Genomic DNA, 57416 nt, shown 5'->3' on the forward strand with positions numbered 1-57416 from the left:
CAGCCATGAAGTCGGCCTGCTGGGTTGTAAAGCGCCGCGCGAGAAACGCGGTGATTTCGCCGTTGCGGGTTTTCTTGCCCAGATCGCGGAATGCCTTGAAGGCTTCGATGCTGCCTTTCCCAGCCATTTCCTGAAACTGGTTGTAGGCTTCCTCTGCTGCCTCATCCCGCTCACCGCCAAGACGCGGATCAAGGTCAAACTGGTCGTCAATCTCGGGCGTGTTGTTCTCCGCTCCGCCGTAGCCGAACCCGAACAGGCTGGTGTAGTGACCGGATGCCGGTGTCGCATAGAAGGCAAACAGGCTCAGAACATATTCGGGCTTGTCCAGCATGGCCGTCTGAACAGCCGCCAGCCGGATCGCTTTCATGTCGTCGATGAACTTCTGCGAGAATGCCGGTTTCTCAGCTTCCGGCGCGGTGGGCTTAGAAGGTTTTGAGGGGGCTTCGATGAACTCCTGTTCAATAGCCGCTTCCTGATCCTCGGGCTTAATGAGGCCACGCAAAGCAGAGATTTCGCCATTGTGACGGACAAAAACCATGATCCCTGCAATCGCTTTCTGCTCTGGCTCATATTCACCATCCAGAACCTTTTGCAGAGCATCCAGTTCGGCTTGACCGGCTTCATCCAGCGCATCGCCTTCTTCAAGCTCGGCCAGTTCGTCAAACCGCTCGGTCTGTTCCTCGGTCAATACACCTTCAACCACTGGTGTTTGGGCAACCCCGTGAGCATCCCGAACTTCGTAGAAATAGGGATTGCTGTCGTCGGTGGTCATGGCCCATGCCCAACCTTCCGCCTCGCGCAGCTTTTCGGCTTCGGCGTCCAGCTTCTCAGAATACAGGCGTTCCAGCAATTCAGGGTCTTTGAACAGGGTTTCATTCTGGAACAAATCGCTGGTGACGGTTCCGCCAGCTTCTTCAAAGGCATCCTGACCAACAAACTTTGCTTTGCGGTCTGTGTTGCGCACGGATTCCGGTGTCAGGGCTTGGCGCACATAGTATTCATTGTACAACCGCCCGGTCTTAACACCTTCCAGTGCTTCAAGGATTTTGGCCTCGTCGTCACAGATGGTCATAGCCTTGGCGATGCCTTGGCTGATTTCACCGGCTTTCACGGCATCCAAGACAGGATCAGGCAGATCGGCCAGCGCGAGGCGGCGGCGCACATGCGCCTCGGTCACGCCGAATGCGTTGCTGATCTTGCCAACAGAAAGGGATTTCGCGGCCATTTTCCCGTAGGCGCGAACCTCGTCAATCGGGTCCAGTTCTTCGCGGGCTGTGTTCTCGGCATTGGCCCATTGCTCGGCCACAAAGGGGTTATCGGTGATCTTGACCGGCACCTGCGCCAAATCGGGGCGTTCGGTCACAGCGATGTTGAGGGCGCGGAAACGGCGACCACCTGCGACGATGCCGACTTTACCGTCCTTATCGCGCAGACCGCTCAAGTTCTGGATTAGGCCGCATGTGACGAGGCTTTCTGCCAGCAGGGCAATGCCTTCGTCGGCTACTTCCTGACGCGGGTTGATTTCAGACAGGTGCAGATCGGACAGTGCAACGGTTTCGATGATTTCCGGTGCGGTGAATGTTTCGAGTTTGCTCATTGGGCAAGTCCTTGTCTCAAAGCTAAGTTTTTGTTATTGGTGCCCCACCCCTTGCGGGGTAGAGCGAGGCCGCTTAGGCGGCAGCTTGAGTTTTCAAGAAGGCGAGGCCGATCTTGGCGGAGAGACCTCCCTTTTTGATCAGCGCATAGGCTTCACGCTTACGCTGTTCGATCATTTCAATGCTCATGGTGTTCACCTCCTTTCGTGCGCAAGTTGCGCATTGGCCGTTTCAGAACCGGACTATTCGTCCACGCTGAAAATGACCATTTCATCCTCGACCGTGTACGGCACGGCCTTGGACAAAAGCTGTTCGATGGCGGTGGCTGGGACAGATGGGAAGCTCTGGCACATGCTGTTCAGCAGGACCGGACGATCATCTGCGAAGTGATACCCGTTGATGGCCCATGCAATTAGACCGGGGGTATGAACCAAATCCGATGATCCAAGACGATATTCAGTCATGACAACTCTTTCTTTCGTGGCGATGCGGTTGCCGATGTTTCCCGGCTATCCGCTAATGGGCGCGACCTTCTGATCTGTTAGCTGATAGATGGCCCGCATCTATCGGCTGGCAGAACAGGAGGGCGAAGCCCTGCCTGTGGCCTGGGGCGGGACTGTCACGGGGTCGGAGTGGCAAAAAAATGGGAGGGAACCGCGCGCTTGCGCGTGGGAGGAACCGGTTTTTTTGACATGGAGACGACGCGCACCGCGCGGCGCTTGCCCCTTGACCGACCCGACACAGGATGCGGGCGGATCGGGATGATGGGACCGGCCTGCCGGTCACAGCAGCCCCACTATTGGATAATGCCAGGGCCGGGGTGAGCGCGCTTTAGCGCGTCGATCCCCTGCCCTGTCCAATAATCAATGCGAGCCGCGCACCGCGCGCGGATCTCCCAGACCTATTGCAAAAGCGGGCGTTACCCTTTGGGCCGAGACAAGCATGTCCTGGCGACCATTTGGCCTCGGTTAAGCTGGCTCGGGACGAGACAGATTCACCGCTACCCGGGCCGAAGGGAGAAAGGACGTGATTGGTTCGGGTCGGAGGCCGGTGTGCCGGCGTCCGACTAGCACGCGGTCACGCGCCCATAGGCGCGGGATTTGCCCGGAACTATGGCTCCCGGCGTTTGGCCGTGAATGTGATCTTGATGACGATCAAGTTGACCTCGATGCTGAGGCTCAAGTCGATCTTTTGAAGCTGTTTTCTCACTGCTCTAAGGCGACGAGCTGCCAGCCTGCGAAGCTGTTTTGATTTTTTGCGAATGTATTTCATGTCTGTCTCCTGTTGAAAATTCGCGCTCACGGACACGGCGGGAAAGCAGACTAGTCAACACGCGCGGCACGCGCCCCGAAGAGCTTGGTGTTTACTGGTCTGCGCGGCGTGTATTTTGGCCGCTTATTTTCATCGGGACAGATCTAAGACAGGCGCGCGAAAAACAGAGGTTCGCAATGGAGGGTGCGACCTGGGGCTGAGTGTAGAAATCAGAGGTTTGAGAGAATGGCAGTCGGCCCAGACTCGCGGCAACGATCGGGCCGACTCGCTCATAAGAGCGTTTTTGCCGATTGCCGTCGGCTTAGTGCAGTTAGCACGGGTTCTGCAGAGGTTAAAGGCGATCCGCTCCGGCCGCGATGGCGGCCCCGCGCGCGGGCAGCGCGCGGTCCTGGCTAATCGGGGCAATTGGCCCCGGTTCGCCGGGACACCAAAACCGATTGAGCTGGTTAGCTTGGATTGGGATTTGCTGGGCCGTAATGCGTGCCCGCCTCAATTAAGCAGCCATCGCGACCGCTGAGCCATGCCCGATGAACTTGGGACCGGGCAAAAAAGCGGCGAAGTGGCCGGGGCATTATCCAACCACTGTAACCCGCCAGATTGACCCGATGATAAAGCCGGGTCATCACAGACCCGCTGCCTTTCGCAGTGCTTCATTCATTCGGCTTTGCCAGCCTTTGCCATCGGCTTTGAACGCCTCCAATACTTCAGGGTCCAAACGGATGGTTGTAGAAACCTTGGTAACTTCGGCTTTGGGCCTGCCGCGTGAAACCGGGGCCTTGGCTAACCTTTCAGTCCAATAGGGTTGCGACAGGTCCGGCAGATCGTCGTCAGCTTCATCGCCCAAGTACGGGGCCGTATGCTTTTTGCTCTCGTTCATTGGCTTTCCTCATGCTGATAATTCGATGCGACGTGCCGCGCGGCGTCCAAGCCACAACAACCATTCGACCACCTAAGAACCCGATGGTGATGTTGCGTGTTTCGCCATAGTCGCGGCGGTCATCTTCAACCGTTATATGTGCGTCCTCAAATACTTCCCCGGCTTGCGCCATATCCAAACCGCGAGTTTCAAGGGTCGTCTGGCGTTTCGCTGGGTCATATTCGATCTTCATATATTGTTACTACACTAAATAGGTTCAAGGCGCAATATTTGTTACTACAAAAATAGCCTAATTGATGGGTTTCAGAGGATTGCGCGTCGCGGTCGCAACGCGCAAAACACTGTTAAACTTCCTTTCCGTCATTGTCGAACCGGCGCACAAGCTGAAAGTCTATGAAGCCAGACGAAACCAAGTCCGCAAACTGTGCGCGGGCTTCGTCTGAATCGGCGTAGGTTTCTGGGTCCGTTCCATCCGGCAAGTCGATTTCGAAAAACTGAATTGCATCGCAAGCGATACTGACAATTGGTTTTGTAGACATCGGCTTTCCCTCAGCGGCGGATTCTGATGATTTTCGTGTGAACGCTGGCCGTCGAAAAAGTGTTTGGCGGCAAGGTTTCGAGTTCTTCGGCCTCGTCGTGGTGGAATGTGACAGGGACCAGGGCAACAAGGGTTGCCGGTTCGTCATGCCCACCCTGCCCTAGCAGGGACAAAGCCGCCTCGATGTGGGCGCGTACCTGCTTAAAAGGCGGGTTCATGATGATACGGGGAAACTGCGCGCGGCCTCTGACTTCCTCCGCATACTCAAGAAAACAACGGTTGATCGTGGGGCCAATGGCGCGCAGCTTTGCCGCAAGCGTGTTGTGGCGCTCGATCATAGTTAATTCGCAAGTGCTGTGACCTGATCCAATCAGCGCCTTTGCGAGCTGGCCGGTCCCGGCGCTTGGCTCCAATGTCAGATAGTCACCTTGCGGCCCGAGATAACCAACCATCCGCGCGGCTACAGGATCGGGCGTCACGTGGCATTCGGTGAACTTGTCAACGGCGATAACCTCGGGGGCCTTCAGCTCGTCCAGTTGGGGCGCGTCATGCCGCACCCTAACCGGAATGGTTAGGGGCTTGTTTGGGCGGTAGTAGATGCTTGGCCGTTTCTGAGTCATCGTCCCAGCCTTTCAACTTCAAGGGCGTTCGTGGCTTGGTTGACTATCCGTTGCGCCGTGTTTGCCTCGATTCCGGTCTCCATCAAACGGCGCATTGTGACCGCCTTGCCCAGAACGGACAGGCGCGAAAATCCCTCTTGAACGTATTCCATCGGGTCAGCTTCAACGATCTGGCATTCGCCCTCTGTGTGACCGTGTTTGATGGCCTTTTGCCGCATCCCCTGCAAATTTTCGGGCAGGATTGCCGCGCCCTGAGTGAGCGCGACAGCGTAGGTGTAAAGGTGGGTTTCCCAATGACGGGTCATTGTGCAATTTCCTCGTCAAAATCGGCAGGGGCGTCATGCTGCTTTTGATCGGTGATAAGGATAGCAGCCCACCCAGCCGAGAAACGCGGCCCTTCGTGGTTCGGGTTCGGTGCGATCCGCACCCGGAAAGCGCCACAAGCTGAAAGCCGCGTTCCCCTGTAGTCGGTGCCAATCTTGGCAAAATCGGCCTTGGTCATTTCCACCTGCGGAACAAACTCGACTGTTCTATTCCACGGGTTGCGAACCAAAAATTTGCCGCTCTGCGCTTTGAAATTCAGAATAGGCGGTTTTGCCGGTTTCTTTTCGGGCGGCACGTACCCGCAAGACTGCATCAAGTCGCGCCACTCGTCGGCGGATAGCTCGACGGTGCTGCCATCGGCCACATGAGCGGGCAACGGGGCGTCACATTCCACAGAAAACAGATCGTCATCGACCTTTTTCCCCTTTGGTTTGTCTGCGCCATGTTCGCGGACAAACATTTGCAACAGGGTCGGCGTAATCTCACCTTCAAAACGTGGCACATCGCCCAGCATTTCGCGTTCATATGAAAGGCGGTTCAAGGTGTGAGTGATCCAGCGGGACAGGTTGTCATTCTCGATAGTGCGTTTTGCAGCCTCGATGCACTGCGCGCGGGCCTCTACCGGTGTGGTCTTGCCGTCTGCGACTGCCGAATAGAGACCATAAGGCACCGAAGTGCTGCGGCCCAGTATGAAGCTGATTTGCTTGTCAGTGGTCGCGCTCTCCCACATTGCCAAGGCTTTATGCGCAGCGTTCAACCGGCGCTGAAGGTCGCGCAGCTCGGCCAGTAGTTTCTTGATCCGGCGCGCGCGCACCTTGGGGTCATTCTTCCGGTTTGCATGACGCTCGACACCTACCGCGCGATATTGCCAATAACCGATAGCGCCATGAGCTTTAACGGCTTTGTCCATTGCGTTGTGCATCCGCTCTTGAGTCTTGCGGGCTTTGCGCTCGGAGTGATGCCCGACAAGGATAGGCTGACCAAATTCGAATGCGCGGGACAGTTCGTCAGCGGCCCGGTGAAATGCGTTTGCCTGTTCGGCGCGTTTCTGTGCGATCCCGTCCAGGCGATCCGCTTTGATCTGCGCCCGTTCGGCCATTGTGGTTTCTTCGGGTTCAATCTCGCCTGCCAATTCAAGCGCAAGGTTTTCGCGGGCAACGGTCCACATGGGGGCAACGAACAATTCCTGTTTAGGTGCCCACTTGAAGCCTGCGGCTTTGACGCGCTCGTATGCGTCGGCGTCCAACCGCTCCGAGGCATACAAACGGATTTTGTTGTCCTCGGGGGAGTAAGTTGCAGTGATATTAATATCAAAATCAGCCATTCGTGGCGTCTCCTTATCGTGGCGATGCGGTTGCCGATGTTTCCCGGCTATCCGCTAATGGGCGCGGCCTTCTGATCTGTTAGCTGAAAGACCCCGTGTCTTTCGGCTGGCAGAACAGGAAGGGCAGAGCCCTGCCGGTGGCCTGGGGCGGGACTGTCACGGGGTCGGAGTGGCAAAAAAATGGGAGGGAACCGCGCGCTTGCGCGTGGGAGGAACCGGGTTTTTTGACATGGAGACGACGCGCACCGCGCGGCGCTGGCCCCTTGACCGACCCGACACAGGATGCGGGCGGATCGGGATGATGGAACCGGCCTGCCGGTCACAGCAGCCCCACTATTGGACAATGCCAGGGCCGGGGTGAGCGCGCTTTAGCGCGTCGATCCCCTGTCCTGTCCAATAATCAATGCGAGCCGCGCGCCTCGCGCGGATCTCAATTCACCGTTTGCGTGGTCTTATCAGAAAACAAGAGCACGCGTGTTACCCTCTATCGGCAGAAACACCATATGTGGTATTTGGCTGCTCAACACCCACAATATACTTGCTTTTGAACCCCTTTTGTTCTAGTCTTTAGCGACGCTGCCAAAGGGAAGAACACATGTCCGGATCTGCCAGTTCAGAAACACAGACAGCACTGCCTGCAACGGCCAAGCAACTTGCCTATGCACGCAAGTTGGCAGAGCAACAAAACGTCGTTTTGCCATGGGAAATCCAGCAAGATCGGCGCGCGATGAGCCAATGGATCGACACGCAGAGATCAGCACCTCGCGTTCGCGATACAAGGCCAAGCTCGAAGCAGGTGGCATTTGCGGAACGCATCGCCCGGATCAAGCGCAGTCCTGTTCCGGACGAGTGCTTTCGGGATCGCACTCTGATGTCCCGCTGGATCGATAGCAACAAACCTTGAACAATATCGCGTTGGTTTGGCACCTTTGGCGTTGCCTTGCCACGTTGGAAGAACCTCAGATGCGGTGCTTTCACACATGCCTTGCTGCGTACCGTTCCATTGAATAAGCCGCATCATCTAACCATGGGATCAATCGCCTATGCTCCAACCGGAACATAGCCTCGGCGACGTTTTTGTCTTTCAAGTATATGGAGCGCGTCAGCAGCCTGGGCTTCGTCATCGTACGTCACCATCATGGCTTGCCCGTTTGTGCCAATACGTCCCCAGGTGCGAAGAACGGAAACTTCACCAAACAGCGTCGGCTGCAACTCTATTCCGTAGAACCGTGCCATGTTGACGTCAGGGTCTACATGGATCAGGTGGACAGGTGTGGTGTCTGTCAGCTCCATGCTCCCAGTATTGCTTGGCACAGCCCAGCTGTCCAATGACAATGCGATATCTATTCGCCGGGAGCGATTCATACCCGCGATGTGAGGCGGCACGGGTTTCACCCGGCCTCATCAATCTGGTTGCACCATATGCGAGTTGAAGATATTTGCATGCCCTCCAGGCGCCGGATCAGGGTTGACGAACCCGCCCCTTGTCGCGTCCGCTGTGGTTATGGACGTAGATGAAAACAAAGTGGATGAGGCAGTCCTGGCGCTGCTCTGGTTGACGCTGCATGACGAGCGCCGCGCATGGAAAGGCTTTGACTGGGACGCGCTTGACCGCCTGCACCGGAAGGGGTTGATCCTGGATCCGGTTGGAAAGGCAAAGTCGGTAGTGTTGACCGATCAAGGCCTGCACCGATCCAAAGAACTTTTCACAGAGCTTTTTGGGCGGGAGCCAAAGACATAGCCTTCGCCGTGACGAGACCCTCTATGTAACGCAGTTCCGCACAAGCTTGTGGTCTGGCTGGCGGTTGCAATCTGCGCTAGATCGCCTCTGTCCGGTAAACAGGGAGAAGCTGAAAATGACAACGGGGAACGATCTTGGTGGGTTCATTCGGTTTATCACCCGTGACGAGATTTGGCACGAGCGGCTCGCGGGTGTGTTGGACGAGCATTTTCTGCCAAGTCTCGAAGCCTTTGATCTCGATTTCGAGGATCTGGGCGACCTGCTGGGCGAGGATTGGCCAATGGTTCTGTGTGGCGGTGGCCTGGAAGACTTGCTGGGCAGGACATTCGGACCGGACGCCGAAAACGCTGTAGATGCCTATCTGAAAGGGAGCGGTTCCAAAGAGAGTGCGCAGACCCGCGCCTATATCGAGGGTTTGCGGGACGCGCCGATCAGCCTTTATGAGGTGAGCGAGATAGACCCCGGCAAATCCATGGTATTGCGCGACCTGCTTTCGGACGCAGAGCCGGTCACCGTCCGGGAACACAGCGCAACGCAGATGCTACAGCGATGGGATCGCATCGCAGCTCGGGTTGTCGCGCAGGGGGGTCATAACGTGATCTCGGGGGCTCTACTGCCCTTTGAGCCGGACACCGTGGCTTTTTTTGAAGACGGGCTCCGCTCCGTGTTGAAATTGAACCCCGACGATGAGCTGAGACTGACACAGGATCAGCTACACCGCTCCGCACCCCTCTTCACCAATGCCTGGCTCTTCGCACATCTGCCGAACCTGCTGGACCCGGAACCACCACAAATCAGCAACAGCGATGGTGACGACCTGCTCTTTCATGAGATGCGCTTTCCCCTCGCCAGCAAGGTGACGCAAAGCCAGGTCTCGCAAAAACTGTCCCAGTCTGCAGAGCTCGTGATCTCTGGTCAGAAGGATTGGACCTGGCTTGCCGTCGACATCCCGGCCGGCAACAAGCGCGGCACCGGCCTCGAATTGGACAGGTCAATGTCAGGGGCGTCCGTGCTTGGGTCCCTGAACCTGAAAGGCAAAACACTCACGCTTTCTGTAAATTCTGCAGCGCGCGCCGCACGCGGCGAAGCCCTGGTCCGGGACCTACTGGGGGATCTGGTGAAGTCACCGCTGACATCAATCCAGACCGTCGAACAGATGATGGCGGATGACAGCCTGGAGAGCGAAGTGGCAGAAGAAGAGGACATCCCCCCTGCCCTTGCCCATCAGATTGCCCACGAACATATCGACCATCACTACCGTGACACGCTTGATCAGCCGATCCCGGCCCTGGATGGCAAGACCCCGCGCCAGGCCGCTCGCACCACGGCGGGCAGGAAGAAAGTCATAGACTGGCTGAAGACAATCAAAAACCGCAGCGCGCGCCAGACCGGCTCTCCTGTTGCAGACTATGATTTCAGCTGGATGTGGGACGAGCTCGGATTGTCAGACTACCGAAATTGGACCAGCGATGGTTCTTGCAAAAACCGTTCCAAAGCTTCGCCTCCAGAACCCATCGACTAACCCATGTTTTCCCGGCTGCGTCTTGCAGATATGTGGCAAGGGTTATGCTGTCGCTGCGCGTCCAGATGGTTTGCCTCGTGACAGCTGGGGCACAACAAAATTTCAGTCTCCGTGGACACACCGGTTTCATAATCGAAACAGTACTCTTGACCACATATCTCCAGCACCTCTCCACGCTTGGCCAGTTCCGAACTTGTCACCTCACAGTGATGACAAATTCCGTCCAAGAGAGCTGATTGGAGTTCAGAAAGAACCACTGTTTTCTGAAAATTGCACACTCTGTCAATCATAACCGCTTCAGGCTTTCACAAAACGGTGAATAGAGAAAGCTTGTGAAACAAGAATTCAAGGGAATGTGACATAGCCCAATGGGTTCGAGATTTAGTTTCGCCGATCATTGCCTGTAAGCTGCGCGGCGCGTCGAACTTTCACGTCAGCCGCCATCCGGCAACAGACCCGCGTGCATCAATATACAATCTGGGCTAGCCCTCCCAGCGAAACGCGTCGTTGTCCGCCTTCACCCGACCAATAGACGGCAAAGCGAAGTGGTTTCCCAGCACAATACATCCTGTTTACGAGGCGCTTTCCAACAGTTTCCGACGGGATGTCACGGCCATCTCAGCATCGGAATCAAACGTAAAATGCCACTCGGGATGCCAGCACTGGGCGGTTGTATGGATTGCATCACCTGTTATCAGAGCGCACCGGTCGCCACTGGTGATTTCGACCGAGACATGGCCGGGTGTATGGCCTGGCGTGGGGATCAGAGTGACGGAATACACCCTGTCGCAGTCCTAAGGTACACAGGAAGCCCGAGACAATGTAGGTTTCTTGTGCAGAGGTAACGGCAATAGGCGTGGATCAGAATGGCGCGACAGTTCCCACTCGAAGGTGACAAGACCTTTCTGGTTTACGCCGGCACTGGCACCGACCTGATATTCAATCATGGAGTCGAGCTACCCGGTTTCGCGTCGTTTCCATTGCTGGAAGAACCTGGCACCAGGGCAATACTGGCCGGTCAAATGCAGGCTCTTGTCGATCTGGCCCGTGAAATGAATGTCGGATGCATCCTTGATGCGCCCACATGGATGGCGAACGCCGACCGGGCAGCGCCCTTGGGGTACGATGCAGAACGGCTCGTTGAGGTGAACAAAGATGCGGTTAGTCTAATGGAAGACGTGCGCCAAGCTGCCGCTCGCGACGATGTACTGGTGTCGGCCTGTATCGGCCCGCGCTATGATCCTTACGCCGACATCCCGCCGGGAACCGTCGAAGATGCACGTCAATACCACGCCGCTCAAATGCACAGCCTGAAGGACACAAGCGTCGATCTGGTCACCGCTTATACATTCAACCGTCCAAGCGAGGCCGCAGGATGCATTCTCGCCGCTCGAGACGCTGAACTGCCGATCATTATGTCTCTGGTTGTTGAAACAGACGGGTGCCTGGCAGACGGAACCAAACTATTGGACGGCATAGACCAAATCGACGCGGCAACCGACTCGGCGGCGCTGTTTTTTATGGTCAACTGCGCTCACCCTACCCATTTCGCCGGAGCGATTGGCAACCACCCCCGGCTGAGAGGCCTTGTGGCGAACGCTTCGAGTTGCTCGCATGCGGAACTTGACGAAGCGGATGAGCTGGACGAAGGCGATCCAATTGAACTTGGTAAACAGATTGCCGCGATTGCGCAGCAGAATCCGTCGATTCAAGTATTTGGAGGATGCTGCGGTACCGACATGCGCCATCTGAAATCGATGATCAGCGAATTAGCATAGCCAACTTGGTTCAATCTGAGCGATAACGCTGAGATCTAAGGTGCTCCCGTAATTTCTTTCCACAACTTGTTGGGAGATCGGCCCATACCGGCCACTCGAATTAGTTCTCGAATGCTGCAGTCGCACCCGCTTTGCGGTTATTCGCTGCGAGCGCGAAGGAGTGAAAAAATGATCCTAATTCTGCGCCAGGTTCGTATCCGAAAGGTCTCCAGAAATCTCTAGGATAAGTTTGCGCCGGATCGCTTGGGCCAGGTCTTCTTCGCTCTTTGCGGTTACAACAAATGCGCCCTGTCCACCGATAATCAGTTCTTCGTAGATCGCGCCAAGGTCCGGGTATCGCGCGGGCGTATCACAGAACCGACACAGAATGGGCAATGCGTTGATGGTAATCCCTGCTGCAATCACCTCTTGCCGGGCCAATTCTATAGGTGGGCCAGAGAAGCTATTTGGGCTATCCCCGGAGAAGTCGATGACTTTGCGCCAGCCTTCATATGAATTGTTCTCAATCAATCGTTTGCCATCGAGCAGAGCCGCGCCGATGGCGTTTCGACCAAAGGCATTGCGCCCCGCGCCCGAGAGCGCGGCGGCGAATTCAGACGCGCTCTCAGGACCATCAATCTTCATCCAATCGACAACGACAGCGGTGTTCGCGGCCCATTCGACATAGGTTACGGCGATGGCACCGTATGCTGAGTTTGAGATCGCAGACAGCACACGGGGATCAGTCATCGCCTGTGCGTAACCTTCCCTTTGGAATGCAATCTCGGCCTCACTAATCGAACCTGAAGCGTCGGCGAGCAAGACCAGTTCCAGTTCAACATCTTGTGCCGCAGCGAGCCCTGCCCCCAGAGAAAGAAACGCGCAGGCCCAAAGCCATCGAATATTCTGGATCACGTTGCTGTTCGCCTACGCCAGATAGGAGTTGAACCATCCCAATGTGCGTTCCCAGGCCAGCGCGGCTTGCGCCTCATCGTATCTGGGCGTGCTATCGTTGTGGAAACCGTGATTGGCCCCTTCGTAGATGTAGGCCTCATAGGTCTTGTTGTTTGCCTTCAGAGCGGCCTCAAAATCCGGCCATCCCGCATTGATGCGCTCATCCAATTCGCCCATTTGCACCAAGAGGGGGGCTTGAATCTTGGGAACATCTGCTGAGGCCGGTTGACGGCCATAAAACGGTACGCCGGCGGCAAGCTCAGGATAGGCAACTGAGATCGCACCCACAACGCCACCACCATAGCAGAATCCAACCGCTCCCACTTTTCCGGTGCTGTCATCGCGAGCAAGCAAATGCTCGAACCCTGCAAAGAAGTCGTTCATGAGCTCTGTACGATCAACCGTCCGCTGCAATTCACGGCCATCCGCATCGTTTCCAGGATATCCGCCGACCGAGGTCAATCCGTCAGGTGCAAGCGCCATGAACCCGGCCTTCGCCAAACGACGGGCAACATCTTCGATATAGGGGTTAAGCCCGCGATTCTCGTGGATAACCAAAACTGCGGGCAAACGGCCTTCGGCATTTGCAGGACGCACGAGATACCCGCGCACATCCCCCGTCCCATTTGGAGACGGATACATGATGTAATCCGCGTGAATATCAGGGTCATTGAATGAAACCTGCTGCGCCATCGCGTAGTTCGGACTGAGCATGTTCAGCAGCGCCATCGCCGTTACACCGCCTACGGCAAACTTTCCTGCCTTATCAAGGAATTCGCGCTTGGTGATCCTGCCGTGTGCGTAGAAGTCGTAGAGATCCAACAGTTCCTGATCGAAGTCTTTTGCTGTCATGCGGTTCATGGCATCCTCCCAGGTTGCAACGGGTTCAATTCCAACGATCATTCGATGTTTTGTCCAATCAATTTTTCACAGGACTCGGATGTCCTGAAGCCGGTCAATGCTTCAAAAACATGGCGTTTGAGCACCTTTGTTGCTTCAGGAGAATTGCCGCGTTGGTCGGCCCAAAGCCGACTTTGAGATCTTCGTTCGGCTTCTGTGTTTGCAACCACTTTCCGGACGTTCGCCGCACGCCTGAAATTTTTACTCGGTCAAACCAACAGATCTGAGATGCACAAGCCAATTTTGATCGTGAATAAATGACGGCGCACATTGCTTGCCTCGTGGTCTTGAATGCTTACATGTGATCAAGGATTGCTCAATGCGAACTTCTCACACCATTTTGAAACGGAAAATTTATGATCCATTCTGTTGCCCCATCGGGCGGCCACACAATCGGCAAAGCGGTAAGTCGCGAAGATGCCTGGTGGCTATGTTACCGCTATGGCCTGAAGCCATTTCCTTTGAATGATACTTCAGCCGTGAGTTTAGAAGAGGACACTGAGAGTGGAGCAAAGATTTGGACGGTTCACTGCGAACATACCCAATATCCGTATGATCGTGGAGCTTTCGAAAATCGGCGCCGTGATGGTTTGGCTAAATTAGAGAACGGCCTTCCAGCTTGGCCGGTTGCAGAAGAAAATGGGATTGCATTCCAAACTTTCAGACAACGGCTCAAACGAGGCTGGTCGGGTGAAAGGGCAGCAACTGAAGGCGTGCAGGAAATAGCTCATGATCCAGATGATGAATGGGAGGTAGTCGCGCTGGAAAACGGGCTATCTGTTCGCGCGTATCGCAGCCGCGTTCAGGCAGGGTGTCCTGAAGCTATCGCCGCAACAATGGGACTAAGTTGGCGGCAATGGTAAGATTTTACCCTTAGTGAACACACCGCCCTTAGCTGACACTCGTCGGGGTCTTGCTAGGCTGTGATTGCAGCCTGCTTTCCAGTCATTCGGTGCCGCAGTACGATTTCTAAGTGAACGCACAGACAGTCAACAGGCGGAGCTGACTTTTTCTAGCGCAGCAACTGAATGCTGGCACAGAAAGCACTCGTATGTGATGGAGCATCTTTTTGGCAATGTATCACAGTCATCCAAGACAAGGTTGCAAGTGAAAATTCAAAGTTGAAAGAGTTTTCTGCCAACCTTTTTGACCCAGCGGAGTTTAGCTGTTTTCGATTTGACTAGCCCGTATGTTGTCTTTAGCTGTTTCCCGCGCAAGGCGAAACTTCTGTTCGCCACTAACGTTTACGAGCCCTGCGGAGCAATCGAGTGATGATATTTCTCGCGGGGACCAAAAGGCCATTTGATTTTGGAAGATTATACATTTGAAGCAGTTTGGCCTGCCGGCATTGGTGAGATAACTCAGGAACAGATCAAATCTCTCTCAAACCGAGATTTCGCTCGTCTATCCAGAGCTCATCGTGAGAGATTGATAGCTTCAGGCTACACGCGCCGAGCGGCTATCGCCGCTGTGCGCAAATTAAAGAAGGTACGATCCAAGCATCAAAGAGAACACCTCTTGTTGCAACAGCAAGAAATGCTCCATGCCGAGTATCAGGAAAGCCCATTGCTTAATAGCTTCCTACCTAAGCGAGCAAGGCGCTGGATATCGCCGTCGAACCGAAAGCTCACAACTTCGATTTCGGCGAGAAACTTTTCTTTGCTTGATGATCCAAAATCAACTCTCAAAACCTTGGCCGACATTGTTCGGTTTGAAGGGATCGCCAAGAGTGCTCGTTTAAATTTTGACGACGAAAGAGTACTTGATGTTTCTCCCTACTTGCTACTCGGTCTTCTGAGTAGCCGAATGGCACCCTTCATCACCGGGGGAAAAATATCTCGCGGTACCCAAAAGGTAATTGAAGCAGTAGAGCTTAGAGATTTCTTAGGGATTGAGCCCTTTAAAAATGGGCATGATCGACTAGACGTCTGGCCATTTTCGCTTCAAAGGAGGCACCCGCAATCAGACACATCAGTTGTAGCAGGAGAGAGTATTTCGTTCCAAAAGCTATCAGACCGCTTGGTTGATGCGGTTAACGAATGGCTCGCTGCTTTACCCGAACCCAGAACACTTTCTGGTGAGGCCATGGGTCAAATTTCCAACATTGCTACAGAGACGCTTAACAACGCGGAACGACATAGCCAGGACGGCGGAAACGGCGATTGGGTGGTCGCAGGCTTTATGGCTAGGCGCAGAGTTGATGAGGACGGGAAAGCCTACCCTAGCTATTCATTGGATCACTGGTATGATTGTCATCTTGCATTTGTAAACAGAGGTCGACCGATATGTGATGCGGTCATGACGACTCCGTCGTTAGACGTGAAAAACCAAATCCTGGGTTATCAAAAGCGGCACAAATCGAAGTCTGGTTGCAGCAAAGAAACCCTCGCTACAGCATTTGCCATGCAGGACAACATTTCGTCCAAACCAGACAATGCCGGCGGCAAAGGCATGATGACAATCGTAGAAGTTACAAATGCTCTCTCGCTCAGTGACGTTGAGGCCAAGAAGCCAAAAATTACGGTTCTATCTGGTAAGAGTTGCGTAATGTTTAGAGGCGATTATTGTGGCTTCCATCGACTTGACGGAGAGGGGACTGGGCGTACCCAGTACTTTAATCCAGCCCAAAATATTGAAAGACCGCCCTCGAATGAACATGTTTTTGACCTAGACGTCCAATTCCCAGGTACGGTAATAGCTGTCCGATTCACCCTCGATCCCGAAACAATGGAGGCACTTAATGATGACTCTTGATTTAGCGGAAAGAACTCACGGCGGTAAAATTCGAAACCTCTCCGGTAAAGAAGCTGGTGAGCGTGCTCGTTTGCATTTCAAGCTTGACGAGCTCGACAACGTTGAAGGCCCCATCACCGTTTTGGTGCCTAAGGAAGTCTACAATGTGAGTCCATCCTTTTTCTGCGGGATGTTCGGGGAGAGCTATGCAAAATTGGGGGAAGGCAAACTTCTGTCTCACTACCAGTTCAAATCCGTTCCTGAGTTCATATCAAAGCAGCTGCACTTCGGGGTGAAGTTGTGCTCTGAAACGTACAACTAAGTATTTATTTCTAAAGGTTTAGATTTCTTTGACTGCAATTGCCAATCAGGTTTGCGAGGCTGTATCCGAGTGCGTGAACCTGGCCACAAGCGCTAACAAACCATTTTGGGATCTAAAGGCGGTTTTAGCTGCCATCGGCATTTCTATAGCGCTTATCTGGAATAGCATTCAGTATTTTAGCGGCAGTAGTCGGCGAAAGAGAGATCAGCAGTGGGAAATGTTCAGAGACGAAATTTACTCACCATTTCTTGAGCTTCTCAACAATTTTGAGCAGGAAGTCCGGCCAGCTCAACTTGCTGTCAGGTTGTCCGGCATGAGCACCGATGTGTTGGGTGAAACCATAGGCGAGTTCTTTGCAACAGTTTCAGAGATGGAGGTGTTGTGCCAACGAGCGGACAATCACGTGTACACATCTCATTCTGTTTTTTCTACAACTTTTGAGAACTGTTCCAATGAGTTAAACGCGTGTATTGGCAAACTTCTGAATCCGGGAACTCATGAGGAAAACAAGTTTGCAGATGTTTCTAGCGCATATCGCAAATTGATCGACGAGCTCCGCATCTGCCTCAGTAACTGCAGAAAAGATCTTCATTGAGGTCTGCTTGGTGACCTAATTACTCTGTGTTTTCAACTGGGTTAAGGCCAGCTCAAATCTGGTCTTAAGACGGTTCGTGATCATCCAGGTTGTCGATTGCCAACCAAAGAGATCAACCGCCGGCTCGCTTATACTAAGATGATTGCTCAGCTCTGGTGCCAACCTGCGAAATCAAGATTTGAATGTCCGCTCTTGCTCTCTAAGCCGTAGGAGTTCGCATTCGCAGAGAAAGTCTGCAATCCGCCCAACTTACAAAAACACCCAGACATTCTCCTAACTTGTAAGTCAGAAAAAAGTACTATATTTTCTGACTAGGAGAAAGCTATGATCACCTCATCGATTAGACAACGCATCATCGGAAAAGGCCGGGGCGCAATCTTTGCGCCAACCGACTTTCTGGATATTGGCTCCCGCGCAAGCGTGGATCAGGCATTGTCGCGTTTGGCGGATCAAGGGATGATCCGACGGTTAACGCGTGGGCTTTATGACTATCCGAGAAAGAGCGCCAGATTAGGGCTGTTGTCTCCGTCGGCCGATGACATTGCCAAAGCGATTGCACGCAAAGACAATCAGGTTCTACAGCCCTCCCCTGCCATGGCAGCCAACCAGTTGGGGCTGTCGACCCAAGTGCCGTCCAAGCCGACCTATATGACCGACGGCCCGACCCGCACCAAGACAGTAGGTCGACAAGTCATCCAGTTTCGAAATGCATCATCCAAAACGCTAGTTGGTGCAGGCCAGAAAACCGGCGCCGTATTTCAGGCGTTACGCTATGTTGGCAAAAACCGGGTGGATAGCCGTGTTGTCGACACGCTGGCCCGCAATCTGGATATTAAGGACCGCGCATTGCTCGCAAAACAAAGTAGATATGTACCGGCCTGGATGCACCCGGTAGTGCAGCAAATCGTGGCACGGGTCTGATCTTGGACCAGTTTGCCAACGATACTCCGAAGAACCGTGAAGAAGCGTTTCAAGAAACGGCCGCAAAGCTTGGTATGTCCAAGGCAATCGTTGAGAAGGATTTCTGGGTCTGCTGGTCGCTGAAACATCTATTCGCCCTGCCCTCTTTTGGCACTCACATGATCTTCAAGGGTGGGACATCGCTATCCAAGGCCTATGACATCATCCATCGGTTCTCGGAAGACGTGGATCTGTCACTCGACCGAGCGCAGCTTGGATTCGAGGGCGAACGTGACCCCGAGCACCCTGCCCTTTCCGGCAAAAAACAAAAGCAACTGCTGCAGGAGCTTCAGGATGCTGTCGCAAGAGTAGTCGCTGGTCCGCTTCTGAAAGAAACCAATGTCAAGTTTGGCGGCGCGCTAGAACAAGACTATTCCCTCTTGATCGATCCTAGTGATGCGCAAACTCTGCTATTCGCCTACCCGTCTAAGACGAGTGCAGATAGCCGTTACATTCAGCCGGTCGTGCGGTTCGAATTTGGCGCTCGTGGGGTTCACCTTCCAGCCGAGACCTGCAGAATATCACCTTATCTACGTCAGGCCTTTCCAGACCTGCTGGGCGCTGGCGACGTTGACGTAAAAGTCCTGGGCGTTGAGCGCACATTTTGGGAGAAAGCCACGATCCTGCATATGCTCTACCATCAAGACATCACCAAGCCTTTGGCAGACCGAATGTCGCGCCATTACTACGATATGGCTCAGCTTATCACTCACGAGACTCATACTCGTGCTCTCGAACAGATCGACTTGCTGGATCAAGTTGCACACCATAAGTCCGTCTTCTTCAAAGCAGCTTGGGCAAACTACGAAAATGCCAGGCCCGGATCTTTAAGACTGTTACCGAATCCTGAACTGGAAGCTGCACTGCGCCGAGACTATGCCGGGATGCAGGAGATGATAGTCGGGGATACCCCTTCGTTCGATGAAATTTTGAAAACGATTGGCATGCTCGAGACGAACCTCAACGGCTAACATCAGCCTATTTCGGGTCTCAATGCACAGTGTTCTGGCTACAAAAACTAGATTGCTAATCGACTAAACAAACCTTTCGAATTCCTCCCAACTCAAGCTGGATCGCTCCAAGTAAAGGCTTCAAATGATGAGACTGAATGTATTGCGCGATGAACTTGCTGGGTGCGCGCAAGGTGATCGTTTGATCTTGCGTTTCAACAAATTTGAGTTCGCGATACCAACTTTCAAACAATAATGCTTCAGATTCTGATAGGCGTCGAAGCGCCCTGCCCCATGGATCCTGAAGGTCTTGTCCCTCATGTTCAATAGCCTCTGGTCTTTCTTGCCCAAACTGAACATGAACAACCTTTTCGGTTGGCTTTGGGCTTTGTGTCTCCATACGCGATACAAAATCAGAACCAACATTTTGCCAAACCGGTTCGCTCAGACGGTAAATTTCCGAGTAGTTGAGTCGATACGCTGCAACGCGGCCTCTGACCCCAGGCCTAAGCTGGAGAAGTATATTAGAATCCGTCAACCGCTTAATTTCTCGCTTGACGGTTCGTTCGTCCACGGACCAGAGGCGGGCCATTTCTTTTTGACCGACGGTCAGCTCATCAGTGCGCCAGTTGTATCGGGCCGTTATCAGCGCAATGAGCCGCATCATCGAACATTGAAAACCGGGTGTGCCATTCAATCCCGCAACAGAGATTGCAGTCAAAAGATCGTACTTCTGAGAACCGGCCTGATATCCTGTAAATCGTTTTATTTCCATTTTGATACTGCCACTGTGCCTCGAGCGGATCGGTTTCGCCGACCGATTCCATCAATTGGGTTCAGTGTGATGAAATCCCGTAGTTTGTCAACGGGCTTTGAAAAACAGGATGACCGCCTCTTTCTTCAAAATCAAAAGAAAAATCGGTTAATAGGTTATGGGTGACACTATGCTGTCACCCTATCGGAGGTCAAGTGTCACCATATATCTGGTAATTGATCGCTGCCTGTCACCAAAACATAGCTTCACCTTCGAAATACCTCCCGTTTTTACCGAGTCGAAGGTGAAAAAGCGGAAATTCCATTCTTTACGTTTTGCAGTTTTCCAAAATCGCGTTATTAGAAGACATTCGTGATATAACAAGAGCAGCACCATGCGTGACCACACCGACCTTCAAGCTATGAACGAACGAAGCCTGGCTCAACAGGCTGCCGTCCGCCGCGCTACTTTCTCGCCCGCTGACGAGAAAGTGCTTCGACCATTCTCGATCTGGGAAATTAGCCAGTTCATGTTTGATGTCCCGGCGGACACCTTGAGAAAGAAGTTGGCCGAAGACCCGTCTCTTCCGCAAGGGGCGACTGAAGATGATGGGCGGCAAAGATGGTTTTCTCTGGCTGAGATAAATGAGTTGAGACGGCGCCTGAGATTTAGAGGTAAAAGCCTTCTGCCTCAAAGACCGGCAGGCCGGGCTATGAGAGTAGCGGTTTCGAACTTTAAGGGTGGTGTTGGCAAAACCGTCGTTGCCCAGCACTTGGCGAATGCGGCCGCGCTCGATGGTTATCGTGTTCTGGTGGTGGATTTCGACCCCCAGGCGACACTCACGCATTCAATGGGTCTGGCTGAAGTTAGAGAGTGGAATACTGTCTGGGGCATTATGTGCCGCGATCTCTGCCGTGAGGCGAACCGGATCGCGGACGAATATGATGATCCCGCAGATTGCCCCTACCCTACTGCCGACGAATTGCCTGAAGATGTTCAGTCGATTGGCGCACAACGTGTACAAGACTTCATTCAAAGAACTTCATGGTCGACGATCGACATCATCCCGAGCTGCGCGAACGCGGCCTTCGTTGAATTTGCGTCCGCTCAGTACAGGTCCATTCATAAGGCATGGAGTTTTTTCGGATGCGTAGCAAGATATCTGGATGAGTTGCCTGACGACCAATATGATTTGATTGTTTTCGATTGCCCGCCGGCAATTGGATACCAGTCTTTGAATGCGGCCTTTGCTGCTGACATCCTCTATATTCCGTCTGGTCCTGGTTATTGGGAGTATGACAGCACAACGAGTTATCTTGGTCAGCTTGGCGATGCCTTGGAAGACATAACCAGCGGGTTCGAACGTATTGCACAGGATGCCGGTATCACGCTTCCTAAAAGGTTCGATGACATACGTGTTCTCATGACTCGCTTCGAGGCCAGCAACTCTTTGCATGTCGCGATGATGGATGCTTTCAAAAATGTCTTCGGCGCCGATGTCTGTCAAAATCCCATCGAAATGACACGTGCGGTCGAGCAATCTGGTAGGTTCCAGATGTCTGTTTACGAGCAAGACTACAGACAGATGACTCGGGACACATGGAAGCGGGCGCGTCAGTCCTTTGATAATGCATACAGCGAATTTAAGGATGTCGTCCTACGGGCCTGGGAGGCGCGTACTAAAGTTGAGGAGCGGGTAGAATGAGCGGTAACAAATTTGGCTTCACTCCGATTGATGAAGATGACCTCAAGAAAACACGCCGCCGCGAAGTGGGTCCAATGGGGGCTGCAGTACGCGAAGCAGCAAACAGCTTAAATGAAAGCACTGAGAACCGTGTCGAACAGCGACGGCAAAATGCCTCCGATGCAAAGGAGTATCGCAAAGCTCGTGATGAGGGGCGAGTTTTGGTTGCGGTCGGAATCAATGAAATTCATACGACAGACCTGCCAAGAGATCGCTTGGATCTTTCGTCCGTCGCAAGTTCCGATGAGATGGATGAACTCAAAGCTTCTATTCAGGAACGCGGCCAGAAAGAGCCCATAGAGCTTTATAAGGATTCGGATGGTCGCTTCCAGCTCAAAAAGGGTTGGAGACGAGTTACCGCTCTTAAGCAGCTTTTTGAGGAGACCGGTGATGAACGGTTTTCCAGTGTTACAGCGCGAGTTGCCGAATCCCATAGCGATCGCATCGACCTCTACATCGACATGGTTGAGGAGAACGTTGTTCGGGAGGACCTGACTTTTGCTGAGATGGCGCAAGTCGCAATTCTTGCTTCCAAAGATTCAGAGTTGGGGGCAGGGGATGCAGAAGCTTTGGTGGGAAGGCTGTACTCATCCCTGCACAAGATGAAACGCTCTTACATTCGCAGCTTTGTTTATCTGCTCAATGAACTTGAGGGTGCGTTGCCGTTTCCAAAGAGTGTCTCCAGAAACCTTGGCGTTGAGGTTGCGCGTAAACTTCGAGCGTCATCGGATTCAGCTGCTGGGTTAAGAGATGTGTTGGTGCGCGCATCCACAGCCGGTGAGCAAAACGAGGCGCTGGATGCCTTTTTGGCAGATACTGATGCTGAACCGGCTAGTGGCAAGCGACGTGAGAAAGCCGAGAGCGTGAAATATGAGTTCCACGTGGGCGGTTCAAAAGTCACTGCGCGAAAGGGAGAGTGCAGGATACTGTCTGGTCAGGACTTTAGTTCGATTGACCGGTCAAAGCTCCAGAGAGCGGTTGAAGCTTTCGAAGCTGTTTTGAACGAGTAGTAACCCGTGGGTTACCAATGCTCAGATTTTTTGATTTTAAAGGCGGTAACCCACGGGTTACCGCCTTCTACGTTTAGCGCCAGCTCACCCCAGCAGGTCTGTCGCAGGGTTCTCTGCAATATCGACATCATCATAGTATTTCTGCGCCTGGGCCATGGAGCGATGCAGCGACAGGCGCATGGCTGCCTGGATCGGAGCGCCGTCGAGCGCGGCCTGGGTCAGGAAGCCCGAGCGTAGACCGTGCGGCGAGGCGAACCCCTCCGGCAACCCGGCCAACTGGAGGCGATGTTTGACGATCTGATAGATGGCGTCCGGCGAAAGCCGACGTTTCAGCACACGATCCGCTTTTGAGACTGGTCTGAACAGTGGCCCGTTCTTAATCCGTCCAATCTCGATCCAATGGACCAGCGCCTGGGCTGCGCGGCCTTTCAGCACCAGCCGCGGCGTTTCACCTTTGGTTGTCGTCTTGGTCTCCAGAAGTGAAATCCAAACCAGGCTTTTCTCGTTGAATTCCTTCAGCGACACGTCCTGGCGCATCAATCCGGTAATCTCGGATCGCCGACGGCCGCCAGAAGCCCAACCCAGCATCAGCAGCGCCCGGTCGCGGCAATCGCGGCGCGAGCCCCGGCAGGTGGCCAGTAGCTGCTCCAGGATATCGCGGGTGATCGGATGCTGCGACTTCGGGGCCGCAGGACGGGCGGCGGCGCGGCGCGCCTTGGCGCGGGCCTGTTTCACCTGGGGGCTGGCAAACGGGCTGGTGAGGTTCTTCATCCGGTGAAACGCCAGCCAGGAGGCAATGCGCCGATCCAGCGTCGATGGGGCCGGGCAGGCGAGACTTTTTCGCAGGCCTTGCGCGATCAGCCTCTCTGCAGTCTGTCGCGCCACGTCGTCTTCAGGCGCGTCGCCGAGATCGCGGGCGTGATCTAGGATGAAGGCGAGCGCCGTGGCCTCGGTCTCGGGCCAGTCCAATGCGGTCCCAAACCGTGTGGACTTCCACGCTGTCACATAGAGCAGGTCGCGCTCATAAGCGCGCAGCGTGTTGGCGGGTGTGCCGCGGATATAGAGATCGGTAAGCGCCTCCTGATCGGCCTGAGACAGGGCCGGGGAGGCGGCCGGGAGATAGGGCTGAGGCGTTGCCATGGGGCTCAGTTTGCGCTCATTTCCCCGCAAAGGCAATCAAACATGATAAGGGATACTTATCGAGTGTGATAGAGGCTTTTGAACTCATCTGAAGTAATGAGCGAAACGCCCTGTTTTTGCGTGTAAGGCAGTTTTCCGAACAACCGCAAACTTTGCAACGGAACCGCTTGGAAACTGTATTTACGAGGTGTTCTGATTGGATCTGTTGCAAAGTTTCTTACTGACCGGAGAAGAATTCCATTGGGCCAAGGAGGCCGCTACTTGACTTAAGATTCCGCCGAAGCCAGCGGGAGCGATGTCCCTGTGGGACGGAAGGCAGATCAATCTCGTTCGAAAACATGGGGCCAGTCAGACTCCGCATTCGACATATGGAGACGTTCAGCCGCCAGAAGCCATTGTGAGGCGATAATAGTCGACGCTGGAGAGAACAGTGCTCCGCAGAGACAATGCCAATTCCCGTTGACATCCCCGCAATCAGAAAACCCTTTCTAAGAACAGACATGGCCGTTTCCGCGAGAGCAAACTGCTGCGCCATCTATTCGAATCGACGGTGGCGCGGTTCACGAATACCGGCCACCGGCCTAGACTGCGGGCAGGAGGTATCCAGTTTGGCTTTACGACCGGCGATCGGAATTGCCCCGCGGACACAGCTTCGGATCGGCCCCCGGCTCATCCAGGGGGTCGGCCTTCTGTCACGCCGGAATTCGGGGGTTTGGGGCGAGCTTGCGCGGCAGGCTGCCGTCAACCCGTTCCTCACCCTCACCGGCGGGGCCGATCTTTCGCAAGCGCAGGCGCGGTCCGGGTCGCTTTACCAGCATATTGCGGATCAATTCGCTCTCTTGCAGCTTTCTGAACCGGAGCATCGCGTCGCGATGGTTTGTCTGGAGCATTTGGAGCCGACCGGCTGGCTGGCGGCGGGGCTTGGCGACATCGCCAGAGCGGCCAGGGCTGACATGGCGCTTTGTAAAGCCGTCCTCGCAGCTCTGCAACGTCTCGACCCCGTCGGCGTTTTCGGTCGCACACTCGCCGAGTGTCTGGCCCTGCAGGCGCGCGACGAAGGTGTGCTGACGGCGGAACTGGTGCGGGTTCTTTCGGTTCTCGACGCGTTTGAAGCGGGTGGCGTGGGCGCGCTTGCCGAAGCCGCGGGGATGCCAGAGGCCGAGGCGGAGGCGCATCTTGCGACGATCCGCAGGTTCGACCCCAAGCCGGGCGAGCGATTTGCGGAGAGCGATCCGACGCTGTTCCGCGCCGCTGACCTGATCGCGACCCGGGACGGTACGGAATGGAGGGTGCGCGTAAACCCGGCCACTCGTGCGGAGATCAGCGTGACCGCTTGCCCGCAGACGGCTCCGGCGCGGCTCCGCCGGCAGTTCGCGTGGGCGGAGGCGCTGAGGGCCATGGTGGACACGCGCGAGCGCACGCTGGAGGCGGTGGGCCATGCGATGGTGCGGCACCAGTCGCGCTGGCTCCTGCGCGACGCGGAGTGCCTTGACCCGCTCAGGCGGCACGACATTGCCAAGGCGGTCGACCTGCACGAGACAACCGTAGGGCGCGTCGCGTCGGCGGTCATGGATACGCCGCGCGGGACCCTGGCGCTTGCCGATCTCTTTTCGCGACCGGCCGGGCGTGCAGGCTGGTCCGCCGACCGGGTCCGCACCCGCATCGACGCGCTGATCGGGGCCGAGGACACCGCGCATCCGGTCAGCGACACGGGCCTGGCGGCGGTGCTGAACGCCGAAGGGGCCGGCATCACCCGCCGAAGCGTGGCGCGCTGGCGGGCGGGGCTCGGCCACCTTCCGGCATCAAGGCGGCGCGGCTGAATTGGCGGGATAAAACCATCCCGGCTTCAACCCATTGAAACGAAAGCGGGTATCGTTCCGGGCGCGCGCTGGCGGGACAGATTTGCCCCGTTTCTGCGCCTGCAGTTCCGTTTAGTAAACCCAACTAACTGAAATATAGTGAAAAAAGTTTCTGGCCAGATTCCTGCATGGACACGGGCACAGGAGGCGCTCAAGACGCCGAAAGGGAGTGCATGGCCGGTTCAGGAGTGATCAGTGAGGTTTCGGAGACGCTTGTCGGCGCGCTCGATGCGGCGATGGGTTCACTCTTCCCCGCGCCAGCGCCCCGCGCCGAACTTCATACGCTGACCGACCCGATCCAGGAGAATCCAGCGACGCTCGCCGTTCTGCTTTATGAGATCAACGAAGACCCCAGCACCAAGAACCGCCCGATGCAGCTTGTCCAGAACGGTGCGCAGCGCACGCTGCGCAAGCCGCCGATGACGCTGATCCTGCGGTACATGATCGTGCCCGTTGCAGGGGATCGCCGGACCGAACAGCAGATGCTCGGTCGGACCATGCAGGTGCTTTACGACAACGCAATTTTCGCTGGTCCCGATCTGCGGGGCACGCCCGCGCCGCAGGGGCTGGTTGGCTCGAATGACAGCCTGTCGGTGTCCCTCGATCCGCTCAACGTGGACGAACGCTCCCGCATCTGGTTTGCCATCCAGCAACCCTACCGGCTGTCCGTCTGCTATCAGGTGCGGGTGGCGAATGTGGACCCGGTTCTGGAAGACCCGGTGTCACTGGTCCGCAACCGCAACTTCGACCGCGCCGAACGGGTGGAGCCATGAGCGCGGTCTGGCAGGTCATCCCCGGTGAGCGCCGCGTCGCGTTCAGTCCCGTTGCACTCGATCTGCGAGACGATTTCACCGGCGGCAGCGTGCCCAACCCCGTGACACTGAAGATGGAACTGCAAAGTGGGGCGAACTGGATCGAAACGACGATAAAGCCGGTTCGGACGTCGCGCGGCGTATTTGTCTATACCGGGCTTGGCCGCGCGCTCGACCCGGTGGCGGTGCCGCAATTCCGCGTTCGCGTCACCATCGAGGCGCCGTTTCATCGCGCGCTCTTCCAGCTCAACGACGACAGCATCGAGTTCGACGTACCGACCTACAACGACACCAATCTGCAGATCATGTCGCCGCTGGTGCCGGACATCATCCCGATGCTACCGACCGCCACCTATCCCTTCGCGGCCCATGTCCGGATCATCCAGGGTCGCGTGCTAGATGCGGGAGGTAACCCGCTGGCCAATGCGCTGGTCGAAGCGGACAGCGTTGAGAAAGTCATGACCGACGAGAGCGGCGCCTATTCGCTGCCGCTCCGTTGGCAGGCTGTGAACGCGCTGGTGCAAGTCGATGCCACGCATGACCGCACAGCCACCACAGGGCAACGGATGCTGCAATTGCCGAGCGCGCTCAACGGAAGCCAGGACATAACCGTGAACTGAACCCAACCGGCGCTTGCCAGGCGCCCGAGAAGCCAAGGAGACTGACATGCCAGAATATCTCGCCCCGGGCGTCTATGTCGAAGAGGTGCCGAGCGGCCCCGTGCCGATCCAGGGTGTGTCGACCAGCACCGGCGGGTTCGTCGGGCCGACCGAGCGCGGACCGACACGACCGCGCATGGTCACCGGCTGGGGGGACTATGTCTCGTGGTTCGGCGGACTGACCGATCCGGCGGACGGGTTCCTGCCATGGGCCGTGAAAGGGTTCTTCGACAACGGCGGACAAAGGCTCTTCGTCGGGCGTGTCGTCCGGCGGAACGCGGTGCCTGTGGCGCCGAACCCCGCGGACAACGCGACTTTCGCGGCACTTGATCACCCGACGACCGATGCCAACCAGTCGGTCCTGATCCGGGCCATCGGAGAAGGCGTTTGGGGTAACCGGCTCTTTGTGCGTATCGCGTTGGGCAATTTCGACCCAGACAATCCACCGCCGCGCCTGCCGATCTCGATCACCATTCTCTATTATGACACCGCGCCTGCGCTGCCGCTGGTCAATCCTCTCGATACCGACAACATCGCCGATCCCCGGCGCCGCGAGCCGACGGTGGTCGAGCAGTACGACAATGTCGGGTGGCATCCGGAGGAGCCGGATTTCTTTATCGACTACATCAACGCGCGCTCGAAGCTTGTGGATCTCGCCTGGGGCGACCCGAATGCCGCGCCCGCCCAACCGCAGCCAACAACGCCCGATCGGGCAACGCTGGAATTCGTGGATGGCGGCGGAGTGCCTCTGGGTCCCGGAAACGATCTGGTCGTCGCCGGTGAAGGCACATGGAGCATCGACACGCAGGATGACGGGCAGGGTAATCAGGTCCCGAACGGATTCGTGACCTTCACGCCGGACAACGGCGTAACTGCCAACCCGACCCCGATTGCAGTCCGGTTTGCCTCTCCCGCCGGGGCCTTCACGTTCCGAACCATCACCGTGCCGCCCGCTCTGGGCAATCCGGTGCCTGTCGCCGTTCCCGACGTTCCGCTGACAGCAACGATCAGCGGCAATAATCCGGCGACAGTTGTGGGGCTTTACGTCGGCGGCTTCGTGCAGATGGCCGTCATGGGGCGTGACGGCGAGACCGTGACCGCCGCCGACTATCGCGGAAATGTCGCGGCTCCCGCCGGGACGCGCGAAGCGCTTGCGGGTCTGGCCGATGTCGACGAGGTTTCCATCCTCGGCGCGCCCGATCACGTCAACAACCAGCTTCTGGGCAACGTTGCCGACCGCGATAACCTGAGAAACCAGGTCATCAACCAGTGCGAGATCCTGAAGGATCGTTTCGCCGTGGTCTCGGTCGAGGCCGAGCAGGGCGATGTCGGGCCGCTCCGCCCGCCGCGAGACACCTCCTATGGTGCGTTCTATTCGCCCTGGATCCGGGTCTTCGACCCGAGGAACTCCGCCACCCATCTGGTGCCGCCCGTCGGGCATGTCGCCGGCATCTACGCGCGCACGGATATCGAACGCGGCGTTCACAAAGCGCCGGCCAACGAGGTGGTGCGGGGCATGGTCACGACCAACATTAATTCCACGCGGCGCCCGCTCGAATTTACTTTCGGCAAGCGCGAGCAGGACATCCTGAACCCGCGCAGCGTGAACGTGATCCGCGACTTCCGATCCGACCGGCGAGGCATCCGCGTCTATGGCGCGCGTACCATGTCTTCGGACGCGACGCTTAGATACGTAAATGTTCGCAGGCTGTTGTTATATATTGAAGAATCGATTGACGAAGGCACGCAATGGGTGGTGTTCGAGCCCAATGACGAACCGCTCTGGGCGCGTGTCCGGCAAAGCGTCAGGAACTTCCTGCTGCTGACCTGGCGCAGCGGCGCTTTGCAGGGGCTTAAGGAAGAAGAAGCCTTTTTCGTCCGCTGCGACCGCACCACCATGACGCAGGCCGATATCGATGCCGGGCGGCTTATCTGCCAGATCGGCGTCGCGCCGGTCAAACCGGCCGAATTCGTCATTTTCCGCATCCAGCAATTCGCTTCGAACGAGTGAGGAACTGAGCCATGCCACCGATTGTAAGACCCGAACCCTACCTCGCGATGTCGTTCCTTATGACGATCAACGGGAGGTCGAATGACGGCGAAGCCGCCGGCGCTGCGTTCTCCGAAATTTCAGGCCTCGGCCTGACGATGGACGCGACAGAGTACCGCGAGGGCTCAGAAGATATCACGCCCAGGAAGCTACCTGGCTTGATCAAGTACGACCCGATCGTCTGCAAGCGCGGCGTCACAGGGGACCTTATCTTCTGGAACTGGCTGCTCGCAGGCATTCAGGGCACCGTCGACCGTCTCGACGGATCGATCATGCTCCTGAACGAGAACCGCGAGGAAGTGGTCCGCTGGAATTTTCGCCGCGCCTGGCCGATGAAGTATACGGGGCCAACCTTTAACGCCAGCGCCTCCGAAGTCGCCATGGACACCCTCGAGATTTGTCACGAGGGCCTGGAAATCGACGTCTGAGGCTGAGCGATGATCCTGCGTCCCGTTCCTCCCGGCGGTCTGCCCCACATAACCTTCGAAGCGCGGCGGCCTTCGGCGCTGGCGCCGCTTCGGACGGACATCGCGCTCTTCATCGGCAGCGCGCCGGATGGGCCGGAGGGCGAGCCTGTCCGGATCGAGGGCTGGAAGACCTATGAACGCGTTTTCGGCGGGTTGTCGGAATCATCGAACATGGGCCACGCCGCGCGCGGGTTCTTCGAGAATGCGGGACAGATCGCCTGGGTGCTGCGCATCGCACCCGGTGCACAGGCCGCGACGGCAGACTGGCGACCGCAGGCGGGCGGCAACCCGGCGCCGCGTTCGCTGGTGGCAAATCGCTTTGTCTTCGAAGCCAGAACGCCGGGACGCTGGGGCGATGCGCTTAGCGTTAGGCCCAAGTTCCGGCCCGACAGTGACGGCGCGTTGGTGATCGATCTTGACGTGTACCTTGAAGCCCGTCTGGTCGAGCAGTTGCGCGGAGTTACGCCCAACAGCCTCGCCGAGGTTGTCGAGGAGCGTTCGGAGTACTTCCGGATACGTGTTCCCGATGGCGCGGGCGCTCTAGTGGCGGGCGCGCTGCCGCGAAGCGGGCAATGGCCTGCCATCACTTTCGCTAATGGATCGGACGGGCGCGTGCCGGGACGAAGCGATTATGCAGCCGCCTTGCCGGTCATCTCTGACCTGCCGGAGCCCGCGCTGATTGCGCTCCCCGACCTGCACCGCCATCTTGAATCTGCCGATGCAGCGGCGGTTCTTCTGGCGGCGGTGCGCGCAGTCGACCCGCTTCTCGACCGGATGGTTATCGGCGATGCGCCCGAGAACATCGAGACCGCCGCCGAGGCCGATGCCTGGCTGGCAGAGTTCGGTAACGATCCCATCGTTCGCCGGACCCTCACCTTCTACCACCCTTGGATCGAGATGCGCGATCCCATCGGCACGCCCGCTGCGCCTGTGCGTCGCCTGCCGCCCTCGGGTCACGCAACCGGGGTGATCGCGCGGCTGGATCGCGAGCGCGGCGCCTACACCACGCCCGCCAACGCGACCGTCTTCGATGCCATCGACCTCGCGCGTCGGATCTCGCGCCCCGATCAGGACGTGTTCTCGACGCTCGGGCTGAACGCACTTCAGTGCCAGTCTGCCCGCGGGATCGTCGTCTGGGGTGGGCGCATGGCGCAAACGACCGCCGAGCCGCCGCAATTCGTGGCGCATCGTCGCCTGATCCACCGGCTTGTCCGCGCGCTGCGCCGCACATGGGAGCCGCTGGTCTTTCAGCCGAAAGACATTCAGTTGCGCCTTGCAATCGCGCGTTCGGCGGAAACGCTTCTGTCGGAGGCGTTCCATGCCGGCGTGCTGAAGGGCACGACACCGAATCAGGCCTACCGGATCACCGTCGATGACACCGTGAACCCGCCTGAGGCCACCGCCGACGGTCATCTCGCCTGCGAGATCGGGATCGCGCCTGCCGTGCCGATGGAATTCATCCATTTCCGCGTCGGCCTCAGCGCCGACGGATCGGTGGAGTTTCTCGAACTATGACTGACGTCCTCAACACCTTCCGTTTCCGCGTCGTGCTTGACCCGATCGATGCAGCCGTGCCGCGCGAATTGGCGGGCGCGGCCCTTGGTGCAGCGCTCGACGGGTTCGACTCGCTCGGCGCGTTCCAAAGCTGCTCCGGTCTGGGCGGCGAACTGGAAGTCACCGCCTATCCCGAAGGCGGGCGCAACGATTACGTGCACCAGCTTCCGGTTCGCCATTCCTGGGGGCGGATCACGCTGACCAAGGGCATCTCCATCGATCCGGGTCTTTTCGCCTGGTACGAGGCGGGTCTTTTCGGCTCGCTCGGCGCACGGCGCGACGGGGCGATTATCATGTTCACCTCACTGAGCCCGCTCCTTCCCGCGATGACATGGAGCTTCACCGGCGGTCTGGCGGCGAAATGGTCCGGCCCGAGCTTCGATGCGGAGCAGAGCGGGCTCGCCATCGAAAGCCTCGAAATCGCGCATCAGGGCATCAAGGCGGTGCCCGGCGCCTCGGTCGCAGGGATCGCGTGATGGTCAGGATCGAGAAACTCCGTATCAATGTCACGGTTGAGGGCGACGCCACCGACGGCAAGGCCAAGTTTGGACAGCTCTTTCAGGAATTCATGGAGCTTTACGAAGATCGCGACGCACGCAGCCAGTGCCTTGCGCGCTCCATGGCCAGCGACCGTGAACTTTCGCCAAGAAAGGAGCGGCGCTGATGCCCGACCTGAACCCCCCGCAAATCCCGTTCCTTTCGGTCGGCGGCGACTTCGAGAAGGCGATGCTTCGGATCGTTGCACCCGAGGTCGACGACCCGGACATCACCTTCAAGTTCAACCCGACGAGCTACCAGCTTCAGAAAACCAACGCGTTTTCCGAAATCGAGATCCCCGGTCTCGAAACACCGCCGATCCAGTTCGTGCGCGGGGGTCAGGAGAAGCTCTCCTTTGACGCGCTCTTCGACACCTCAGACAGCCAGAAGAACGTGCGCGAGGAATATGTCGACAAGGTCGCCAGTCTGATGAAGATCAATTCCGAGCTTCACGCGCCACCCATCGTGCAGTTCGTTTGGGAAAGCGCGCTTTTCACTGGCGTCGTCTCCGACATGACGACGCGTTACGTCCTCTTTACGCCCGAAGGTCTGCCGATGCGGGCCGAGGTCAGCCTGACCATGACGGCTTACCGCAGTGTCGAGGTGCAGATGAACGACCGTCCGCGCAATTCGCCGGACGTTGAGAAAAGCGTGTCGCTCCGCCGGGGCGACCGGTTGGATCACATCGCTTCCGGAGTCTATCAGGACCCCGCCCGCTGGCGCGAGATCGCACGTGCCAACGGCATCTCCGACCCGCGCCGCCTCGATCCGGGGCAGCTTCTTCTGGTGCCGCGGATCCGGCAGGGACGGGGGCCGGTATGAGTTTTTTCTCCACCGATATCGCCGGATTACCGCCCACAGGGCATTACGTCCCGGATTTCGAACTTCTCGTGGAAGATCAGCCGCTTGCTCCTAAAGAAAAGGGCGATGTGCTGCGCATGAAGGTCGTCATGGACCTTGAGAACATGACAAGCTGCGAAATCGACCTCAACAACTGGGATGACCGCGCGCTGTGGTTTAAATATTCTGATCGCTCCGGGCTTTATGTCGGCAACCGCGTGCATGTCCGCATGGGTTACGTCGGGCGCATGATGTCGATGCTGCGGGGCCGGATCAATTCGCTGACGCCACAATTTCCGCAGACGCAGGCCAGCACGCTCTCGATCGGCGTGCTCGACAACATGCAGCTTCTGAAAGACCGGCGACCGTCGGAGGGCGAGCAGCGCCAATTCCGCGATATGTCGGACGGAGAGATCGCCCGCATCATCGCAGAGCGGAACGGATTGCAACCGGATGTGGATGAAACCGGGCTCGTTCATGACGAGGTCATACAGGGCGACCTAGACGATGCCGCCTTCCTGATGCAGCGCGCGCGGCGCAGTGACAGCGAATGCTACATCTACACTGATCCCGAAAGCGGCGAGGCGACCTTGCGTTTCGCGCCGCCCAGCGACGAACGGGCGGGCGCGCGCGCCACCAACCACGCCTTTGTCTGGGGCGAGACGCTCAAAAGTTTCAGTCCGACGCTCACTATGTCTAACCAGGTCTCTCAGGTGACGGTGCGCGGCTGGAACGAAGACGACATGGTGGAAATCGTCGCCACTGCCACGCAGGCCGACATCGCCGACGCCGCAGGCAACACCGGCGCGGGGAACGCGGGCACGGCGGTGAACGGGCGTGAGGACGTGGTGATTGGCGCCACCGTGACCAGCCAGGCGGCGGCGGAGGAACTGGCGCAAAGCCTCCTCCGCGAACGGTCCTACGAATTCATCACCGGCTCGGGCGAGATCATCGGTCTGCCCGATCTTCGCCCCGGCGACACGATGACCATCGACCGGCTCGGCGACCGTTTTTCCGGCACATACTACGTCAAGAAGGTGGAGCACGAGATCGGCTCGAAAGGCTTTTCCACCCGCTTCGACGTCCGCAAATCCTATGACGAGGGGGCGAGCGCATGAGTAACATGCAGGGCGCAAACCAGTTCGGCGAATGTTTCGAGCAGTATTTCGGCCTCTATCCCGGCATCGCGGCCGACACCGTCGATCCCGACGGCAAGGGGCGGATCACGGTGCGCCTGCCGTGGATCTCGGGCGACTACGAGACACGTTTCGCCCATGTTGCGCAGGTCTATGCCGGGGACGGCTACGGCGCGCTCTGGATCCCGGAAGAAGGCGATCAGGTGATCGTGGCTTTCCTGAAAGGCCAGCTTTCGAACCCGGTCGTTCTCGGCTCGATCTTCAACAATGCGCGGATGCCGCCAGTAGCCCGAACAGACAGCGAGGACCCGAAGATCCTCTGGACCAAGGGCGGGCACTACCTGCTGATGGAAGATCAGAGCGGGAAGCGGATCGAACTCACAGATCTCTCCGGTAACAACTCCATCGTCATCGACACCGAAGCGGACACGATCAACGTTCTGGCGAGCGACAAGGTCGTGGTCGAAGCGGGCGGCGATATCGAGGCCACGGCGGGCGGAAGCATCAGCCTATCGGCGACATCCGACATTTCCATTTCGGCGCAGGGCAGCGTCTCGATCTCGGCCGCGGGCGAGGTCAGCGTGTCCGGTGCGACGATCAATCTGAACTGAGGAGGGGCAAGCATGGGCCAGCCGGGCGCAAAGGAAAACGATCAGGTGGTGGGCATTTGTACGCATGTCGTGATGGTGCCGAACCCGAGCGGGTCTACGCCCACGCCTCTGCCGCATCCCTTCGCGGGCACGCTCGACACCGATCTGTCGGAGGACGTGAAGATCATGGGCTCGGCGGCGGCGGTGAAAGGCTCGGTGGCCACAAACACTCCTTCCCACTTCCCGACACCGCCCGGCGTTTCCTTCCAGCAGCAGCCGGATGACGAGGCAACTGTGACGCAGGGCAGCGCCACGGTGAAGATCAACGGCAAGCCAGCGGCACGCGTTGGCGACAGCGCCCAGCTTTGCGGCGGCGTCGGCGTGATCGTCGGCGGCTCAACGGTTATGATCGGGTAGGGCGCATGGCGGTTCGCGACGATATCATCGGCACAGGATGGCGGTTCCCCATCCGGCCCGACACGCGCGGGCGATTGGGATACGTCACCGGTCAGGACAATATAGAGCAATCGCTCCGTATCCTCTTGCTGACCGCGCTCCGAGAACGCGTGATGCGGGCCGATTTCGGTACATCCGCGCGCGAGAGCCTCTTCCGCGCCGGGTCGGAACAGGGCCTTCGGCTTCTGGAGCAAAGCGTGGCCGCCGCGCTCCGCGATTTCGAACCCCGGATCGAGGTCCTGAACCTCCGCGCCGAGGCGGATCCACGCAACCGGACCCATGTCAATGTCGAGATCGACTATGAAGTCCGCTCGACATATGTGCGCGGCACGCTGATCTTTCCCTACTACGTCGGCAGCGGCGCGGAAGGCAGTGCGACATGACCGAGCTTGCACCCCTCTCGCTTGACGATCTAACCTATGAGGACCTGCGCGAGCTGGCGATGCGCCGCATCCCGGCGGCCTCCGGCGGGCGTTGGACGCATCACGAACCTGTCGATTCCGGCGTCACCCTGATCGAGCTTTTCGCCTTCCTGCTCGACCAGCAGATTTTCGTCCTCGATCAGGTGCCGGAAAGCCTGACATTGGCGATCCTTGCCCTGCTATACGAAGCCCCGAAACCGGCAGGCGTGGCGCGAACGGTTGTTGCACCGCCCTTGCCGGTAGCGGACGCGATCCCGCCGCATCCGGTCGTCGCGCCCGGATTGCTCCCCGCCGGAAGCGTCCTCAGGCCCCAGGCGTTCGACGGCGGGGCGCTTGCCTTCTCGACGCGCGATGACGTCTATCTCCTGCCAGTCCGTGCGCTTAGTGTGCTCGACGGCGACGTGTCGCTGAGCGACCAGCTGGAAAGGGGCGAGGTGGTGTCGGTCATGACCAGCACGGACGGCCCCGCCACCCTGACGATCGATCTGGACCTCGACGCTGCCATCGCCGCAGCAGCCGCCGGGCAACCGGTCGCCTTCGCGCTTCGCCTCGCCAGTGAAACACCGCCACCGGAATGGAGCGACGACGCGACCGACGTGCCGCCACCGGTCGCGCTTACCCTGACGTGGGACGTCCCCGGCGGTCCAAGGGGCAATATCGCCGACTGGCAAGACGGCACCGGCGGTCTCCGCCGCTCCGGCCTGATCCGCTTCGATCTGCCGGCGGAGGCCGTCGGTGCCGACCGCCTTCGCCTGACGCTCGCCACCGAAACGGCATCCTTCGCCGAGCCGCCGGTCCTCAAATCGGTCAGCGCAGGCGCGGTGATCGCCGATCACCGGCGGCGCATCGACATCTCCGACGCTCCGCTTGATGCGCCCAACCCGACACCGCTGCAACGCGACCTGATCGCAGCCGCGACCGCGCTCCTGCCGATCTCCGGCCAACAGCTCGCCCTGCCGGTAAGCGAAGCGCCGCAGCTGGCGGAAGGCATGGTGCTACGCCTCGGCGACCGGGCGGGCAATGTGCAGGAGTGGCACCCTGTGGCCGATCTTTCGCCGCAGAAAAGGGACGCCCGCGTCTTTCGCTTCGACCGCGACCGCGGCCTCTGCCTCTTTGGAGACGGCTACACCGGGCGCGTCCCGGCTCCCATCACCTCCATCGGCGCGACTTTCGACGTGGGTGGCGGCATCGAAGGTAATCATCCTGCGAAATTGCTCTGGCAGACGGAAGCAGTCGGCAACGTGCTGACCCTCATGTCCATCACCGACGGCATCGACGGTGCACCGCCCGAATCGCTGGAGGAGGCGCGCGGACGCGTTGCGGCATCGCTCGCCCGCCGGCACCGGGCCGTGACCGCCGAGGACTACAAGACCCTCATCGAGACCGCGCCGGACCTTGCTGCGCACCGGGCGCTCGTCGTGCAGGGCTTCGATCCGAACTTTCCTTGCGTCGAAGTGGCCGACAGCGTCACGGTCTACGTGGTTCCGCGCACCGGGCCGGACACCACCGAACCGAAGGCGGACGATGGGGCGCTCACGGTTTTCCGCGACACGCTCGACCGCGCGCGAATGCTGACGACCCGTGTTTTCGTGCGCCGCGCCCTGTTCCGCCCGGTGGGCCTCGACGTCGAGATCGCGGCAACGACCGGCACGACTCGGACATTCGTCGAACTTCTGCGTCCGCGCCTCACCGAATACCTGCACCCCGCGCTCGGTGGCCCGGATGGCGATGGCTGGCCCTTCGGCGGTGCGCTCCGGCCCTCCGAACTTCTACGGGTCGCCAACGCGGTTCTCGGCGAAGGGGTGCGCGCCGAACGTATCATCGTCCGCCTGCTCGATACCGGTGCCACCGAAGACTGCACCGAACTGCCCATCGCACCGACGGACCTTGTGGCCCTCAGCACCTTGACCGTCCGCGTCACCGGTACACCCCCGGCGGAGGCGACGCTATGACCCGGCCATGGTGGGATAACGCGAAGGCCAAGGCGCACCTGGTCGACGGGCGCCCCGTCCTGATGCCCGGCGGGCGCAAGGCCGCCATTGCCGCCTTGCAGGCGCGGATCGCGGGCTTTGCCCCCGAATGGCGCGACCTGTCGGAGGAGGATGCGGGTGTCGCCCTTGTGCGTCTCTTCGGTCTGCAACTCGACCCCGTCCTCCAGCGCGTCGAACGATTGCCGGAGAAAGCACTTGTGGAGTTCCTCCGCACGGCAGGCATCGGATTGGCCCCGGCGCGCTCGGCAGAAGCGCTCGTCAGCTTTGTCCCGGAAGACAGCGCCACAGGTCCAATCGACGTGGCCGAAGGCACTGCGCTTTCCAGCGCGCGGGCCGACGGCGAACAGGGCGATGTCACCTGGGAAACCGAAGACGCGCTGACCGTCCAACCGGTAACACTGGAGGAACGTCAGGTCTTCGACGGCGAGGTGACGCAGATCATCGACGCGGACAGCGCATTTGACCTCCTCGGACCTCGCCCGGAGGTTGGTGCCGCGCTCTACCTTGGCCTCGCGGCAAGCGGAGTGGTTTCGGGCCGCCTGACACTCGCTTTTGAGACGGAAGTGCCCGACCGCCCCGCACCCGTTGCTGCCGGTCTTGCCCCACCACCCCCGCGCCCGCCCGTGCAACTCCGCTGGGAAGGGCTGACGGCAACCGGTTTCGACCCCGCGGAAGTCGTTCTTGAAGAGACCGATGGCTTCCGAAGAACGGGCCGCATCGGCCTCGACCTGCCCCGCGGCATGGCGGCGGATCGCCTGCCTATCCTGGGAGAGGGCGATCCGCTTTACTGGGTGCGGATTCGACTTGCCGGGGGAACCTTTGAAGCGCGCGCGCGCGTAACCGGCATTCACCTCAACGTGGCGCCGGTGGAAGCGCGGAAGACGTGGCGCGACGAGTTCCCGATACTCGAACTCCGCGACGGCCACCCGCAGGTGCAGCTTGCGCGGACCCCTGTGTTGTCCGGCTCGGTCGTTCTCGACGTGGACGAAGGCATCGGCGGCGGCGGTCTCTTCGATCTCAACGCGGAGGAGGAATCGGTCACCAAAGAGGGTCAGTTCCACCGCTGGAGCGAAGTCGCAACGCTCTCCGGCCAGCCCGCCGACGCGCGCGTCTTCACCCTCGACGGCGCAAGTGGCGTGATCACCTTCGGTGATGGCAGGGAAGGGCGCGCACCGCCGCCCGGCATCCGTGGCGTTGCCATCCGCTCCTACGCCGTCACGCTCGGCGCGGCGGGTAACGTGGCCGCCGGTGAGATCAACCGTATGCCAAACCGCATCCGTGGCATCTCGGAGGTCGGCAATCCCTGGAACGCCACCGGCGGCGCCAGTGACGAGGATCGCGACACGGCCATCGCTGCCGGTCCCGCCAAACTCAAGGCGCGCGGTCGCGCGGTCAGCGCGGGCGATATGGCGCTCCTTGCAAAGGAAGCACAAGGTGCGAATGTGCGTCACGCCTGGGTCGTCTCCGGCCTCGACCCGACGCTTGCGAACGCGGCCCGGCCCGGCACCGCCGCCGTTTACGTCCTACCGTGGCGGCACCCGTCCGACCCGGGCGATCTGCCGCCTGTATCTGATAGCCAGACATTGGTGACGGTTGCGACGCATATCGCAGAGGTGGTCGGTCCGCTCGGCGCACGGATCGTCGCCGCTGCGCCCCGCTTCCACGACATCCGCATCGAAGCGCTCGTCACCGTCACAGACGGCGGCGATGCCGCGGCGGCCCAAACGGCGGTGCGCGCGGCGGTCGACCACTGGCTCTCACCCGAAACCGGATCATGGTCGGTCGGCAACACCATCCGCCACGCGGATCTCAGCCACATCATCCTCGGCGCCTACCCCGACATTATCGCCGCCCCGTTTCTTGCACTCAGCCGGGATGGCATCGGCTTCGACGCCTGCCAGGACGTGCCGCTCGCCGAAGACGGGCTGCCATGGCCCGGACGCCACCGGATCGCGGTCGAAATGCAGGAGGGCGGAAGATGACCTGCGTTCCCGCCGACCCGAAGTTCCGCCTCCTCGACAATCTGGTCGGTTGGGACCCGATTGACGCACTGAACCCGACGCATATCGTAGGCTTTGACGACCCGGATGGCATCCGTCTGGCCGGTGGCGGACCCGACGGAGTTTCACCGGATGCGCTCGATCCCTACATCCCGCCGCCGCGACTCGCCCCCGGCTGCGGCCGGTGCGACTGGGTGCTGGTCACGCCGCCCGCGCCGATCTCCGCCGTGCTCGCGCTCGACGGATGCTCCAACACATGGCATTCGCTCTGGCCGTACCTGCCGGTCACGTTCGGCGATGCGGTGGCCGTTGCTGTCGACCGGCATCGCGTGGCGATTGCCGACCGCGCGGCGGACAGGGTCTGGGTCTTCCACCTCCCCGGCGGTCAGCTCCTTGGCGAGATCGCCGTCGATGCACCGCGCGATCTGAGTTTCGGCTCGTCGGGCGAAATCGTCGTGGCCGCCGAGGACGGACGCGCGCTCCTTCGCTTCACATTCAACGGCAGACGCCTTGGCCCATGGCCCGCCGACCTCCCCGATGCTCTGATCGCTCGCGTCGCCCATGATCGCGAGGGTCGGCTCTGGCTCGCCACCGAAGCGGGCCGGGACCACTATGCGCTTCTCGCACAAGACACCGCCTGCGACCCGGTTTTCCACCTAAAGACGGAAACCGACCTCAGCACCGCCTTCCCGAAAACCGCCGCTCTCCGAAGCGGCGCACAGGGTTTCTGCATCACGCGAGGTCTTGGTGACGGCACCGAAGGCCCGGTCTGTTGGTCTTGGTTCGGTCGCCCCGTCGACCCCGGCTGCGTGGCGGCAGCCGCCGGCGGAGCCTTCGCCCACCAGGGCCAGTTGCTGACCGAGCCGATTGACAGCGGCATTCCCCGCTGCCGCTGGCACCGCGTCCGGATTGAGGCCGACATACCTGCCGGAACGCGCATCGCATTGGCCGTGGCGACGGGCGAGGCGCCCGACGCCCAGCCAAAAGGCGTGCAAGCCGGGGCATGGGTAGGGTTCGACGCAGGCGTGCCGCATCCGGGCGACTGGCAGGAATTCGACTCCGGTCTAACGGATGTTCTGATCGACCGCCCTGCGGGGCGATACCTTTTCCTGCGCCTCCGCCTCAGCGGCGACGGCTCGGCGACCCCAATGGTTCGCCGCGTCCATATCGACTTCCCGCGCGCCACCTCCGCCAATCAGCTTCCGGGGGTCTTCCGAGAAGACCCGGACGCCGCCGATTTCACTGAGCGCTTCCTCTCCCTCTTCGACGCGACGCTTGGCACGGTGGACGAAGCCGTCACCCGCCTCCCCGCCCTTATCAAGGGCGCAGATGCCCGCGCCGAAGCGCTGCCCTGGATCGCCTCCTTCCTTTCCGTCACGCTCGATCCGACCTGGGATACCGAAACCCGTCGCCGCATCCTCGACGCCGCGCCGGAGCTCTTCCGGTTGCGCGGCACGCGGGACGGGCTAACCCGCTCGATTCGGCTTGCCTTTGGCCTCGAAGAAGACCCGGCAATCACCGAACATGGGTTGGAACGGAACTGGGGTGCGGTTGCCGGTTCCGGCTCCTTGGGCCAGACCGATGCCCGGCTTGGGGCTACGCGCCTCTTCAGCCGCCGCACGGCGCGGATGACGCTCGGCCAGTCGCCCGTGGGCACCACTAAAATCATGAGCTTCGGCACCCCCGCCAGTGATCCGCACGCGGTCGGCGCCTTCCGCTTCAGCGTCAGCCTGCCGCCAAATGTAGCGGCCACGAGCGAGGAAGGCGCGCTTGCAGCCCTGACCCGTCTGATCGAAGGCCAGAAACCCGCGCACACCCAGTCCACGGCGCGCATTGCCCGCCGCGCGGGCTTCCGCATCGGGGGCGATACGCTCATCGGCATCGACACCGTGCTCGGCCGTCCCGAACCCGTCTCCCTCGGCACGCCCGCCGCCCGGCTGTCCTGCAACGCCATCCTGGGTGGCGAACCGCCGCCTGGCCCGGTCCTCGGCAGAACCAGCCGCGTGACCCGACCCTCGAAGGACCAACCCGCAATTTCCTGTCCGGAGTGTACGCCATGAAAGACCATCCCCAAGACGACAATTGCCGAGAGGAGACCGGGCCGTGCGAATGCCTGCCGGAACCGGTACGCATGAACTACTTTCACGGCCAACTCATCAGCGAACGCGATCTCCGCACCGAGCAGGCCTATTTCCGCGAGAAACTCCGCCACGCGCATCGCTGCCTGCACGGCTACGGTGTGCTCTGTGGGATGGAGGTGCACCCGGTCGATCCGCCGGAGGAATGCCTCCCCGACGACAGCGCGAAGCGAAAGGACCTCAGGGAGCAGATCGCAAAGCTTCAGGCCCGTCAGGTCGAACTGAAGGAAGCCTTCGAAAACACTGACGACGATGACGAACGCGCCGAAATCGAGAAGGCGATCAAGGAGATCCACGCCGAAGTGGAAGGGCTGACCCGCAAGCTGGACGCGCTGAACGACGAGCGCCCCGACAAGGATCCCCAAGGCTGCGAGGACATGCCGCCGCTGCACCGCGTCCGCGTCACCTGCGGCGCGGCGATCGATTGTGACGGCAATGACCTGATTCTGGCGCGCGACCGGGTGGTCGATGTGAAGGCGCTTCTCAAACCCTCCGAACGCGTCAAGCTGGAAGATGGTGAGCGGCGCAAGGTCTGGCTCACGGTCTGCTACGAGGAATGCGGACGCGAGCCGACACGCCCCCTCGAGATGGACGCCTGCGCCACCACGAGCGGTTGCCAGATGGCGCGCATCGCCGAAGGTGTGCGTGTCGCCGCGTCTCTCGACGCGCCGCAGGAGGACATGCGCTGCGACCCGTGTTGCGCCTGTTGCGACGACTCGTGCCTTGTGCTCGCTGTCCTCACGGTCAGCGATGCAGAGCCGATTGTGGCCGAGGATATAGACCATTCGGTGCGCCGCCGCTTCGGCCTTTACGACCCGACCGTGATCACCGGGATCAGCTGGAAGCACGGCCACACCTATAGCGCCGACACCGCCGACTCGATCCTCGGCACCGATGACCCGAACGGCGGCGTGGTCGTGGAATTCTCACGCCCCGTGCACGTCAGTACGATCGAGCGCGGCGTCGTCTCGCTCTACCGGCATACACGCGGTGGTGGGCTCGCGGGTGTCGTGATTTCGATGGAGGGCGAATATGTCGGCCTCCCCCAAGACGAGGACATGGTTCAGGCCATCCGCTTCCGAAACACCACCGGTGAAAGCGTTCAGCCGAAGGACCAGATCGTGCTCGTCGTGCGCGCGCCATTCCTGCTGGATCGCTGTTGTCGCCCGGTCGAAGGCCTCCATGTCGGCGGACGCGTGCCGCGCCTGATCCTCGAAGACGATGATGCCGACATGGACGCGCGCGAGGAGGAAGAGAAGGCCCGGGCAAAGGACGCCCGCGCCGAGAAGGCCGCGCAGAAAAACCTGAAGGACCTCAAGGACGAAAAGCCCCGCCCGGAGACACCGGACGACATCTGCGCCCGACCGTTCTGGGGGCCGGTGCCCTGGACCACCTGTGGCCCGGGAAACTTCGAAAGCTGGATCTGGATTGCTGAAAAATAGGAGCCGGACATGTCGATGCATATGACACCAAGCGATGAGGGTTGCGGCTGCGGCGGAACCGGCAGTTGCGGATGCGGCCACGAGGTCTGCACCGACCTCAACTTCAAGCGCCCCCGGTTCTTCGCAGGCCAGCTCCTGACGGAGGACGACCTGCAGGCGCTCACCGACTATGTTGTCGGCAAGAACCGCCTGCACAACCGCTTCCTCTTCGGCGACGGCGTGGTCTGCGGCCTCTCCGTCACCTGCCATCCCTGCGAGGATGGGCACGTCGCTGTGGCCCCGGGTTATGCGCTCGATTGCTGCGGCAACGACATCATGGTGCCCTGCAAGGAAGACCTCGACATCAAGGCGCTCCTCCGCGACCTCCGGAAGCGGCAACTGGCGGGTTACGATTGCGGCGATCCCTGCGACAAGAAGGACGGGGATATCCAGACCTATGGCCTTTACGTCACCTACACGGAAACGCTGGAAGACCCGGTCGCGCCCTACGCCTCCGGCGATCCTTGCGGCCAGCAGAGATGCGAGCCGACGCGGGTCTGCGAAGGCTACAAATTCGAGCTTCGTTGCGAGTGCAGCACCATCGAACGCCCCGACGTCTGGAAACGCATCCGCGCCTGCCTCGGCGATCTCCGTCAGGCCGGGGCGGCAGTGCAAAAGGCGCAGGCCGCGCAGGTACAGGCTGAACGCGTGATACAGGCCGTCGATGTCGCCAAGGCCGATCTCGCCATCCCGTTCGAGCGGCAGAGTTTCGATCTCATCGTCGAGACACCGAACGAGCTTGCGAAACTAAACGCGCTCGAACTCGCCGATGATGGAGAACTCGCCGCGAAAGACCTCCCCGACGAACGCGACCTTCGCCTCGACATCGCGCGGGTGCAACTTCTGACGGGCGCGATCACGCGGCGCAACCTCGCGGGCGAACTGTCGCTGGATATAGATGACGACGAGGTGGCGAGCGCCCTCGCAGACGCCCGCAAAGCGGCCAGCGATGCGGTCGACCGGATCGAAATACTCGGCCCCCGCGTCCTCACCACGCCCGCCGCCAAGACCGAGGCAGACGAAACCGTGCGCATCGCGCGCCGATTCCTTGCCGAGGACATCTCTGAAGAACGGCTCAACACGGTGGAGGCCAGGATGGTCGCCCTCAACACGCCGGTGTCCTTCGCACAGGTGTCGCGCATGCAGATCGATGCGGCTCTCCTGAAGGACTGGCTCCTCGACAGGCTCGGCAACGGCCTCAACCGGACACGCTGCGATCTTTACGAGCGCCTCCGCTGCATCCGTATCGAACGCCCTGGCAACGCGGCGTCCTCTGATCTTTCCGAAAGCGGTGCCACGGCGGCGGCTGTGATCGAGCTTCTGAAGATTCTGCTCGAATACCTGATCGACTGCATCTGCCTCGCGCTCAACCCGCCATGTCAGCCTTGTGAGGACAAGGGCGTTCTGCTGGCCTGTCTCAAGGTGCGGGACTGCGAGGTGGTCGACATCTGCAACATGTCGCGCCGCCATGTCCTATCACCGGTCGCGATGCGCTACTGGCTGCCGCCGATCTCGACCATCGGCAAACTGATCGAGAAGTTCTGCTGCGAGTTCGACGTCGACAAGCTTTTCCGTCGCAAACCTACCCCGGAGCCTATTGAACCCGGCGGACAATTCATTCAGGGCGGCGACTTCAACGTCGCGGTCGCGGCGGCCCAACCGATCGTTGCCGGGTTCACACCGGTCGTCTCGGCGACCGAGATCGACGCCGACACCGCGCTTGTGCTGGAACGCTTCGCCCTCACGCCGGCGGACGTTCAGAACGTCGCGACGCTGACCTCCAACCTGTCGCTCCTGACCGGGCGTACGGTGCTCAACGGCGCACGCGGCAGCATTCTCGGCGCGGTCCTGCAGGATCGCTTGCCCGGCCTCGCCAACCGCTTCGGCGGCGCGAACGACGTGCAGTTTCGCTCTCGGAACGCGGTGGCAGGCGATGCGGCCCGTGTTGCCGTGGACGCCGGAGACATCGAGAAGCGCCTGAAGGACCGGATCAGCGAGAGCAGCGTCGCGCTAAAGGCAGAGCTTGGCGAGCAACTCGACGCGGAAGTCTCCTCGGTCCTCGACCGGCGGCTCGAAGACGAGATCCCGTCTATTGTGACCAAGGAGCTGAGCGCCGCGCGCATCCGCCGGGCGGTCTCTGACGCGAAGGCGGTCAAGGATCTGAAGGCAGACAACAAACGTCTCGGCGACGAACTGGCCGCGCTCACCGCTGTGGTCGAGGAGTTGAACGCGGGAGGCACGTCATGACCGTCACACGCAGCATCGTCGCGGAGGGGCAGATCCTCCGCGCCGACCAACTGACCGAGATGGCCGAGGTGCCGCGCGCGCGCTCTGAACGCCACAACCGCCTCGTCCACCGCTGGGGCATCGTCACCGGACTGAAACTGACCGCCGAGGAGACAGAGGACGCCAGCGGCAACGTCTTTTCCCGCATCTTCGTGGAACCCGGCATGGCCATCGACGGGCACGGGCGCGAAATCCTTGTCACTGAACAGATCGAACTCAACGCCCGGCGGTTTCGCCTTCGCGTCGGCAATTCCGTGGCGGAGGAGACGCCCTATCCAGTCTTCCTGATCAGCCAGTACCGGCCCGTAACCGGAACGGCGGGTGCATCCGACACCTGCGCCGTCAACGGACCGGCGGGCGGGGTGGAGGAGGGAGTGGAGATCGTCTACGGCCAGCCCGGCGACGAAACCGATGAAGAAGTCGCGCCCGATCTCACGTCCGCGCCAAGCCCGTCGGAGGGCAGCACCGAATGGCCCGTCCTCGTGGGCTTTGTCACCTGGACCGCCGCGGCGGAGCACTTCGCTGGTGTGGACGCCGAGCACGCCAAGGGAAAGCTCCCCTTCATCGGCGTCACCGCGGCCACCGTCGCGGGCGACGAACATCAGGTTCAGCTTCAGCCCAAGACTGCGCTCGCGGCAGGCGATGCCGTCTTCCAGGTCCAGCAGACCGACGACGGCCCGGCACTCTGTTTCGGCACATTCAAGGGCACCGGCCGCCCGATCGAGACGCTCTTCAAGGTCGACGGTAAGGGTGATCTGACGGCAGAGGGCTCGATCACCGGCAAGCGGACCGGCAACACCGTGCAAGTGGATTCCGGCATTGCCAGCCATGGTACTCGCATCCCCCTGCCGTCCGGCGTGACGGAGGCGCAGGTGGGCGATGACGAAGCGACCGTCCACATCCACGTCGCACCTCTGACCGACCCCGCCTACGCGCCCGACCCGGCGCTCAGTTTCGCCGCGCTGGTGGAGGAATGCCGCGTCGATGACGACCGGCGCGTGTACTGCCGCATCGCCTGGGCGGAGCTTGATTTTGCCGGACCGTTAATCGGCAATACCCTAACAGGCGGCCCCGGCGCCGTCCGCTATCTCATCGCGGTCGCCACAAGTTCAGAAGAAGGAGAGGGCGTATGAGCCAGCAAATGCACCTCGTCTGTCTGAAGGAAACCGGCCACGTCCTCGCCGGTGTCGCAGCCACGACGGCGGAGGATCCGGATATCGAAGCCCTCGTCGGCGACGCCCTGCCTGTCGCCAACACGCGGGTCAGGGTCGGCCTTCCACGCACCAGCCTGATCCCCGTCGATCTTCTGGAAGTAAAAAGCGTCCCTTTCGACGCGGCCGTGATCGGCGACCCGCTCAGCCACGTCATCGATGGCGGGCGGGTGGAAGAACTGCCGCCGGTAGAGACCGATGTCACCACGTCATTCGACGTTGATGCCCTGACGCTTGCAATGGGGCGGATTGACAGAAAGGTCGTCGTGATCCTTTCCGAGCGGGACGATCCGCGCGCGCAATGGCGCGTCCAGTCCGGGACTTTTGTCGACGCAAACGGCGACGGCAGTGTCGATCCTCTCTTCGTGGATTTCACAGTGATGCCCGGTGACACGCCCGCTGCGATCCGGTCGGCGAAGGACTACCTCGTGATGACGGCTTATGAAGGCGACCGGATCGCGTGGGACGTGGCGCAGCCCGTGCCATGAACATCGAGATCGGCACCTGCGAGCTTGAGATCCGGAGGCCAAGGGGCACCGCCCCGCCCTGGGCTGACGAAGCCGATCACCGCGCACTCGCCGACAAGGTTCAGCGCCTCGTGCTGGCGATGCTGGAAGACCTCGTCGCGCCGCGCCTGCCACAGGACGAAACCGTACTTGCCGACCTCGTCATCGACCTCCCCTTGAAAGCGCCCGATCTCGAAGGCGCCGCTCCGCTCGCCCGCGCAGGCCTCCGCGCGGCACTGAGAGAGGCGGTCGAGAGGGCGGTCGCACGCGCCGTGCCGGGCAAACCAAACGACACCACATCGAAAACCCGCGCGCGCGACCGGGCAACACCGCCCGCAACGGAAAGTGGACAGTCACCGCGACTGCCCAGCGAAGCGATAGCACGCACCGCCCTCTACACCCTGATCGAAACTCTGTTCCCGCGCGGAACACCTGCGTCAGCTGTCGCCCTGATACCGCAGGTCGCGCTTGCACGTCTGCTGCGCCGCGCACATGCTCTTTTGCCGCAGGTCGCGTCCGTCGCCGCTTCAGCGGGGGACGCAGCACGGTCGCAGTCCCGTCGGGGCAGGGCGACACAGGATCACCGCGCCGATCTTGTCGCGGCCCTCGCAGATATTGCGGTCGCCCTTGCAACCCATCGCGCCGCACCGCCCGAAGCCCTGCCAGTTGTCGCACCGGTAATCGCGCAAGCGCGGCAGCGCGCGGAAAATATCCTTGCGGCGCTGGAGAGCCCGGAGCACCAGGCCCCAGATGACACCCTGCCGCATCGCGCGAAAGGTTTGCCTTCCAACTCATCCGACGCACAGCAAGCCAAGCGCATCGCGCCTTCGGCCGCCAATCCTGCGCCGCTCCCGCCGGGTCCTGCACCAGCGAATGACACAGATATACTTCCCAACGGTACCTACCGGCTCGATCATGTCCTGCCGTTTCTCGTCTACGCCGCGCTTCATGATCGCGGTCTGACCGACCCGCTTTCCCTTGACATCGAAGTCCCCGCAGTCATGGCTCCGCTGGCGGCTGCCATCGCGTCAGTCTGTCTGCCGCGCTCTTCGCCGCTCCCCGATCCGGCGATCTCCACCGCCGTCGCGCGTTTCGCCGGACGAAAAACCCTACCCGACACCAGCGATTACACGTTTGCCGCCGCCCGGATCGACGGCGCGCCGTATACACGCGCCACTCTCGCGCAATCGCTCCTCGGGTCGCTTTTGCAATCGCCCACAACCCCGCTTGTCCTGTCCGATGACAGGGTCACCCTCTTCGATCCCGGAGGTCTGTTCCCGGTCGCTTCCGGCCCGCCGGACACCCTCACAGAAATGCTCGCCGAACTCGACCGCACTTACTTCACGGCAGGCGAGGCCCCCGAAACCTGGGCCGAACTCGCCCGCGCCGGCCTCCCGCTCGTCGCCTCCGGTGCGCCCGTCTCCGGGGAGGCCGCCCGCATGATCGCCGGTCCGAACGGCTGGGTCGGCCGCAGCACGAGCAACCGGAGGTTACCCTGCGAAACGCTCCCCGAGGAAGCCGAACACGCCGAGAACGCGCGCGCCATCTGGCACGCCCTGACCGACGCCGCCCCGCTCCGCCCCCCGTTCCGCAGCGCATCCGAGGCCGACTTCACCGACTTCGCCGCGATCCTCGCAGGCTACGGGCTGGCCGACCTCGGCTGGCGGTTCCTCGGCAGGGACCGCGCGGCCTGGGAACGCCCCGACCCGGCGCTTGTCCAGCGGCGGTTCTTCGACCTCGGCGGAGAGATGCGCGTCAACGACCGGTGCATCGACATCCACCTTCCGATGGGTCGCCGCTATCTCGACCTGCGGGACGCAGGTCTTCTCACAACCGTCGACGCCCCCGTCTGGTGGGGCGACCGTCGCCTTGAGTTCAGTGGAGGCTAGCCATGGCGCGAAAAGAGCATATGACCCGCGAAGACGCGGCAACGCTGCACCTTCACCTCTGGCTGACCGCGCTGACGCGAACCCTGCGCGCCGCGGTGGAGCAAAGAAGCAAGAGCATCGCGGCTCTCAAGGGCGCGCGCGGCCCCGCCGGAACGCTCGTGCCCAAACACGCTGACCGCCTGCTCCGCGATGTCGAAACGCGCCTCCGCCACGGCCCCGCGCCGATGCTGGAGATCGCGCTGACCACCCGCGAACGCCGCTTCGAGGACACGCTACGCGAGGACGCGCCCGCCGCGCTCCCGCTCGACCAGCTGACCGAGACCGCAGCCCTCACCAAGTTCGACCGCGACGCCCTCCTGATCGCGCTTGCGGGCGAGGTCCTGCCGGAGTTTCCGCTCCTCGCGGGCTACGTGGTGGACGACCTCGCGAGGGGCCAGGCCTCCGTCGACCTCATCCTGACACTGACGCGCGGCAAGGCTGCACAGGAAGGCTGGCGCATCCGCCGCCTCGGCCCCGGCGGGCCGCTCCGCCGCCTGGGCCTCCTCCACGCCGTGGACGGGCAAGGCACGGGACGCGCCACGGCGCTCGCGCCGGTTCCCGGCCTCGCCGAATGGCTCCTCGGCGCGCGCATCGCACCGCCGGTCCCGCTGATCGATCCGCAGATGATCTGGCCTGCCGACGCCACCGACACACCGCACAGCACCGCGATCGAACCGGCCACCGCCTGCCTCTCCCGCTTTGCAAACGGTGCGGCGGGCATCTGGGGTGGGGAGGTTCGCCGCCACGACGACATCGCAACCGCCGTCGCCCGCGCCTGCCAGCGCCCCGTCTACCGGCTCGACCTCGGGGGCACGGAGCGGAGCGCCTGGCAGCCGTACTTGTCCGATGAGGCTGCCATCGCAAGCGGGGCGGGTGCGATCCTCTGGGTCGAGACAAGCCAGTTCCCAAGCGCCGATCTCGATCGCGCCGCCGTAGCGCTCACCGTCCTGTCGCAACGGCTGCTCATCACCGGGCGTCTTCCATGGCGTGACCCGGACCTGATCCGCACCCGACCCTTCGCCGATGTCACGCTAAAGCCGGAGGACACCAGCACGACCGACGACACCGTCCTGCAACGCCTCCACCTCGGCCACCGCCAGCGACAGGCCGCGCGCCAATTGGCCCGCACTGAACAGCACCGCCTTGCGAACGGCACCGTGCCCGACCTTGCGTCGATCCTTGAGACAGCCGCCCGACGTGTTGCTACCCCGGCCCACGTGGCCTCTGTCCGCGTCATCGACCCCGTGCGGGGCATCGACGACCTCGTATTGCCCGACGACCTGCACCGCCAGATCGACGAGATCGGCACGCTCTACGCAGAAGCGCCCCGGGTCGATGCGGCATGGGGCTTCGGGCGGCTCACCGGATCGGACGGCGCGCTGAAGGCGCTGTTCACCGGCGACCCCGGCACCGGCAAGACGCTGGCGGCGGAAGCGATTGCCCACAAGGCGGGCGTCGGACTTTTGAAGGTCGACCTCAGCCAGATCGTCTCCAAATGGGTCGGCGAGACGGAAAAGAACCTCGAAACCGTCTTCGCCCATGCCGAGCAATCCCACGCCGCGCTCTTCTTCGATGAGGCGGAGGCGCTCTTTGGCAAACGCGGCGAGGTGCATCGCGGCACCGACCGGTACGCCAATATGGAGGTGAGTTTCCTGCTGCAACGACTGGAGAGCTTTTCCGGCGGCCTTGTCATTCTCGCCTCCAACCTGCGCGGCGATATCGACCCCGCCTTCTCCCGCCGCTTTCAGGTCTCGCTCAACTTTCCACGGCCCGGTCCCGACGAACGGCTCCGGCTCTGGCGCATGGCGTTCGTGTCCGCACCGCTCGATCCAGAGGTCGATCTCCACGCGCTTGCCCGCCACGATCTGACCGGCGGCGCCATTGTCACGGCGGCCCGCATGGCCGCATTGCTCGCCGCCGGGGAGGGCGCCGCATCGGTTGGGCTCACGCATCTCGAACGCGCGACGGAACGGCAGTTCCGTAAGGAAGCGCGTCTGATGCAGGCGGGGCGGCCCGACGGTCTCGCCATCGCCCGGGCGCGGATCTGAGATGCCGGGCGGGGAGCGGGATCGCGCCGTCGAGGCCCCCGTCCGCCAACCGGCGAGCGACCGCGCGACCGCGCCCTCCAGCGAACTGCAAGGACCGGCCCCAACCGCGCCCGGCGGCAACACGGTCCGTCTCCTCAACGAAACGTCACCCGGCTCCCGCCGCGCCCCGCGTGAGGGTCCGCGCCAAAAGCGCTTCGGACGGAACCGGGAGCCGGAAGCGACAAGCGCCCCGGAGCCTGCTCCGGCACCCGCAAGGCCCCCCGCCACGTCAGATACGCAGCCCTCCACGTCTCCCGCGCAAGGCCGGCCGGGGGCGAACACGCCGGGCGCGCCAACGCAAACACGAGAACCGGCAGAGACCGGAGGCGGTCGGGGTGGCGGCGGCCCCGGCCCACCCTCGGCTGCAAGCACGCCCGACGGTGGAAGCGCCGGACCGGGTGCCGCGCCTCAGCCCGGTGGTGGGGAGGCCGCAGGTCCGGAACCGCCCGGCACCTCCTCTTCCAGCCCGGCCATCCAGGCCCTCGGCAATGCGCTCCCCTCCGGCGCAAGTGCCGCGCTCCGGGTCGCGCGCGACGCCGTGGCGGGAGAGGTCGCCGCGGACCGCGCAGCCCTCAGCGACGCGCCGCCGAGCCTCCAGGCCACCTCCGAGGGCATTGCCGAGAGATCAGATGACGGGGCGGCACCCGGCGCCGGGTCTGTGCCGCCGAGCGTCGACGAACAAGACGGTGAAGGCGCGCCGCAGGAAACACTCGACCCCGCGCACGACGTCGCCGAAACAACCGTCCCCGAAGGCCCCTCGCTCTCCGAAATCGACCGCGCCCCCGAAGACGATCCGATGGCGGCTGTCCGCCACTACCAGCGCCTTCTCGCCGCGATGCCGGTCTCCGACGAGATCAACACCGACCCCGGCCCGCCCATGCCGGTCGCGCTGACCGGGGAAGCCGATCCGGGCCGCATCGGCGACCAGGCCGAGGAAAGCGAGGTCGCCTTCGATGCGGAAGTGACCGATGCGCAGGCCGGGATGCAGGAAGACGAGGGCATCGACGACATCCGCTCGACGCTGCCCGACGAACTGCTCGTGGCCCCGGTCGCGCCCGACGCGGGCGAGGTGCCGACGTTCGATCTCGGCGATAAGCCGGAGCTTCCCTCGGACATCCGCGCCGGCATGGATCGCGGCCTCGCGCCTACCTGGACAAGCGAGATCGGCACCGCGAGCGCGGGCCATGACGCAGCGATGACGGAACGGCAGACCGCCGAGGCCCGCGAACGCGCGGCGACCGACCGGGAGATCGCCGAACTGGAGGCGGGCACAGCGTCCGAACAGGAGGGGCTGCGGGAGACCGCCCACGGCGAGGTAGCGGAGGCGCGCGCCGGATGGCAGACCGATATCGACGCGGCGCGCGGGACCTATGACGGCAAGCGCCAGAAAATCGACGACGGCCTGACCCGTGATGTCGATGCACGGGTGCTGCTGGCCGAAACCGATGCGCAGGGCCATCTCGACGACGGTCAGGATAAGGCGGAGCGCGAGAAGACGCGCGTCGAAACCCTGGCTGAAGAAAAGCGGCGCGAGGCGGAACGGAAACGCCGTGATGCTGACGGTTTCCTCGATTGGCTCTCCAGCAAGGTCAAAAGCTTCTTCGCCGCTCTGAAAAAGGCGCTGAAGGACTTGTTCGATGGCCTCCGCGACTTCGTGAACAAGGCAATTGCGGCGGCAAAGAAACTGGCCGATGCCGCCATCGAGTTGGGCCGCAAGGCCGTGATTGGCCTGATCCGCGTGGCGGGCAGCGCGCTCGAACTGGCCGCCGACGTTTTCCTCGCGGCCTTCCCCGAAGCCCGCGACCGCGCCAAGGCGGCGATCCGCTCGGGCCGCGAGCGCTGTGAGCAGGCGGTCAACGATGCAGCCGCCGCGCTCCGGCGCGCGGTCCACGCCGCACTCGACGCGCTCGGCAAGGCGCTCCTCTTCGTCATCGATGTCTACGAGAAATTCTATGTCGGCATGCTGGAGATCTTCGAAGCGCTGACCCTTGGCTATATCGAGGTAACGCGCGCGCTCATTCGCCTCAACCTGGCCGCCGAGCACTCGCCCTTCGAGCTCGAAGGTCAGATTTACCAGCAGATGATCGGTGCCGACCTGACCGAGCCTCTGCCGTTTGAACTCACCTCAAGCGAACGCGCTCAGCGGGATGCGATGGCCAATGCCCCGGTCGAAGGCCTGCCCGAAGGCGGTGCGGTGATCGAAGCCACGCCCGCGACCGGCGGTGTGCCGCTCGGCGTCGCGGTCGATCCGGTGCTGCCTTTCGCGCCCGACCCCGAGATGTTCCTGGGCCACAACTTCGACAACGGAGCGCTCGAATTCCCCGGCAACCCCGCCGGGGCCTCGGTGGCCGACCTGATGGACGCCGCCGCCGCGAACGAGGACGCGGCCCCAGCGGAGGCCGTCGAGGGTGCGGAAGGTCCGGATGGCGTCGAAGGAGCAGAAAACGTGGACGAGGGCCCGGACTTCTTCAGCATGACCGAAGAGGAGAAGTTCGAGTACTACAAGGGCCTCGAAGGCCCGAAGGAGTGCAGGACCGACACGCCCACCTCGCCTGAAGGCGAGGTGCCGCTCGAACAGAAGATCGGCCCGCTCACCCGGGCGCAACGGGCCAGCTACATGCTCCCCAAGGCCTGGGACGGGATCAAGCACTGGGCGGGCTGCAACTGGGACAAGATCCTGCTTGGCGTGATCGCAGCACTGGTCGTCATCGCCGCCGCTGTCGCGATCTCCATCCTGACCGGAGGGACGGCTGCAGCAGGTCTCGGCGCGCTTCTGACGCTCTTCACCGGCGCAATGATCCTCGTGGCCATCGCTCAGGTCGCCGGCTTCCTCAAGGATTACCTGACGAAATCCGTCGATGGCGATGTGGTGGGCGGGGGCAAGGCGCTGGCGGGCGCATTCGCCGTCGCGGCGGTGGAAATCATCTTCGCCATCCTGACCTATGTCACCTTCGGCGCGTTCCGGGCGCTCGCGGCGGCGGTGAAAGGGACCGGGCGGCTCGCGGCGGGCGCGGTGAAAGCGGCGGGCAAGGCGGCAGGCAACCTCGCCCGGCGCGGGCGCAGCGCCGCGCGCGGCCTGACTCGCTCGGGCACACGGCTCGGACGCGGCGCGAACGCCGTGGCAAAGGTCGGCGGCGCGTTCTTCCGGCGCGGCAAACTCATGATCCGCAACGTACGTTCGGGCTTCGAGCGCAGCGTGAAGAGCGTGGGTAAACTGGGCGAGAAGCTCGGCAAGCGCCTGCCGTTCCGGAGGTACAAGATCGTCCGTAAGGGCCGTTTCTTCCAGCTCTTCGGTTCCGTCAATCCATGGGTCCTTCTGGCTTCGGGCGAATTGCGCAACGTCGATCCGGACGACTTGCCGTCGGGCGCGAAGATCGGCGATGAGATCACCCTGCCGGACGGGTCGCGTGCGAAGATCGTCGGCGACAGCAACCGTGGCGGGGCAATGAAATCCATCGACGAGTTGGATGACGTCGCGCTCCGCAATGCCGACGACCTCGAACGGACCACGGGGCGCGGCGGCAAGACCGATGCCAACGAGGCGACATGGTCGCACGAGAAGGGAAGCGGCGATCTGCACGGGGTCGAGGGCTCACTTGATGAGCTTGGCAAGGGCAAGGGGCGTGGCTCCGCCGAGACCACCGCTCAAGGAAAGGCTGGCAAGTCCTCCGGCGTTGCGGGTGACGAGGGCGGTCACGCGGTCGGGCATCGTTTCATGGACGACCAGGGCGTCAAGAACCTTTTCGCGCAGGCTGGGAACTTCAACAAGTCCGCCTGGAAGAAGATGGAGAACGAGTGGGCTGCGTTCCTGCGCCGGGGCTACAAGATCAAATTCCGGATCAAGTTTACTAAGCATTCCGGTAAGGGCCGCCCGGGCGAGGTGTCCGTCGTCTACGACGTGACCAGCCCGACAACAGGCAAGGTTATGCGTCGGGGGCCGTTCGACTTCAAAAACTTGGACGGCCAGTCCTTCGAGCGGCTAAAGTCCAAGACAATGAACTGGTAGGAGGCACGCGATGGACAAAGCACAAGCCGAAAAGCTCTTCGCTGACATCGGGCGCGCCCTGTTCCACGATGCGGATCGGGGTGGCGAAGACTGGGAGGCGGTGTCGATCGTGGCGAGTGTCGATGACGGTTTCGTCGATCTCACCGGCTACCGCTATGAGGACGAGGAGGCCGGGCCGATTGACTGGACCACCGACAACATGTCCGATCTCATCCTCGGTGTGCACGCGGCCACGCAGGATGAGACGGCCCGTCCCTGGAAGGCCATCTATTTTGGGATCATCGCTGAGACGGGGAAGTATACTGTTCGCTTCGAGTACGAGAACGTGGATCGCTGGGCGTTGACGCCGGACAATTTTGACACGCTGCCCAATGCGCTGAACCCGTTGAACGGAGAGCCGCCCTGACCTCTAACCCGTGTAATCGCTCCGGCAGAACCCATAGCGGCGCATGAGTTGGGAGAACGCGCGGCGGTGCTTGCCGCTGCGCTCGGCGGCGGCGGTGACGTTGCCGCCGGTCTCTTCCAGAACGGTATCGATATACATGCGCTCGAAGCCGCTCACGACCTTTTCCTTGGCCTCTTTCATCGGCGCAGCGGTCAGCTCGTCGATATCGGCCTGCACCGCGCTCTCGTCTGCCGGGGCAGGTATTGGCGCCAGATCTGCCAGGTTGAGGTCTTCGCTCCGCACCTCCCGGTCGAGGTTGAGGCAGGTCAGGTAGCGGACGCAGTTCTCCAGCTCGCGCACATTGCCAGGCCAGGGATGGGACATCAGGCGGGCGCGCGCATCCGCGGCAAGCCGGATCGGGGCGGTGCCGTAGTCTTCGGCGTATCGCGTCACGAAATGGTCGATCAGGGGCGGGATATCGTCGGGCCGCTCCACCAGCGGCGGCACCTCCACCGGCAAGACGCGGAGGCGGAAATAGAGGTCCTCCCGGAAGGTGCCGTCCCGCACCTTCTTGCCGAGATCAGCATTGCTCGCGGCGATAAGGCGGACGTCGGATTTGCGGGTGAAGGTCTCCCCCAGACGCCGGAACTCCTTCAACTGGGCGAAGCGCAGGATCTTGGCCTGGCACACGAGTGGCATGGCATCGACCTCGTCGAGGAAGAGCGTGCCGCCATCGGCTGCGGCGGCAATCCCCTTCTCCGCCGTGACCGCGCCGGTGAAGGCACCGCGCGCATGGCCGAAGACTTCGTTCTCTATCATGTCGGCGGAGAGATTGGCGCAGTTCACCGGCACGAACGGCTTGGCCGCGCGCGGGCTTTCCTCGTGGATGAAGCGGGCATAGAGTTCCTTGCCCACCCCGGTTGGCCCTGAGATCAGGACCTCGGCTGAGGATTTTGCCAGACCGGCGACTTTGCCGAGCAGGTCGCGCTGGCACCTGCTCCCATGGATGATAGTAGAAGACATGGACAATGCCTCCTGTCAGTTATGTCCCCACACGGAACTGCAAGTCTCGAATACAGCGGGACCACCGGACAATCAGAAACCTAAATTCACTACGAACAGACACCAAATCGCACGCGCTGCCGTAACGTAAAGTGTCCCGATTTTGGCGATTCGCGTCAACGGAATAAGGGGTTTCGGCGATTTTGTGCGAATGCAACGGAATGTCACTTCGCACTTAAGTGTAAGACTGCGGGAATTTCGGTGCAGGTTAGCAGTTAAAAATAAGACTGCAGGGTAGGGTGTTGTGTAAAATCAATGGATTGGGTCGTATCAGGTGAGCGGCCCCATCTGACCGGTCCAATTTGATTGTTAGTGCATGATCGGCCTGTGTTCCATCGGGATGATGGTTTCAGGTGCTGGCGGGCGATAGCTGTCACTGTGCCCTTAATTACCGGACAGAGTGTCCTGTGGATAAGTCGCGTGGGGATGATCTTGTCTAATGAAGTAAAAACCCAGAAGAAAAAGCGCTCGCAGTTGAACGGGCCAACACGTTGCGTCCAATACTGGAACTTGATGAGACGGGGCAGGAAATAGGACTGCCGCTATTGGAAGCGGCCAACATGATGGGCGTTTCTAGAAGCACTGCATGGGACTTTTACCGTCGTCTCAAGACTAGTGATGGGCGCGCGAGCTCTTTACTACCCAAACGACGCGGTCCGAAGCATGGCTCACGCCGCTTGGAACCAGATGTAGAGAGCATTATCGAGCGCGTTCTACGTCAACACTATCTCGTTCCAGAACCGCCAAGCCTTCTGAGGATCGTCAACGTGGACGTGTCGCGGTTTGATGCCGCTCCTTTGATAGCATTTATTGCAGCAAAGGAGACGAACTATGGGACTGAAGCGGACGGACGAATTCCGTGCTGATGCAGTGCGGATCGCGCTGACGTGTGGACTGACAAGGAAGCAGGTGGCGTCAGATTTGGGCGTTGCCTTGTCGACGTTGAACAAGTGGGTGACGGCGCATTTTGACACCGACGTTGTGTCAGACAAGGATTTGGACCCTGCCCGTGAAAACGAGCGACTTCGACGGGAGAACCGGATTCTCAAGGAGGAGAGGGATATTCTAAACTGAAGAGGATCAGGAAAGGCCCCAGTGGGGCGTTTCCCCGATGAAGGCCACAGCCTTCTTCGCGAGCCAAAAGCCATGAGGTTCCGGTTCATCGAAGAGCATGGCTGCGAATTCCCAACCAACCGCCTTTGCAAGTTTCTGGATGTCAACTCGTGTGGCCTGCGCGCTTATCGCCACCGCCCGGCCAGCCGAAGGCGGCGGACCGACATGGTTGTTTTGGCGCACATCAAGGAGCAATCTCGTCTCAGCT

At 60.7% G+C, this 57416-nt stretch carries 52 protein-coding genes and 1 pseudogene (1 of these 53 running past the window's edge); 37 read left to right on the top strand and 16 right to left on the bottom strand.

All coding sequences use genetic code 11. The annotated features are described in order from the left end of the window. From ACR0AU_RS20395 to ACR0AU_RS20435, 9 genes are all read right to left on the bottom strand, one after another. On the bottom strand, nt 1-1597 hold a 1597-nt coding region (locus ACR0AU_RS20395), incomplete at its 3' end, for a ParB/RepB/Spo0J family partition protein (protein ID WP_480796173.1). Nucleotides 1598-1837: 240 nt separating this feature from the next. Continuing rightward, nucleotides 1838-2059 (bottom strand): hypothetical protein, encoded by a 222-nt coding sequence (locus ACR0AU_RS20400; protein WP_480796174.1) that lies wholly within the window; start codon nt 2057-2059, stop codon nt 1838-1840. A gap of 646 nt (nt 2060-2705) precedes the next feature. Beyond that, the gene (locus ACR0AU_RS20405; protein ID WP_267367431.1) at nt 2706-2867 is read right to left on the bottom strand and encodes a hypothetical protein; all 162 of its coding nucleotides are present in this window, start codon (nt 2865-2867) and stop codon (nt 2706-2708) included. Between the two features lie 622 nt (nt 2868-3489). Next, nucleotides 3490-3744 (bottom strand): BrnA antitoxin family protein, encoded by a 255-nt coding sequence (locus ACR0AU_RS20410; protein WP_480796175.1) that lies wholly within the window; start codon nt 3742-3744, stop codon nt 3490-3492. Then, a complete protein-coding gene (locus tag ACR0AU_RS20415) occupies nt 3701-3976 on the bottom strand; it encodes a BrnT family toxin (RefSeq protein WP_480796176.1) in 276 nt (91 codons plus the stop codon). Before ACR0AU_RS20415 ends, ACR0AU_RS20410 begins: the two co-directional genes overlap by 44 nt. A 112-nt stretch (nt 3977-4088) precedes the next feature. Continuing rightward, a complete protein-coding gene (locus ACR0AU_RS20420) occupies nt 4089-4283 on the bottom strand; it encodes a hypothetical protein (RefSeq protein ID WP_480796177.1) in 195 nt (64 codons plus the stop codon). A gap of 10 nt (nt 4284-4293) precedes the next feature. Continuing rightward, the gene (locus tag ACR0AU_RS20425) at nt 4294-4902 is read right to left on the bottom strand and encodes a hypothetical protein (protein ID WP_480796178.1); all 609 of its coding nucleotides are present in this window, start codon (nt 4900-4902) and stop codon (nt 4294-4296) included. Next, nucleotides 4899-5207: a hypothetical protein gene (locus ACR0AU_RS20430; protein ID WP_480791291.1), complete on the bottom strand. Its 309-nt coding sequence runs from the start codon at nt 5205-5207 to the stop codon at nt 4899-4901. The genes ACR0AU_RS20425 and ACR0AU_RS20430 overlap by 4 nt, the downstream gene beginning before the upstream one ends. Beyond that, complete coding sequence (locus ACR0AU_RS20435) at nt 5204-6550, bottom strand: DUF3560 domain-containing protein (protein WP_480796179.1); 1347 nt, start codon at nt 6548-6550, stop codon at nt 5204-5206. The genes ACR0AU_RS20430 and ACR0AU_RS20435 overlap by 4 nt, the downstream gene beginning before the upstream one ends. A gap of 595 nt (nt 6551-7145) precedes the next feature. Here ACR0AU_RS20435 and ACR0AU_RS20440 point away from each other — a divergent pair. Further along, nucleotides 7146-7454, top strand: a complete 309-nt coding sequence (locus ACR0AU_RS20440; RefSeq protein WP_480796180.1) for a hypothetical protein — start codon at nt 7146-7148, stop codon at nt 7452-7454. Between the two features lie 137 nt (nt 7455-7591). On the opposite strand, the gene ACR0AU_RS20445 is transcribed toward ACR0AU_RS20440, so the two are convergent. After that, entirely contained in the window at nt 7592-7843 is a 252-nt protein-coding gene (locus ACR0AU_RS20445; protein ID WP_257601408.1) for a WGR domain-containing protein, read from the bottom strand. Between the two features lie 175 nt (nt 7844-8018). On the opposite strand from ACR0AU_RS20445, the gene ACR0AU_RS20450 reads away from it, so the two are divergent. Then, nucleotides 8019-8291 (top strand): DUF6429 family protein, encoded by a 273-nt coding sequence (locus ACR0AU_RS20450; RefSeq protein WP_480796181.1) that lies wholly within the window; start codon nt 8019-8021, stop codon nt 8289-8291. A 115-nt stretch (nt 8292-8406) separates the two neighbouring features. Next, nucleotides 8407-9813 carry a DUF7986 domain-containing protein gene (locus ACR0AU_RS20455; protein WP_480796182.1) on the top strand — a complete coding sequence of 469 codons (1407 nt, stop codon included), beginning with the start codon at nt 8407-8409 and terminating at the stop codon, nt 9811-9813. A gap of 572 nt (nt 9814-10385) precedes the next feature. On the opposite strand, the gene ACR0AU_RS20460 is transcribed toward ACR0AU_RS20455, so the two are convergent. Further along, entirely contained in the window at nt 10386-10595 is a 210-nt protein-coding gene (locus ACR0AU_RS20460; RefSeq protein WP_480796183.1) for an MBL fold metallo-hydrolase, read from the bottom strand. An 84-nt stretch (nt 10596-10679) separates the two neighbouring features. On the opposite strand from ACR0AU_RS20460, the gene ACR0AU_RS20465 reads away from it, so the two are divergent. Then, nucleotides 10680-11591: a homocysteine S-methyltransferase family protein gene (locus tag ACR0AU_RS20465; protein WP_480796184.1), complete on the top strand. Its 912-nt coding sequence runs from the start codon at nt 10680-10682 to the stop codon at nt 11589-11591. 174 nt (nt 11592-11765) lie between these two features. On the opposite strand, the gene ACR0AU_RS20470 is transcribed toward ACR0AU_RS20465, so the two are convergent. Beyond that, nucleotides 11766-12485: a DUF1194 domain-containing protein gene (locus ACR0AU_RS20470; RefSeq protein WP_480796185.1), complete on the bottom strand. Its 720-nt coding sequence runs from the start codon at nt 12483-12485 to the stop codon at nt 11766-11768. Nucleotides 12486-12497: 12 nt separating this feature from the next. Continuing rightward, complete coding sequence (gene yghX, locus ACR0AU_RS20475) at nt 12498-13385, bottom strand: YghX family hydrolase (RefSeq protein WP_480796186.1); 888 nt, start codon at nt 13383-13385, stop codon at nt 12498-12500. Between the two features lie 395 nt (nt 13386-13780). On the opposite strand from yghX, the gene ACR0AU_RS20480 reads away from it, so the two are divergent. The 6 genes from ACR0AU_RS20480 to ACR0AU_RS20505 all read left to right on the top strand — a co-directional run bounded on the left by ACR0AU_RS20480 (nt 13781) and on the right by ACR0AU_RS20505 (nt 19005). Further along, on the top strand, nt 13781-14287 hold the full coding sequence (locus tag ACR0AU_RS20480) for a hypothetical protein (protein ID WP_480796187.1): 507 nt from the start codon (nt 13781-13783) through the stop codon (nt 14285-14287). 445 nt (nt 14288-14732) lie between these two features. Then, on the top strand, nt 14733-16178 hold the full coding sequence (locus ACR0AU_RS20485; RefSeq protein WP_480796188.1) for a hypothetical protein: 1446 nt from the start codon (nt 14733-14735) through the stop codon (nt 16176-16178). Then, entirely contained in the window at nt 16165-16479 is a 315-nt protein-coding gene (locus ACR0AU_RS20490; protein WP_480796189.1) for a hypothetical protein, read from the top strand. Before ACR0AU_RS20485 ends, ACR0AU_RS20490 begins: the two co-directional genes overlap by 14 nt. A gap of 28 nt (nt 16480-16507) precedes the next feature. After that, complete coding sequence (locus ACR0AU_RS20495; RefSeq protein WP_480796190.1) at nt 16508-17074, top strand: hypothetical protein; 567 nt, start codon at nt 16508-16510, stop codon at nt 17072-17074. Nucleotides 17075-17398: 324 nt separating this feature from the next. Continuing rightward, the gene (locus ACR0AU_RS20500; protein WP_480796191.1) at nt 17399-17995 is read left to right on the top strand and encodes a DUF6088 family protein; all 597 of its coding nucleotides are present in this window, start codon (nt 17399-17401) and stop codon (nt 17993-17995) included. Nucleotides 17996-17997: 2 nt separating this feature from the next. Further along, a complete protein-coding gene (locus tag ACR0AU_RS20505) occupies nt 17998-19005 on the top strand; it encodes a nucleotidyl transferase AbiEii/AbiGii toxin family protein (RefSeq protein ID WP_480796192.1) in 1008 nt (335 codons plus the stop codon). A 55-nt stretch (nt 19006-19060) separates the two neighbouring features. Here the strand turns inward: ACR0AU_RS20505 and ACR0AU_RS20510 are convergent, their stop codons facing one another. Further along, a complete protein-coding gene (locus tag ACR0AU_RS20510) occupies nt 19061-19759 on the bottom strand; it encodes a DnaA N-terminal domain-containing protein (RefSeq protein ID WP_480796193.1) in 699 nt (232 codons plus the stop codon). Between the two features lie 373 nt (nt 19760-20132). Here ACR0AU_RS20510 and ACR0AU_RS20515 point away from each other — a divergent pair, with 373 nt between their 5' ends. Together ACR0AU_RS20515 and ACR0AU_RS20520 are read left to right on the top strand one after the other, a co-directional pair. Further along, a complete protein-coding gene (locus tag ACR0AU_RS20515) occupies nt 20133-21443 on the top strand; it encodes an AAA family ATPase (protein ID WP_480796194.1) in 1311 nt (436 codons plus the stop codon). Continuing rightward, a complete protein-coding gene (locus ACR0AU_RS20520; protein ID WP_480796195.1) occupies nt 21440-22492 on the top strand; it encodes a ParB/RepB/Spo0J family partition protein in 1053 nt (350 codons plus the stop codon). Before ACR0AU_RS20515 ends, ACR0AU_RS20520 begins: the two co-directional genes overlap by 4 nt. Nucleotides 22493-22576: 84 nt before the next feature. Here the strand turns inward: ACR0AU_RS20520 and ACR0AU_RS20525 are convergent, their stop codons facing one another. Further along, on the bottom strand, nt 22577-23632 hold the full coding sequence (locus ACR0AU_RS20525; protein ID WP_480796196.1) for a tyrosine-type recombinase/integrase: 1056 nt from the start codon (nt 23630-23632) through the stop codon (nt 22577-22579). A 608-nt stretch (nt 23633-24240) separates the two neighbouring features. Here ACR0AU_RS20525 and ACR0AU_RS20530 point away from each other — a divergent pair. The 24 genes from ACR0AU_RS20530 (at nt 24241) to ACR0AU_RS20645 (ending at nt 55054) form a co-directional block, all read left to right on the top strand. After that, complete coding sequence (locus ACR0AU_RS20530) at nt 24241-25452, top strand: RNA polymerase factor sigma-54 (RefSeq protein WP_480796197.1); 1212 nt, start codon at nt 24241-24243, stop codon at nt 25450-25452. Nucleotides 25453-25664: 212 nt separating this feature from the next. Beyond that, a complete protein-coding gene (locus ACR0AU_RS20535; RefSeq protein WP_480796198.1) occupies nt 25665-26264 on the top strand; it encodes a Pvc16 family protein in 600 nt (199 codons plus the stop codon). Further along, nucleotides 26261-26923 (top strand): carboxypeptidase-like regulatory domain-containing protein, encoded by a 663-nt coding sequence (locus tag ACR0AU_RS20540; RefSeq protein WP_480796199.1) that lies wholly within the window; start codon nt 26261-26263, stop codon nt 26921-26923. Before ACR0AU_RS20535 ends, ACR0AU_RS20540 begins: the two co-directional genes overlap by 4 nt. A 46-nt stretch (nt 26924-26969) precedes the next feature. Continuing rightward, nucleotides 26970-28973: a phage tail sheath C-terminal domain-containing protein gene (locus tag ACR0AU_RS20545; RefSeq protein WP_480796200.1), complete on the top strand. Its 2004-nt coding sequence runs from the start codon at nt 26970-26972 to the stop codon at nt 28971-28973. 11 nt (nt 28974-28984) lie between these two features. Next, the gene (locus ACR0AU_RS20550) at nt 28985-29440 is read left to right on the top strand and encodes a phage tail protein (protein WP_480796201.1); all 456 of its coding nucleotides are present in this window, start codon (nt 28985-28987) and stop codon (nt 29438-29440) included. A gap of 9 nt (nt 29441-29449) precedes the next feature. Next, complete coding sequence (locus ACR0AU_RS20555; protein ID WP_480796202.1) at nt 29450-30994, top strand: hypothetical protein; 1545 nt, start codon at nt 29450-29452, stop codon at nt 30992-30994. Further along, nucleotides 30991-31509: a phage tail protein gene (locus ACR0AU_RS20560; protein WP_480796203.1), complete on the top strand. Its 519-nt coding sequence runs from the start codon at nt 30991-30993 to the stop codon at nt 31507-31509. The genes ACR0AU_RS20555 and ACR0AU_RS20560 overlap by 4 nt, the downstream gene beginning before the upstream one ends. Beyond that, nucleotides 31509-31697 carry a hypothetical protein gene (locus ACR0AU_RS20565; RefSeq protein WP_480796204.1) on the top strand — a complete coding sequence of 63 codons (189 nt, stop codon included), beginning with the start codon at nt 31509-31511 and terminating at the stop codon, nt 31695-31697. Before ACR0AU_RS20560 ends, ACR0AU_RS20565 begins: the two co-directional genes overlap by 1 nt. After that, the gene (locus ACR0AU_RS20570) at nt 31697-32392 is read left to right on the top strand and encodes a CIS tube protein (RefSeq protein WP_480796205.1); all 696 of its coding nucleotides are present in this window, start codon (nt 31697-31699) and stop codon (nt 32390-32392) included. Before ACR0AU_RS20565 ends, ACR0AU_RS20570 begins: the two co-directional genes overlap by 1 nt. After that, complete coding sequence (locus ACR0AU_RS20575; protein ID WP_480796206.1) at nt 32389-33528, top strand: phage late control D family protein; 1140 nt, start codon at nt 32389-32391, stop codon at nt 33526-33528. The genes ACR0AU_RS20570 and ACR0AU_RS20575 overlap by 4 nt, the downstream gene beginning before the upstream one ends. Then, nucleotides 33525-34157, top strand: coding sequence for a phage baseplate assembly protein V (locus ACR0AU_RS20580; protein WP_480796207.1), 633 nt, complete (start codon nt 33525-33527; stop codon nt 34155-34157). The genes ACR0AU_RS20575 and ACR0AU_RS20580 overlap by 4 nt, the downstream gene beginning before the upstream one ends. Nucleotides 34158-34169: 12 nt before the next feature. Further along, on the top strand, nt 34170-34553 hold the full coding sequence (locus ACR0AU_RS20585; protein WP_480796208.1) for a PAAR domain-containing protein: 384 nt from the start codon (nt 34170-34172) through the stop codon (nt 34551-34553). A 5-nt stretch (nt 34554-34558) separates the two neighbouring features. Next, on the top strand, nt 34559-34975 hold the full coding sequence (locus tag ACR0AU_RS20590) for a GPW/gp25 family protein (protein WP_480796209.1): 417 nt from the start codon (nt 34559-34561) through the stop codon (nt 34973-34975). After that, nucleotides 34972-36966, top strand: coding sequence for a baseplate J/gp47 family protein (locus ACR0AU_RS20595; RefSeq protein ID WP_480796210.1), 1995 nt, complete (start codon nt 34972-34974; stop codon nt 36964-36966). Before ACR0AU_RS20590 ends, ACR0AU_RS20595 begins: the two co-directional genes overlap by 4 nt. After that, nucleotides 36963-38987, top strand: coding sequence for a baseplate J/gp47 family protein (locus tag ACR0AU_RS20600; protein ID WP_480796211.1), 2025 nt, complete (start codon nt 36963-36965; stop codon nt 38985-38987). Before ACR0AU_RS20595 ends, ACR0AU_RS20600 begins: the two co-directional genes overlap by 4 nt. Beyond that, nucleotides 38984-41065: a phage tail protein gene (locus ACR0AU_RS20605; RefSeq protein ID WP_480796212.1), complete on the top strand. Its 2082-nt coding sequence runs from the start codon at nt 38984-38986 to the stop codon at nt 41063-41065. Before ACR0AU_RS20600 ends, ACR0AU_RS20605 begins: the two co-directional genes overlap by 4 nt. Then, nucleotides 41062-42585 carry a hypothetical protein gene (locus ACR0AU_RS20610; RefSeq protein WP_480796213.1) on the top strand — a complete coding sequence of 508 codons (1524 nt, stop codon included), beginning with the start codon at nt 41062-41064 and terminating at the stop codon, nt 42583-42585. The genes ACR0AU_RS20605 and ACR0AU_RS20610 overlap by 4 nt, the downstream gene beginning before the upstream one ends. Before the next feature lie 9 nt (nt 42586-42594). Further along, nucleotides 42595-44871 (top strand): hypothetical protein, encoded by a 2277-nt coding sequence (locus ACR0AU_RS20615; RefSeq protein ID WP_480796214.1) that lies wholly within the window; start codon nt 42595-42597, stop codon nt 44869-44871. Beyond that, on the top strand, nt 44868-46043 hold the full coding sequence (locus ACR0AU_RS20620) for a hypothetical protein (protein ID WP_480796215.1): 1176 nt from the start codon (nt 44868-44870) through the stop codon (nt 46041-46043). Before ACR0AU_RS20615 ends, ACR0AU_RS20620 begins: the two co-directional genes overlap by 4 nt. Next, the gene (locus ACR0AU_RS20625) at nt 46040-46609 is read left to right on the top strand and encodes a hypothetical protein (protein ID WP_480796216.1); all 570 of its coding nucleotides are present in this window, start codon (nt 46040-46042) and stop codon (nt 46607-46609) included. Before ACR0AU_RS20620 ends, ACR0AU_RS20625 begins: the two co-directional genes overlap by 4 nt. After that, on the top strand, nt 46606-48516 hold the full coding sequence (locus tag ACR0AU_RS20630) for a serine/threonine-protein kinase (RefSeq protein WP_480796217.1): 1911 nt from the start codon (nt 46606-46608) through the stop codon (nt 48514-48516). Before ACR0AU_RS20625 ends, ACR0AU_RS20630 begins: the two co-directional genes overlap by 4 nt. A 2-nt stretch (nt 48517-48518) precedes the next feature. Continuing rightward, the gene (locus tag ACR0AU_RS20635) at nt 48519-50603 is read left to right on the top strand and encodes an ATP-binding protein (RefSeq protein ID WP_480796218.1); all 2085 of its coding nucleotides are present in this window, start codon (nt 48519-48521) and stop codon (nt 50601-50603) included. A gap of 577 nt (nt 50604-51180) precedes the next feature. Beyond that, on the top strand, nt 51181-54648 hold the full coding sequence (locus ACR0AU_RS20640) for a DNA/RNA non-specific endonuclease (RefSeq protein WP_480796219.1): 3468 nt from the start codon (nt 51181-51183) through the stop codon (nt 54646-54648). Nucleotides 54649-54658: 10 nt separating this feature from the next. After that, complete coding sequence (locus tag ACR0AU_RS20645) at nt 54659-55054, top strand: hypothetical protein (protein WP_480796220.1); 396 nt, start codon at nt 54659-54661, stop codon at nt 55052-55054. A 3-nt stretch (nt 55055-55057) separates the two neighbouring features. Here the strand turns inward: ACR0AU_RS20645 and ACR0AU_RS20650 are convergent, their stop codons facing one another. Continuing rightward, nucleotides 55058-56056, bottom strand: a complete 999-nt coding sequence (locus tag ACR0AU_RS20650; RefSeq protein ID WP_480796221.1) for a sigma 54-interacting transcriptional regulator — start codon at nt 56054-56056, stop codon at nt 55058-55060. Nucleotides 56057-56926: 870 nt separating this feature from the next. Between ACR0AU_RS20650 and ACR0AU_RS20655 the strand changes: the two are divergent. After that, nucleotides 56927-57416, top strand: a pseudogene (locus ACR0AU_RS20655) (transposase) (it continues 379 nt past the right edge of the window).

This window comes from Ruegeria sp. CG1 (assembly GCF_056537265.1).

Excerpts from the sequence above, each read along its gene's own strand:
- ACR0AU_RS20595 (WP_480796210.1), top strand. The coding sequence starts at position 34,972 with ATGACCGAGCTTGCACCCCTCTCGCTTGACGATCTAACCTATGAGGAC.
- ACR0AU_RS20645 (WP_480796220.1), top strand. The coding sequence starts at position 54,659 with ATGGACAAAGCACAAGCCGAAAAGCTCTTCGCTGACATCGGGCGCGCC.
- ACR0AU_RS20620 (WP_480796215.1), top strand. The coding sequence starts at position 44,868 with ATGACCGTCACACGCAGCATCGTCGCGGAGGGGCAGATCCTCCGCGCC.
- ACR0AU_RS20405 (WP_267367431.1), bottom strand. The coding sequence starts at position 2,867 with ATGAAATACATTCGCAAAAAATCAAAACAGCTTCGCAGGCTGGCAGCT.
- ACR0AU_RS20500 (WP_480796191.1), top strand. The coding sequence starts at position 17,399 with ATGATCACCTCATCGATTAGACAACGCATCATCGGAAAAGGCCGGGGC.
- ACR0AU_RS20545 (WP_480796200.1), top strand. The coding sequence starts at position 26,970 with ATGCCAGAATATCTCGCCCCGGGCGTCTATGTCGAAGAGGTGCCGAGC.
- ACR0AU_RS20535 (WP_480796198.1), top strand. The coding sequence starts at position 25,665 with ATGGCCGGTTCAGGAGTGATCAGTGAGGTTTCGGAGACGCTTGTCGGC.
- ACR0AU_RS20555 (WP_480796202.1), top strand. The coding sequence starts at position 29,450 with ATGATCCTGCGTCCCGTTCCTCCCGGCGGTCTGCCCCACATAACCTTC.
- ACR0AU_RS20540 (WP_480796199.1), top strand. The coding sequence starts at position 26,261 with ATGAGCGCGGTCTGGCAGGTCATCCCCGGTGAGCGCCGCGTCGCGTTC.
- ACR0AU_RS20610 (WP_480796213.1), top strand. The coding sequence starts at position 41,062 with ATGAAAGACCATCCCCAAGACGACAATTGCCGAGAGGAGACCGGGCCG.
- ACR0AU_RS20490 (WP_480796189.1), top strand. The coding sequence starts at position 16,165 with ATGATGACTCTTGATTTAGCGGAAAGAACTCACGGCGGTAAAATTCGA.
- ACR0AU_RS20650 (WP_480796221.1), bottom strand. The coding sequence starts at position 56,056 with ATGTCTTCTACTATCATCCATGGGAGCAGGTGCCAGCGCGACCTGCTC.
- ACR0AU_RS20605 (WP_480796212.1), top strand. The coding sequence starts at position 38,984 with ATGACCTGCGTTCCCGCCGACCCGAAGTTCCGCCTCCTCGACAATCTG.
- ACR0AU_RS20435 (WP_480796179.1), bottom strand. The coding sequence starts at position 6,550 with ATGGCTGATTTTGATATTAATATCACTGCAACTTACTCCCCCGAGGAC.
- ACR0AU_RS20625 (WP_480796216.1), top strand. The coding sequence starts at position 46,040 with ATGAGCCAGCAAATGCACCTCGTCTGTCTGAAGGAAACCGGCCACGTC.
- ACR0AU_RS20565 (WP_480796204.1), top strand. The coding sequence starts at position 31,509 with ATGGTCAGGATCGAGAAACTCCGTATCAATGTCACGGTTGAGGGCGAC.
- ACR0AU_RS20525 (WP_480796196.1), bottom strand. The coding sequence starts at position 23,632 with ATGGCAACGCCTCAGCCCTATCTCCCGGCCGCCTCCCCGGCCCTGTCT.
- ACR0AU_RS20510 (WP_480796193.1), bottom strand. The coding sequence starts at position 19,759 with ATGGAAATAAAACGATTTACAGGATATCAGGCCGGTTCTCAGAAGTAC.
- ACR0AU_RS20415 (WP_480796176.1), bottom strand. The coding sequence starts at position 3,976 with ATGAAGATCGAATATGACCCAGCGAAACGCCAGACGACCCTTGAAACT.
- ACR0AU_RS20570 (WP_480796205.1), top strand. The coding sequence starts at position 31,697 with ATGCCCGACCTGAACCCCCCGCAAATCCCGTTCCTTTCGGTCGGCGGC.
- ACR0AU_RS20445 (WP_257601408.1), bottom strand. The coding sequence starts at position 7,843 with ATGGAGCTGACAGACACCACACCTGTCCACCTGATCCATGTAGACCCT.
- ACR0AU_RS20635 (WP_480796218.1), top strand. The coding sequence starts at position 48,519 with ATGGCGCGAAAAGAGCATATGACCCGCGAAGACGCGGCAACGCTGCAC.
- ACR0AU_RS20550 (WP_480796201.1), top strand. The coding sequence starts at position 28,985 with ATGCCACCGATTGTAAGACCCGAACCCTACCTCGCGATGTCGTTCCTT.
- ACR0AU_RS20465 (WP_480796184.1), top strand. The coding sequence starts at position 10,680 with ATGGCGCGACAGTTCCCACTCGAAGGTGACAAGACCTTTCTGGTTTAC.
- ACR0AU_RS20440 (WP_480796180.1), top strand. The coding sequence starts at position 7,146 with ATGTCCGGATCTGCCAGTTCAGAAACACAGACAGCACTGCCTGCAACG.
- ACR0AU_RS20560 (WP_480796203.1), top strand. The coding sequence starts at position 30,991 with ATGACTGACGTCCTCAACACCTTCCGTTTCCGCGTCGTGCTTGACCCG.
- ACR0AU_RS20600 (WP_480796211.1), top strand. The coding sequence starts at position 36,963 with ATGACCCGGCCATGGTGGGATAACGCGAAGGCCAAGGCGCACCTGGTC.
- yghX (WP_480796186.1), bottom strand. The coding sequence starts at position 13,385 with ATGAACCGCATGACAGCAAAAGACTTCGATCAGGAACTGTTGGATCTC.
- ACR0AU_RS20575 (WP_480796206.1), top strand. The coding sequence starts at position 32,389 with ATGAGTTTTTTCTCCACCGATATCGCCGGATTACCGCCCACAGGGCAT.
- ACR0AU_RS20480 (WP_480796187.1), top strand. The coding sequence starts at position 13,781 with ATGATCCATTCTGTTGCCCCATCGGGCGGCCACACAATCGGCAAAGCG.
- ACR0AU_RS20455 (WP_480796182.1), top strand. The coding sequence starts at position 8,407 with ATGACAACGGGGAACGATCTTGGTGGGTTCATTCGGTTTATCACCCGT.
- ACR0AU_RS20410 (WP_480796175.1), bottom strand. The coding sequence starts at position 3,744 with ATGAACGAGAGCAAAAAGCATACGGCCCCGTACTTGGGCGATGAAGCT.
- ACR0AU_RS20430 (WP_480791291.1), bottom strand. The coding sequence starts at position 5,207 with ATGACCCGTCATTGGGAAACCCACCTTTACACCTACGCTGTCGCGCTC.
- ACR0AU_RS20400 (WP_480796174.1), bottom strand. The coding sequence starts at position 2,059 with ATGACTGAATATCGTCTTGGATCATCGGATTTGGTTCATACCCCCGGT.
- ACR0AU_RS20515 (WP_480796194.1), top strand. The coding sequence starts at position 20,133 with ATGCGTGACCACACCGACCTTCAAGCTATGAACGAACGAAGCCTGGCT.
- ACR0AU_RS20590 (WP_480796209.1), top strand. The coding sequence starts at position 34,559 with ATGGCGGTTCGCGACGATATCATCGGCACAGGATGGCGGTTCCCCATC.
- ACR0AU_RS20585 (WP_480796208.1), top strand. The coding sequence starts at position 34,170 with ATGGGCCAGCCGGGCGCAAAGGAAAACGATCAGGTGGTGGGCATTTGT.
- ACR0AU_RS20630 (WP_480796217.1), top strand. The coding sequence starts at position 46,606 with ATGAACATCGAGATCGGCACCTGCGAGCTTGAGATCCGGAGGCCAAGG.
- ACR0AU_RS20520 (WP_480796195.1), top strand. The coding sequence starts at position 21,440 with ATGAGCGGTAACAAATTTGGCTTCACTCCGATTGATGAAGATGACCTC.
- ACR0AU_RS20425 (WP_480796178.1), bottom strand. The coding sequence starts at position 4,902 with ATGACTCAGAAACGGCCAAGCATCTACTACCGCCCAAACAAGCCCCTA.
- ACR0AU_RS20615 (WP_480796214.1), top strand. The coding sequence starts at position 42,595 with ATGTCGATGCATATGACACCAAGCGATGAGGGTTGCGGCTGCGGCGGA.
- ACR0AU_RS20580 (WP_480796207.1), top strand. The coding sequence starts at position 33,525 with ATGAGTAACATGCAGGGCGCAAACCAGTTCGGCGAATGTTTCGAGCAG.
- ACR0AU_RS20420 (WP_480796177.1), bottom strand. The coding sequence starts at position 4,283 with ATGTCTACAAAACCAATTGTCAGTATCGCTTGCGATGCAATTCAGTTT.